General features: G+C 64.5%; 55 protein-coding genes and 1 pseudogene (2 of these 56 running past the window's edge). 28 read left to right on the forward strand and 28 right to left on the reverse strand.

Going from position 1 to position 56,113, the window contains the following annotated elements; translation table 11 throughout:
* The 6 genes from E0501_RS01785 to coxB form a co-directional block, all read right to left on the reverse strand.
* On the reverse strand, window positions 1–479 hold the 5' portion of the coding sequence (locus tag E0501_RS01785) for an SURF1 family protein (RefSeq protein WP_137699633.1). The gene continues 193 nt to the left of window position 1, outside the view; 479 of the gene's 672 nt are visible here — the first part of the coding sequence; the start codon lies at window positions 477–479; the stop codon falls past the left edge of the window.
* A gap of 124 nt (window positions 480–603) precedes the next feature.
* On the reverse strand, window positions 604–1,404 hold the full coding sequence (locus E0501_RS01790; protein WP_137699634.1) for a cytochrome c oxidase subunit 3: 801 nt from the start codon (window positions 1,402–1,404) through the stop codon (window positions 604–606).
* Window positions 1,405–1,427: 23 nt separating this feature from the next.
* Window positions 1,428–2,018, reverse strand: coding sequence for a cytochrome c oxidase assembly protein (locus E0501_RS01795; protein WP_137699635.1), 591 nt, complete (start codon window positions 2,016–2,018; stop codon window positions 1,428–1,430).
* Window positions 2,018–2,185, reverse strand: coding sequence for a hypothetical protein (locus tag E0501_RS21255; RefSeq protein WP_170222760.1), 168 nt, complete (start codon window positions 2,183–2,185; stop codon window positions 2,018–2,020). Before E0501_RS21255 ends, E0501_RS01795 begins: the two co-directional genes overlap by 1 nt.
* 2 nt (window positions 2,186–2,187) lie before the next feature.
* The gene (cyoE, locus tag E0501_RS01800; protein ID WP_137699636.1) at window positions 2,188–3,126 is read right to left on the reverse strand and encodes a heme o synthase; all 939 of its coding nucleotides are present in this window, start codon (window positions 3,124–3,126) and stop codon (window positions 2,188–2,190) included.
* Between the two features lie 51 nt (window positions 3,127–3,177).
* Window positions 3,178–4,083 carry a cytochrome c oxidase subunit II gene (gene coxB, locus E0501_RS01805; RefSeq protein ID WP_137699637.1) on the reverse strand — a complete coding sequence of 302 codons (906 nt, stop codon included), beginning with the start codon at window positions 4,081–4,083 and terminating at the stop codon, window positions 3,178–3,180.
* A 195-nt stretch (window positions 4,084–4,278) separates the two neighbouring features.
* On the opposite strand from coxB, the gene E0501_RS01810 reads away from it, so the two are divergent.
* A complete protein-coding gene (locus tag E0501_RS01810) occupies window positions 4,279–5,703 on the forward strand; it encodes a TldD/PmbA family protein (RefSeq protein ID WP_137699638.1) in 1,425 nt (474 codons plus the stop codon).
* 23 nt (window positions 5,704–5,726) lie between these two features.
* Here E0501_RS01810 and E0501_RS01815 read toward each other — a convergent pair whose 3' ends face one another.
* Window positions 5,727–6,575: a nitroreductase family protein gene (locus E0501_RS01815; protein WP_161594527.1), complete on the reverse strand. Its 849-nt coding sequence runs from the start codon at window positions 6,573–6,575 to the stop codon at window positions 5,727–5,729.
* Between the two features lie 24 nt (window positions 6,576–6,599).
* Here E0501_RS01815 and E0501_RS01820 point away from each other — a divergent pair, with 24 nt between their 5' ends.
* The 3 genes and pseudogenes from E0501_RS01820 (at window position 6,600) to E0501_RS01830 (ending at window position 8,034) form a co-directional block, all read left to right on the forward strand.
* Window positions 6,600–6,920 carry a 2TM domain-containing protein gene (locus tag E0501_RS01820; protein ID WP_137699640.1) on the forward strand — a complete coding sequence of 107 codons (321 nt, stop codon included), beginning with the start codon at window positions 6,600–6,602 and terminating at the stop codon, window positions 6,918–6,920.
* A 119-nt stretch (window positions 6,921–7,039) separates the two neighbouring features.
* A pseudogene (locus tag E0501_RS01825) lies at window positions 7,040–7,270 on the forward strand (metallopeptidase TldD-related protein); the annotation flags it as partial.
* Between the two features lie 95 nt (window positions 7,271–7,365).
* Window positions 7,366–8,034: a DUF6629 family protein gene (locus tag E0501_RS01830; RefSeq protein ID WP_137699641.1), complete on the forward strand. Its 669-nt coding sequence runs from the start codon at window positions 7,366–7,368 to the stop codon at window positions 8,032–8,034.
* A 141-nt stretch (window positions 8,035–8,175) separates the two neighbouring features.
* On the opposite strand, the gene E0501_RS01835 is transcribed toward E0501_RS01830, so the two are convergent.
* Together E0501_RS01835 and E0501_RS01840 are read right to left on the reverse strand one after the other, a co-directional pair.
* Window positions 8,176–8,706 (reverse strand): adenine phosphoribosyltransferase, encoded by a 531-nt coding sequence (locus E0501_RS01835; RefSeq protein WP_137699642.1) that lies wholly within the window; start codon window positions 8,704–8,706, stop codon window positions 8,176–8,178.
* Between the two features lie 8 nt (window positions 8,707–8,714).
* Window positions 8,715–9,347, reverse strand: a complete 633-nt coding sequence (locus E0501_RS01840; protein ID WP_137699643.1) for a LysE family translocator — start codon at window positions 9,345–9,347, stop codon at window positions 8,715–8,717.
* Between the two features lie 160 nt (window positions 9,348–9,507).
* Here E0501_RS01840 and E0501_RS01845 point away from each other — a divergent pair, with 160 nt between their 5' ends.
* Entirely contained in the window at window positions 9,508–10,164 is a 657-nt protein-coding gene (locus tag E0501_RS01845; protein ID WP_137699644.1) for a hypothetical protein, read from the forward strand.
* Window positions 10,165–10,393: 229 nt separating this feature from the next.
* Window positions 10,394–10,870 carry a rhodanese-like domain-containing protein gene (locus E0501_RS01850; protein WP_137699645.1) on the forward strand — a complete coding sequence of 159 codons (477 nt, stop codon included), beginning with the start codon at window positions 10,394–10,396 and terminating at the stop codon, window positions 10,868–10,870.
* 16 nt (window positions 10,871–10,886) lie between these two features.
* On the opposite strand, the gene E0501_RS01855 is transcribed toward E0501_RS01850, so the two are convergent.
* Both E0501_RS01855 and E0501_RS01860 read right to left on the reverse strand, forming a co-directional pair.
* A complete protein-coding gene (locus E0501_RS01855; RefSeq protein ID WP_137699646.1) occupies window positions 10,887–11,762 on the reverse strand; it encodes an S-methyl-5'-thioadenosine phosphorylase in 876 nt (291 codons plus the stop codon).
* Between the two features lie 121 nt (window positions 11,763–11,883).
* A complete protein-coding gene (locus E0501_RS01860; protein WP_137699647.1) occupies window positions 11,884–13,053 on the reverse strand; it encodes a WD40 repeat domain-containing protein in 1,170 nt (389 codons plus the stop codon).
* Between the two features lie 227 nt (window positions 13,054–13,280).
* Here E0501_RS01860 and E0501_RS01865 point away from each other — a divergent pair, with 227 nt between their 5' ends.
* On the forward strand, window positions 13,281–14,909 hold the full coding sequence (locus E0501_RS01865) for a SulP family inorganic anion transporter (RefSeq protein WP_137699648.1): 1,629 nt from the start codon (window positions 13,281–13,283) through the stop codon (window positions 14,907–14,909).
* Between the two features lie 151 nt (window positions 14,910–15,060).
* On the opposite strand, the gene E0501_RS01870 is transcribed toward E0501_RS01865, so the two are convergent.
* From E0501_RS01870 to E0501_RS01890, 5 genes are all read right to left on the reverse strand, one after another.
* Window positions 15,061–15,990 carry a sterol desaturase family protein gene (locus E0501_RS01870; protein ID WP_137699649.1) on the reverse strand — a complete coding sequence of 310 codons (930 nt, stop codon included), beginning with the start codon at window positions 15,988–15,990 and terminating at the stop codon, window positions 15,061–15,063.
* Window positions 15,987–16,379 (reverse strand): hypothetical protein, encoded by a 393-nt coding sequence (locus tag E0501_RS01875; protein WP_137699650.1) that lies wholly within the window; start codon window positions 16,377–16,379, stop codon window positions 15,987–15,989. Before E0501_RS01875 ends, E0501_RS01870 begins: the two co-directional genes overlap by 4 nt.
* Window positions 16,380–16,483: 104 nt before the next feature.
* The gene (locus E0501_RS01880) at window positions 16,484–17,875 is read right to left on the reverse strand and encodes a VWA domain-containing protein (RefSeq protein ID WP_161594529.1); all 1,392 of its coding nucleotides are present in this window, start codon (window positions 17,873–17,875) and stop codon (window positions 16,484–16,486) included.
* A gap of 112 nt (window positions 17,876–17,987) precedes the next feature.
* On the reverse strand, window positions 17,988–18,194 hold the full coding sequence (locus E0501_RS01885; RefSeq protein ID WP_137699652.1) for a hypothetical protein: 207 nt from the start codon (window positions 18,192–18,194) through the stop codon (window positions 17,988–17,990).
* A gap of 441 nt (window positions 18,195–18,635) precedes the next feature.
* Window positions 18,636–19,244: a TlpA disulfide reductase family protein gene (locus E0501_RS01890; RefSeq protein WP_137699653.1), complete on the reverse strand. Its 609-nt coding sequence runs from the start codon at window positions 19,242–19,244 to the stop codon at window positions 18,636–18,638.
* A gap of 27 nt (window positions 19,245–19,271) precedes the next feature.
* Between E0501_RS01890 and argH the strand changes: the two genes are divergently transcribed.
* The 4 genes from argH (at window position 19,272) to E0501_RS01910 (ending at window position 24,876) form a co-directional block, all read left to right on the forward strand.
* Window positions 19,272–20,678: an argininosuccinate lyase gene (gene argH, locus E0501_RS01895; RefSeq protein WP_137699654.1), complete on the forward strand. Its 1,407-nt coding sequence runs from the start codon at window positions 19,272–19,274 to the stop codon at window positions 20,676–20,678.
* Entirely contained in the window at window positions 20,675–20,842 is a 168-nt protein-coding gene (locus E0501_RS01900; RefSeq protein ID WP_137699655.1) for an argininosuccinate lyase, read from the forward strand. The genes argH and E0501_RS01900 overlap by 4 nt, the downstream gene beginning before the upstream one ends.
* Window positions 20,843–20,942: 100 nt before the next feature.
* Window positions 20,943–22,208 carry a diaminopimelate decarboxylase gene (gene lysA, locus E0501_RS01905; protein WP_137699656.1) on the forward strand — a complete coding sequence of 422 codons (1,266 nt, stop codon included), beginning with the start codon at window positions 20,943–20,945 and terminating at the stop codon, window positions 22,206–22,208.
* 31 nt (window positions 22,209–22,239) lie between these two features.
* Entirely contained in the window at window positions 22,240–24,876 is a 2,637-nt protein-coding gene (locus E0501_RS01910; RefSeq protein WP_137699657.1) for a TIGR02302 family protein, read from the forward strand.
* 47 nt (window positions 24,877–24,923) lie between these two features.
* Here the strand turns inward: E0501_RS01910 and E0501_RS01915 are convergent, their stop codons facing one another.
* Entirely contained in the window at window positions 24,924–26,006 is a 1,083-nt protein-coding gene (locus E0501_RS01915) for a zinc-ribbon domain-containing protein (protein WP_137699658.1), read from the reverse strand.
* A 183-nt stretch (window positions 26,007–26,189) separates the two neighbouring features.
* On the opposite strand from E0501_RS01915, the gene E0501_RS01920 reads away from it, so the two are divergent.
* From E0501_RS01920 to E0501_RS01935, 4 genes are read left to right on the forward strand one after another with little or no spacing between them, the layout of a single operon-like run.
* On the forward strand, window positions 26,190–26,867 hold the full coding sequence (locus E0501_RS01920) for a cell division ATP-binding protein FtsE (protein WP_137699659.1): 678 nt from the start codon (window positions 26,190–26,192) through the stop codon (window positions 26,865–26,867).
* Between the two features lie 17 nt (window positions 26,868–26,884).
* The gene (locus tag E0501_RS01925; protein ID WP_137700812.1) at window positions 26,885–27,769 is read left to right on the forward strand and encodes a cell division protein FtsX; all 885 of its coding nucleotides are present in this window, start codon (window positions 26,885–26,887) and stop codon (window positions 27,767–27,769) included.
* On the forward strand, window positions 27,769–28,521 hold the full coding sequence (locus tag E0501_RS01930; protein WP_137699660.1) for a lysophospholipid acyltransferase family protein: 753 nt from the start codon (window positions 27,769–27,771) through the stop codon (window positions 28,519–28,521). The genes E0501_RS01925 and E0501_RS01930 overlap by 1 nt, the downstream gene beginning before the upstream one ends.
* Window positions 28,487–29,101 carry a pyridoxamine 5'-phosphate oxidase family protein gene (locus tag E0501_RS01935; RefSeq protein WP_137699661.1) on the forward strand — a complete coding sequence of 205 codons (615 nt, stop codon included), beginning with the start codon at window positions 28,487–28,489 and terminating at the stop codon, window positions 29,099–29,101. Before E0501_RS01930 ends, E0501_RS01935 begins: the two co-directional genes overlap by 35 nt.
* Window positions 29,102–29,107: 6 nt before the next feature.
* Here E0501_RS01935 and E0501_RS01940 read toward each other — a convergent pair whose 3' ends face one another.
* The 7 genes from E0501_RS01940 to sucC form a co-directional block, all read right to left on the reverse strand.
* Window positions 29,108–29,752, reverse strand: coding sequence for a hypothetical protein (locus tag E0501_RS01940; protein ID WP_137699662.1), 645 nt, complete (start codon window positions 29,750–29,752; stop codon window positions 29,108–29,110).
* A gap of 138 nt (window positions 29,753–29,890) precedes the next feature.
* Window positions 29,891–31,279: a dihydrolipoyl dehydrogenase gene (gene lpdA / locus E0501_RS01945; protein ID WP_137699663.1), complete on the reverse strand. Its 1,389-nt coding sequence runs from the start codon at window positions 31,277–31,279 to the stop codon at window positions 29,891–29,893.
* A 143-nt stretch (window positions 31,280–31,422) separates the two neighbouring features.
* Window positions 31,423–32,931, reverse strand: a complete 1,509-nt coding sequence (gene odhB / locus E0501_RS01950; RefSeq protein WP_137699664.1) for a 2-oxoglutarate dehydrogenase complex dihydrolipoyllysine-residue succinyltransferase — start codon at window positions 32,929–32,931, stop codon at window positions 31,423–31,425.
* A 3-nt stretch (window positions 32,932–32,934) separates the two neighbouring features.
* Window positions 32,935–35,898 carry a 2-oxoglutarate dehydrogenase E1 component gene (locus E0501_RS01955; protein WP_137699665.1) on the reverse strand — a complete coding sequence of 988 codons (2,964 nt, stop codon included), beginning with the start codon at window positions 35,896–35,898 and terminating at the stop codon, window positions 32,935–32,937.
* Between the two features lie 122 nt (window positions 35,899–36,020).
* Entirely contained in the window at window positions 36,021–36,554 is a 534-nt protein-coding gene (locus tag E0501_RS01960) for a DUF805 domain-containing protein (protein WP_137699666.1), read from the reverse strand.
* Window positions 36,555–36,587: 33 nt separating this feature from the next.
* Window positions 36,588–37,469, reverse strand: a complete 882-nt coding sequence (sucD, locus tag E0501_RS01965) for a succinate--CoA ligase subunit alpha (protein ID WP_137699667.1) — start codon at window positions 37,467–37,469, stop codon at window positions 36,588–36,590.
* Between the two features lie 5 nt (window positions 37,470–37,474).
* Window positions 37,475–38,668 (reverse strand): ADP-forming succinate--CoA ligase subunit beta, encoded by a 1,194-nt coding sequence (gene sucC, locus E0501_RS01970; RefSeq protein ID WP_137699668.1) that lies wholly within the window; start codon window positions 38,666–38,668, stop codon window positions 37,475–37,477.
* 254 nt (window positions 38,669–38,922) lie between these two features.
* Between sucC and E0501_RS01975 the strand changes: the two genes are divergently transcribed.
* Both E0501_RS01975 and E0501_RS01980 read left to right on the forward strand, forming a co-directional pair.
* Window positions 38,923–39,531 (forward strand): sulfotransferase family 2 domain-containing protein, encoded by a 609-nt coding sequence (locus tag E0501_RS01975; protein WP_137699669.1) that lies wholly within the window; start codon window positions 38,923–38,925, stop codon window positions 39,529–39,531.
* Window positions 39,528–40,562 carry a glycosyltransferase family 2 protein gene (locus tag E0501_RS01980; RefSeq protein ID WP_137699670.1) on the forward strand — a complete coding sequence of 345 codons (1,035 nt, stop codon included), beginning with the start codon at window positions 39,528–39,530 and terminating at the stop codon, window positions 40,560–40,562. Before E0501_RS01975 ends, E0501_RS01980 begins: the two co-directional genes overlap by 4 nt.
* Here the strand turns inward: E0501_RS01980 and E0501_RS01985 are convergent.
* Together E0501_RS01985 and mdh are read right to left on the reverse strand one after the other, a co-directional pair.
* Complete coding sequence (locus E0501_RS01985; protein WP_137699671.1) at window positions 40,555–42,378, reverse strand: coiled-coil domain-containing protein; 1,824 nt, start codon at window positions 42,376–42,378, stop codon at window positions 40,555–40,557. The two genes, E0501_RS01980 and E0501_RS01985, sit on opposite strands and share 8 nt — an antisense overlap.
* 157 nt (window positions 42,379–42,535) lie before the next feature.
* Window positions 42,536–43,498: a malate dehydrogenase gene (gene mdh / locus E0501_RS01990; RefSeq protein WP_137699672.1), complete on the reverse strand. Its 963-nt coding sequence runs from the start codon at window positions 43,496–43,498 to the stop codon at window positions 42,536–42,538.
* A 162-nt stretch (window positions 43,499–43,660) separates the two neighbouring features.
* On the opposite strand from mdh, the gene E0501_RS01995 reads away from it, so the two are divergent.
* Window positions 43,661–44,416 carry a sulfite exporter TauE/SafE family protein gene (locus E0501_RS01995; protein WP_137699673.1) on the forward strand — a complete coding sequence of 252 codons (756 nt, stop codon included), beginning with the start codon at window positions 43,661–43,663 and terminating at the stop codon, window positions 44,414–44,416.
* A 177-nt stretch (window positions 44,417–44,593) separates the two neighbouring features.
* On the opposite strand, the gene E0501_RS02000 is transcribed toward E0501_RS01995, so the two are convergent.
* Window positions 44,594–44,905, reverse strand: a complete 312-nt coding sequence (locus E0501_RS02000) for a hypothetical protein (RefSeq protein ID WP_170222762.1) — start codon at window positions 44,903–44,905, stop codon at window positions 44,594–44,596.
* 219 nt (window positions 44,906–45,124) lie between these two features.
* Between E0501_RS02000 and E0501_RS02005 the strand changes: the two genes are divergently transcribed.
* The 9 genes from E0501_RS02005 (at window position 45,125) to E0501_RS02045 (ending at window position 52,044) form a co-directional block, all read left to right on the forward strand.
* Entirely contained in the window at window positions 45,125–45,967 is an 843-nt protein-coding gene (locus tag E0501_RS02005) for an HpcH/HpaI aldolase/citrate lyase family protein (RefSeq protein ID WP_137699674.1), read from the forward strand.
* A gap of 42 nt (window positions 45,968–46,009) precedes the next feature.
* A complete protein-coding gene (locus tag E0501_RS02010) occupies window positions 46,010–46,555 on the forward strand; it encodes an NnrU family protein (protein WP_137699675.1) in 546 nt (181 codons plus the stop codon).
* Window positions 46,556–46,580: 25 nt separating this feature from the next.
* The gene (locus E0501_RS02015; protein WP_137699676.1) at window positions 46,581–47,612 is read left to right on the forward strand and encodes a MaoC family dehydratase; all 1,032 of its coding nucleotides are present in this window, start codon (window positions 46,581–46,583) and stop codon (window positions 47,610–47,612) included.
* Between the two features lie 76 nt (window positions 47,613–47,688).
* Complete coding sequence (locus tag E0501_RS02020) at window positions 47,689–48,075, forward strand: hypothetical protein (RefSeq protein ID WP_137699677.1); 387 nt, start codon at window positions 47,689–47,691, stop codon at window positions 48,073–48,075.
* Between the two features lie 274 nt (window positions 48,076–48,349).
* Window positions 48,350–48,733, forward strand: coding sequence for a succinate dehydrogenase, cytochrome b556 subunit (gene sdhC / locus E0501_RS02025; RefSeq protein WP_137699678.1), 384 nt, complete (start codon window positions 48,350–48,352; stop codon window positions 48,731–48,733).
* 10 nt (window positions 48,734–48,743) lie between these two features.
* Window positions 48,744–49,115, forward strand: a complete 372-nt coding sequence (gene sdhD / locus E0501_RS02030) for a succinate dehydrogenase, hydrophobic membrane anchor protein (protein WP_137699679.1) — start codon at window positions 48,744–48,746, stop codon at window positions 49,113–49,115.
* Between the two features lie 10 nt (window positions 49,116–49,125).
* Window positions 49,126–50,931 (forward strand): succinate dehydrogenase flavoprotein subunit, encoded by a 1,806-nt coding sequence (sdhA, locus tag E0501_RS02035; protein WP_137699680.1) that lies wholly within the window; start codon window positions 49,126–49,128, stop codon window positions 50,929–50,931.
* On the forward strand, window positions 50,931–51,251 hold the full coding sequence (locus E0501_RS02040; protein ID WP_137699681.1) for a succinate dehydrogenase: 321 nt from the start codon (window positions 50,931–50,933) through the stop codon (window positions 51,249–51,251). The genes sdhA and E0501_RS02040 overlap by 1 nt, the downstream gene beginning before the upstream one ends.
* 10 nt (window positions 51,252–51,261) lie before the next feature.
* Window positions 51,262–52,044, forward strand: a complete 783-nt coding sequence (locus tag E0501_RS02045) for a succinate dehydrogenase iron-sulfur subunit (protein ID WP_137699682.1) — start codon at window positions 51,262–51,264, stop codon at window positions 52,042–52,044.
* Between the two features lie 79 nt (window positions 52,045–52,123).
* Here E0501_RS02045 and E0501_RS02050 read toward each other — a convergent pair whose 3' ends face one another.
* Window positions 52,124–54,244: a carboxypeptidase-like regulatory domain-containing protein gene (locus E0501_RS02050; protein WP_137699683.1), complete on the reverse strand. Its 2,121-nt coding sequence runs from the start codon at window positions 54,242–54,244 to the stop codon at window positions 52,124–52,126.
* A gap of 260 nt (window positions 54,245–54,504) precedes the next feature.
* On the opposite strand from E0501_RS02050, the gene E0501_RS02055 reads away from it, so the two are divergent.
* On the forward strand, window positions 54,505–56,113 hold the 5' portion of the coding sequence (locus E0501_RS02055; RefSeq protein ID WP_137699684.1) for an FAD-binding dehydrogenase. It continues 35 nt past the right edge of the window; the window shows 1,609 of its 1,644 coding nt (coding positions 1–1,609); its start codon is at window positions 54,505–54,507; the stop codon falls past the right edge of the window.

The raw sequence follows: 56,113 nt of genomic DNA on the forward strand, positions 1-56,113 counted from the left end.
AGATGCGCGGCGAGCGGCGGCACGTCGCGCGCGTACCAGATGTTCGCCGCGAGATCGGTTTCAGGAGTGTAACTGTCGGTCTCGTCCGGCCAGTAGAGATTGCCGGTGATCGTCACGTCGCGGTCGGGGCGTGGGGTATCCTTGTCGGTCAGGCGGATGAAGCCGAGGTCAGCCAACACGTGGCGACCGCCGGTTTCGAACGCCTGAATGATGCGGTAGCCCGCGCCGAAATCGCGGGTGGAGACGAGCACATGCACCTCGGGGCCGACGAGACGGCCCGCGGCAGAGACGGCAAGAAAGCGGTCAGTTCCGGCATCGGGCGCGGCAGGCAGAGCGACCGGCGCGGCGCCGAGGCGGGCCTCGATCTCGGCCAGATAGGCCTCTTTCTCGGCCAGGCGGCGGACCTGCCAGTTGCCCAGGCTGATGAACACGATCAGCACGATGGCGGAAAAGACCAGGAAGGGCAGGTTGCGGCGCAAGGCGGGCCTCGTTCGAACGGAAAAGCGCGCCCGGGGGCGCGCTTTGCTTTATGCGTTACATTTGCGGTTTTTCAACCGCAAATGGGGCGGCGCAGACAAGCTGCGCCGGGTCCCGGTGTCGGCCTCAGGCGCCCCAGATGTAGATCGAAGCGAAGAGGAAGAGCCACACGACATCGACGAAGTGCCAGTACCAGGCCGCTGCCTCGAAGCCGACATGGCTTTCCTGGGTGAAATGCCCGGCCTGCAGGCGCAGCAGGCAGACCAGCAGGAAGATGGTGCCGATGACCACGTGGAACCCGTGGAAGCCCGTGGCCATGAAGAAGGACGCGCCGTAGATGTTCCCGGCAAAGCCGAAAGAGGCGTGGCTGTATTCATAGGCCTGCAGGATGGTGAAGAACACACCCAGCACGACGGCGATGATCAGGCCCCATTTCATGTCTTCGCGGTTGTTCTCATGCGCGATGGCGTGGTGCGCCCAGGTGGCGGCCATGCCCGAGCACAGAAGGATCAGCGTGTTGATCAGCGGCAGGTGCCAGGGGTCGAAGGTTTCGATCCCCGCCGGCGGCCACTGGCCATCGACCAGCGGGCTTTCCGGGCCCATCGGGTAGAGCGCGTGCTTGAAGAAGGTCCAGAACCAGGCCGAGAAGAACATCACCTCGGAGATGATGAAGAGCACGACGCCGTAGCGCAGGCCGATCTTCACCACCGGCGTATGGTCGCCGATCTTCGATTCGGTCACCACGTCGGACCACCAGCCGTACATCACGTAGAAGGTGAACAGGAAGCCGGCGATCATGACCCAAGGGGTCACGTCGTGCATGTAAAGGACCGCCCCGAAGAGCAGGACGAACCCGGCCAGCGCGCCGAGGAACGGCCAGATGGAGGGGTTCAGAATGTGGTAGTCGTGGTTTTTTTCGTGCGCCATTTTATCCCTCGTTGGAGGCTTGGTTAGTTCAGGTTGGTCTCTCGGGGCTGATCGAGGGCGGCCTGGGCGTTCGCCTTGGCTTCCTCGGGCAGCTCGATTTCGTAAAACGTGTAGCTGAGCGTGATCGTATGGACGTATTTCGCGTCGCGGTCCGCTACGATCTCGGGGTCGACAAAGAAGGAGACCGGCATCTCGACACGTTCGCCGGGCTGCAGCACCTGCTCTTCAAAGCAAAAGCAGTCGATCTTGCTGAAGAAGCCGCCGGCCTCGTAGGGCGTGACGTTATAGCTGGCCTGGCCGGCGATCGGGCGATCGGTTGGATTGTAGGCCTCGTAGAAGGCCAGCCCGGTTTCGCCGATACGCAGTTCCATTTCCCGCTGCATCGGCTTGAATTCCCAGCCGAAACCGCGCGCCTTGGAGGCGTCGAAGCGCACCTTGATCGTCTGGTCGAGGATCACGTCGCTGCCGGCATCGGCCGTTTGCGTCACGCCGCCGAAGCCGGTGACGCGGCAGAACCAGTCGTAGAACGGGACCGAGGCCCAGGCCAGCGCGCCCATCAGCACGACGACGCCAACGGTCTGGACAACGGTTTTCTGTTTGCCTTCCAGTGCCATCATTCGCTCCCTTCCGCTTGCGGTGGGGTCGCGCTGAAATCGCCGCGTTCGACCTTGACCACGGTCAGCCCGAAGACCAGCGCGACAAAGCCCAGCAGAACCAGCCCGAGGCCCACATTGCGGCCCAGCCGGCGCTGGTGAAGTTCATGTTCGACCTTGAGAGCCATGCCTACCAGCCCCCCATGCCGAACTGGGCCAGCGTCGATTCCATCAGGATCGCGCCGAAATGGCCGAAGAGATAGACGAGCGAGAGGCCGAAGACCTTCTTCTCGGTGCGGTAGCTGTCGGCCTCGGCCGCGGTTTCATCGCGGCGCCAGATGTCCCAGGCGCCCTTGAGGAAGAGCGCGTTGAGGATGAGCGCGACCGCGAGGTAGATCGGCCCGCCGATCGAGGTGAAGGCGGCGCCGAGCGCGATGGGGGCCAGCAGCAGGGTGTAGACCAGGATATGCGTGCGGGTGGCCTTGCGCCCATGAGTGACCGTCAACATCGGTACCTTGGCCTCGTGATAGTCGGACTTCATAAACAGCGCGAGCGCCCAGAAATGCGGCGGCGTCCACATGAAGATCAGCGTGAACATCAGGACCGACTCGATGCTGATACCGCCGGTGGCGACGGCCCAGCCGATCATCGGGGGGAAGGCCCCGGCGGCGCCGCCGATCACGATGTTCTGCGGTGTCCAGCGTTTGAGCCACATGGTGTAGACCACCACGTAGAAGAAGATGGTGAAAGCCAGGATCGCCGCGGCCACGTAGTTGGCCGCAAGACCCAGCATCACGACCGAGAAGACCGACAGGAAGCTGCCGAAAGCCAGCGCCTCGCCCTCGGTGACCTTGCCGGCGGGGATGGGGCGGTTCCTGGTGCGCTTCATGATGCGATCGATATCGGCGTCCCACCACATGTTGAGCGCGCCCGACGCCCCGCCGCCCAGGGCGATGAACAGGATCGAGGCGAACCCGATCAGCGGGTGCACGTCGACCGGCGCGGCCAGAAGGCCGACGAAGGCGGTGAACACGACCAGGGACATCACCCGCGGCTTGAGCAGGGAAAAGAAATCGCCGAATCCGGCGTCGCCCGTGCTGGCCTGGCTGTTGATGCTGGTATCGGTCATTCTGCGTGTGCCCCGTGAGATGCGGCCCCGGTCGCCCGGGGCCGAACCGATTTATTGAACGGCTGCCAGCTGGACGTATTCGCCAGCCTCTTTCATGGCCGCCATCCAGGCGTCGTATTTCTCCTGGCTGACCACCTTGACGGTGATCGGCATATAGGCGTGGTCCTTGCCGCAAAGCTCGGAGCACTGGCCGAAATAGATGCCTTCCTTCTCAGCTGTGAACCACAGCTGGGCCAGGCGTCCGGGCACACCGTCCTGTTTCACGCCGAAGGCCGGGATGGTCCAGGAGTGGATCACGTCGTCGGCGGTGACGGTCATGACGATGGTCTTGCCCACGGGCAGGACGACGGCGGTGTCGGTGGCCAGCAGGAACTCGTCCTCGTTATAGCCGGCATCGACCAGCTTGGCGCGCATTTCGTCATCCAGCACATAGGGGGTGACATTGGCGTCGGCCGGGCGGCGGTCTTCATCCAGGCTAGCCGGCTGGCCGATCATGTAGCTGTCAAAGCCCACCTCGTCGTCGGTGTATTCGTAGGACCAGTACCACTGGTGGCCGGTGACCTTGATGTGGATGTCGCCCTCGGGGATTTCCTGCTGTTTGAACAGCACCGGCAGCGAGAACGCGCCGATGAAGACGAGGATCACGACCGGGCCCAGCGTCCACGCGATTTCAAGCGGCGTGTTGTGGGTGAAGCTGGAGGGGTTCGGGTTGGCGCGACGGTTGTAGCGCACGATAATGATCAGCGTCAGCGCGATCACCAGAAGACAGATCGCGATGATGATGTAGTTGATCATCCCGTCGAGCCATTGCAGGTCGCGGGCCAGTTCGGTCGCGGCCGGCTGAAAGCCGAGGGCTTTCTCGACAGGTTTGCCGATCGTTTCCAGCCCGTCCTGGGCCAGGGCCGGCATCGCGGCGAACGCGGTCAGGAGGGTCAGGAGGCTAGTGAAAATTCGCATGGGTCACCCTGGTCGGTTTTCAGTGTTCTTCGTTCATCGATGAAGGGCTTGCCGCATTTGCGGAAAAGCCCGTTGTTTTGCCGCCGTTAGAAACCATATTCTGGAGGTAGAAACAAGAATTCCGCTTGCGGCAAACGGACGCTTTTTTTGACATAGATCAAATTGGGCGTGCATGGAAGACAGGAAGAAACACAAATGTCCGACACATCTTTCCGGCCCTTCGATCAGGCACTTGACCTTGATAATTCCCTTGCTTTGTTGCGCGAGGCGACCGCGGGTGCTGACGATGGCGAACTTTTCCTGGAACGGCGGCGCGCCGAAGCGCTGCATTTCGATGACGGACGGGTGAAAACCGCGAGCTATGACGCGTCCGAGGGATTCGGGCTGCGCGCGGTGCGCGGCGAGGTGGCGGGATACGCGCATTCCACCGAAATCTCCGAGGCGGCGCTGAAACGCGCGGTGGAAACCGCCCGGCTGGCCGTGGGGCAGGGGGGCGGCACGCTTGCGGCGGGTCCGGCCCCCACGAACCGCCGGCTTTATGCTGATCTTGACCCGATCGCGGACGCGCCTTTCCCGGTCAAGATCGAGACCCTGCGCGAGATCGACGCCTTCCTGCGCGACCTGGACAGCCGGGTAGTGCAGGTGTCGGCCACCATCGCCGCGTCCTGCCAGGAGGTTGAGATCCTGCGCCCCGACGGCCAGCACCTGCGCGACGTGCGCCCGATGACGCGGGTGAACGTGAGCGTGATCGTCGAGGAAAACGGCCGCCGCGAATCAGGTATGGCCGGTGGCGGTGGGCGCGTGGCGCTGTCGGGCCTGCTCGACCCTGCCGACTGGCAGGAGAAGGCGCGCGAGGCGCTGCGCATCGCGCTGGTCAACCTGCAGGCCGAACCGGCCCCGGCGGGAGTGATGGACGTGGTGCTCGGTCCGGGCTGGCCTGGTATCCTGCTGCACGAGGCGATCGGCCACGGGCTGGAGGGCGATTTCAACCGCAAGGGCAGCTCGGCCTTTGCCGGTCTGATGGGCCAGCGCATCGCGGCGCCGGGCGTTACCGTGGTGGATGACGGCACGATCCCCGACCGGCGCGGCTCGATCAGTTTCGACGATGAAGGCACGCCCAGTTCGCGCACTACGCTGATCGAGGACGGGATCCTGGTGGGCTACATGCAGGACCGGCAGAACGCGCGGCTGATGGGCGTGGAACCCACGGGCAACGGCCGCCGCGAAAGCTTTGCGCATGCGCCGATGCCGCGGATGACCAATACCTACATGATGGGCGGCGACGCCGACCCGGCCGACCTGGTGGCGGGGTTGAAAGACGGTATCTGGGCCGTGGGCTTTGGCGGTGGGCAGGTCGACATCACCAACGGCAAGTTCGTCTTTTCCTGCACCGAAGCCTACCGCGTGAAGGATGGCAAGGTGGGTGCGCCGGTGAAAGGCGCCACGCTGATCGGCAATGGCGCGACCGCGTTGAACAATATCCGTGGGCTTGGCAACGACATGGCGCTTGATCCCGGGATGGGCAATTGCGGAAAGGCCGGGCAATGGGTGCCGGTGGGCGTGGGCCAGCCCACCACGTTGATCGGTGGCTTGACGGTCGGGGGCTCTGCCGCGGCCTGACAAGCGGTATGAACGCCGATACCTCAGACTTCCTTGATCAGGACCTCATATGGCAGCCGGGTCCTCGTGCTGTACAGCCCTTCCGGTTTGCCGTTGCCCGCGGCTATGACCATGGTAACCTCGGCCGATTTCGGCAATCCGAGAAGCCGGCCGATGCCGCGTTTGTCGATTCCGCCCATGGGGCAGGATTCATAGCCGTGGGCGGCGAGTGACAGCATCAGGGTCTGGGCGGCCAATGCGGCCTGGAGGGTTCCGTATACGCGATAGTCGGCCTTTCGCACCGGCCCGTTGACCGTGGGCTCCTTCAAACTCCGCAGCCAGAACATGATCCGGCGCTTGAAGTTGTTGAAGCCGAACCGATCGGTCTTCATCAGCATCGGAACCGTGCTTTCGTAATAGTCGCGAACTGGCCCTTTAAGCGGTTTGGCGCCGTTATGCGTCATGATCCGGGTCAGTTCCCGCAAGTGGCTTTCCCACAAGTCCACGCGGGACACGGCGACGACGATATCCCCTGCCGTGGTTGCCGCCGGCTGGCCGAGGCAAAGCTTGCCCAGTTCCGCTTTCTTTGCCGCATCCCTGACCCAATGCAGCTCATAGCATTCCAGGTTGGAGGAACTCGGCGCCAGGGTTGCGTGGCGCAGACAGTCGCGCATGATCTCTTCCGCTATCGGAGTGCCGTCGAACAACCTGATGGCGCGGCGCGCCTTCACGGTCTTGTCGAAACCGGGCAGGGCCGTCTGCATGAAGGACGCATTCGGCCTTTCGTATTTCGGAACAACATTCGGTTTGAGGTTTTCCATCTCCTTGAGGGGGTTTTGGGTCGTAGACATCGCATCACCTGTCATCTGACTGGAGCTTTTCGTGCAGCCCATCAGTGTCCCTATCACGCGCAATCCATGCGTGCATTGACGCCGATCATTGCTATGGCGACGCCCGATCGAGCAGGTATGGCAACGGCGCGCGACGTTGGCATGCGACATTCAGGAGTAGGTATTATGGACAGACAGGAAGCTTACGAACGGGCAAAACACCGTGTCGAGGCCAAGATCGGTTTTTACGTGCACCTGTCGGTGTTTCTTGGCGTGAACATCTTGCTGGCGCTCATTAACTATATGACCTCACCCGACTACTGGTGGGCCAAATGGCCGCTGATTGGCTGGGGGTTTGCCGTGATCGTGCACGCGTTTTTCGTCTTCGTGTTTTCCGGAATCAAGTGACGGAAGAGATGATCGAAGAGGAAATGCGCAAAGGCCAATGAGGCGCGGCCGATATCATTTGCACGTTTCATCGGGGAGCGCATGAAAGCCGACGGGCGTCTACGCTGCGCGATGGACTTGAGGCCTATCGCGTGAAGGATGGCAAGGTGGGTGCGCCGGTGAAGGGCGCCACGCTGATCGGCGATGGCGCGACCGCGTTGATGAACATCCGTGGGCTCGGCAACGACACGGCGCTTGATCCCGGGATGGGCATTTGCGGCAAGGCCGACCAATGGGTGCCGGTGGGCGTGGGCCAGTCCACCATGTTGATCGTTGGGCTGACGGTGGGCGGTTCGGCCACGGGCGCCTGACGCCGGGGGCGCGCTCTTGATCTGAAACAATGCGCCTGGCTTTGGTGTCGGACAGTCTGCAGGCAGCCTGTCCGACGATCCAGAAGGAGTGCGCCATGTGTTTTTCCGCGACCGCCAGTTTCACGCTTGCCGGCGCGCTCGTGCCCGTGGGCGCCTACGCGATGGCCCGGGCGAGGGGACACAACCGCGCCTGGCTGCCCTTTGCCGTCTTTCCTCTGGCCTTCGGCATCCAGCAAGCGTTCGAAGGGTTGGTCTGGCTGGGGGTCGAGGGTGACAACGCTTCGATGGTAAGCGTGGGATCGCACGGATTCCTGTTCTTTTCGCATTTCTTCTGGCTGGCTTGGGTGCCCTTTGCGGCCTGGCGGATCGAGAGCGACCCGCGGCGCAAGCGGATCATGGGCGTGCTGACGGTGATTGGCTTTCTTTACGGGTTGTCGATCTTCCTGCCGGCGTTCCTGTCGACGGAGGGCCTTAAGATCGAGGTGATCCAGCGCTCGCTCGAATACCGGACCATGCTGATCTACGAAGACGTCATCCCGCGTGCCATCCTGCGCGTTTTCTATGCGGTGATCGTGGTTGCGGCGCTTTTTCTGTCGACGGATCGGCGCATCCAGGTGTTCGGCGGGCTGATCCTGGTATCGCTTCTGCTGACCTATGCGTTTTTCGCCTATGCGTTCATTTCCGTCTGGTGCTTCTTCGCGGCGGTGCTGTCGGCCTACCTGGCGGTCGTCATCCACGCGGATGCCCGCCGGGTGGCTGCCTGACCGCGCGAAAACGCCCCGTCCTGAAAATTCAGAACGGGGCGCCAGTGGCCAGTCGGGCCGGTGACCTTTCGGTCGGTGCAAGCATGCCGCCGGATCCCAGCCGGCATCGCATGTTATCGTGGCGAAGGGTTACGAAACCCCTTACAGCCCCTCGAATTCGCAGAGCACCTCGACATCCATGCCCATCGCTTCGAGCTTTGCCCGCCCGCCCAGGTCGGGCAGGTCGATAATGAAGGAACAGCCAACGATCTCGCCGCCCAGCCGCTCGATCAGCTTGATGCCCGCCGCGGCGGTGCCGCCGGTGGCCAGCAGGTCATCGACCACGAGAATCCTTTCGCCTGCCGTGATCGCATCGTCATGGACTTCCACAACCGCCTCGCCGTATTCCAGCGTGTACTCCTCGGAGATGACCGGGCCGGGCAGCTTGCCCTTTTTGCGGATCGGCACGAAGCCGGTCGAGAGCTGGTGCGCGATCGCCCCGCCCAGGATGAAGCCGCGCGCCTCGAGGCCCACGACCTTGTCGATGCGGACGCCCGCGTAAGGGTGCAGCATCTGGTCGATTGCCATGCGAAAGCCGCGCGGATCGGCGAAAAGCGTGGTGACATCGCGGAACATGATCCCTTCGTGCGGGAAATCGACGATGGTGCGGATATAGTCTTTGACGGTTTTCATGCGTGTCCTCAGGAAGTTGCCCGGCGCAGCGTGGCGGTCATGACCCCCATGCCGATAAGGGCCGTCCCGCCCAGGCGCGTGAGCCATGCGATGATCGCGGGCCGCTGGATGGTGGCGCGCAGACGGTCGGCCAGAAGCGCATAGGCCAGCGCGTTCAGCGCGGCAAGGGTGACGAAGGTGGCGATCAGGATCGCGAATTGCGGGATCAGCGGCTGATCGGCGCGAATGAACTGCGGCACGAAGGCGATGAAGAAGGCGATGGATTTCGGGTTGAGCGCGGTCACCGCCGCCGCGTGCCAGAAGATCGCAACGGCGCGGATGCCCTCGGGCGCGTCGGGCAGGGCGATGCCGCCATGTGGCGCCGAGCGGATCAGGCGGACCCCCATCCACACGAGGTAGGCCGCGCCGATCCATTTCAGCACGGTGAAGGCCGTGGCCGAGGCCAGCACCAGCGCGCCGAGCCCGGCGAGCGAAGCCGACATGGCGATGAAATCCCCAAGCGCCACCCCGGTGGCCGAGGCCACCGCCACCCGGCGCCCCTGGCTGAGCGCATAGGACAGGACCAGAAGGATCGTCGGGCCGGGGATCATCAGCAGGACCGTCGAGGCGAAGCAGAAGGCGAGCCAGGTTTCGATTGTCATTATGTATCCGTCCTCTCGTCGTGCCGGGGCCGCGTCGGGCCGAAGAGTAGCAGCGCGACGCGGCTGCGCAACTCGCGAATGGGTCCGCGCTGGCAGTATTGCCTCGAAGCCGTCGATTGCGGGTCCAACAATACCCACATTTCCGGGGCAATCAGGCTGCATGACGAATGTTTCAAGTGACCCGGGTGATCAGAGCAGTCCGCATGCATCCCTTGGATGGGGCGCGCGCCTGATACTCATTTATTTCGGTGTGCTGATCGTGTTCTGCCTTCTGGGGCTTTCCAGCGGCGGCGGGATCGTCCTCAACCCGGACGGTCTTGGCCGGCATGAGGAATCGTTGACCATGCTCGGCGTCGTTCATGCGGGGTTCTTGGTATGGCTGTTCCTGCGCCTGCGCGCGGTTCAGGCCGAGCCGATCCCGATGAAAGCCGGGCACGTGATCATCAATCTTGGCCTTATGGTGTTCCTTGTATGGGCGATGGGCCAGGCCTTGCGGGGACCGGCCTGGGCCTGGACGCTGGACTACTGGGGCGAAGAGAGCCAGCGCGAGCTGACCCTGGTCGGGATCAGCCCGGATGGTCTCTGCCTGCGGACGGGGATCGGACGACACGCCGCCTGCGCGGTGCACGAGCGGCAGGGCAAGTATCATCTGCATTTCAAGGAGTGGGACGAAACTCTGCGCACCAATAAGACGTATGGCCTGCCAGTCTATGAAAAACGCGTGATGCGGGTCAATTACCGGGTGCCGATCCCGGTCGTGCTGCGCACGCGCGAAAACTGGGCCGTGCTGTTGCGTCGGGACTGGGCGTTGAAATAGCCCCGCAGACCCCGCCACGCCGCGCCCGGGCGTGACGCGAAGGCCAAACGCCCGGGCCCGCCCGGGCCATATGCGCGCCCCGATCAGGATAGCGGGATGTTCAGAGGCGCGTTGACCCATGCCTGCCAAAGGGCCATGGCGTCAAACCGCCATATTCCCAGTTCGCGCATCGGCCCTTATCTGCAGAAGCTAGGCGTTTGAAACGCTGAGTCCGAGCGAGAGATTTGCGATGACCCGGAAGACCTATGGCCAGCTGGCCGCCGAAGCCGCCGCGCGCGTGCAGGAAATAATGCCCTGGGACGTGCCGGATTTCCTGGCCGATCACCCCGACGCGCTCCTGCTCGATATCCGCGAGCGTGACGAGGTTGCCCGCGCCCGCATCGAAGGCGCGCTCAACGTGCCGCGCGGTATCCTCGAAAGCGCGGCGGAATGGGACTATGCCGAAACCGAGCCCGCGCTGGTCGAGGCGCGCGAGAAGCCGGTGCTCATCATCTGCCGGTCGGGCAACCGCTCGGCCTTTGCTGCCGAGACGCTGATTCAGATGGGCTTTGCCGACGTCCGGTCGGTCAAGCTGGGCATCAAGGGCTGGAACGACGCCGATCTTCCGTTGATCGACGCGGAAGGCGCGGCGCTCGACGGGGATGACGCAGTGGACCTGATCGAATTGCAGCCCCGCCCCGACCAGACCGATCCGGCGCGGCGATAGGGCTGTCAGGAACTCGTCAGGATAGCACCCGCCCCGCCACCGCGTCCAGCTTCTCGATCATTGCCGGGTCGCGCGCATCGGGCGCGGTGAGGATGGCGTATTCCAGCGCCCGGTCGCAGCCATGCGGGCAGGGGTGGCGTTCGGCGCCGAGGCGCGCGGGCAGGCCGCGCACCATGGCGCGGCCCTTGTCGGCGTTACCCATCAAGGTGGCAATGATTTCGGTGACATCCACCTCGCCATGCTCGGGGTGCCAGCTGTCGTAATCGGTGACCATGGCGATCGAAGCATAGCAGAGCTCGGCCTCGCGGGCGAGCTTGGCCTCGGGCATGTTGGTCATGCCGATCACGTTGGCGCCCCAGTTCTCGCGATACATCTTGGACTCGGCCAGGGTGGAAAACTGCGGGCCTTCCATCGCCAGGTATGTGCCGCCTTCATGCATGGTGATGCCCGCCGCGCGCCCGGCATCGAGACAGGCCGCCGAAAGCCGCGGACAGGTGGGATGCGCCACGCTCACATGGGCCACAAGCCCGGGGCCGAAGAACGATTTTTCACGGGCGAAGGTGCGGTCGATGAACTGGTCCACAACGACGAAATCGCCTGGCGCCATTTCCTCGCGGAAAGACCCGCAGGCCGAGACGGAAATCACGTCTGTCACCCCCAGACGCTTGAGCGCGTCGATATTGGCGCGGTAGGGCACCGAGGAGGGCGTATGCACATGCCCGCGCCCGTGCCGGGGCAGAAAGGCCATTTTCACGCCGTCCAGCCGGCCGGTCAGGATCTGGTCGCTTGGCGCGCCCCAGGGGGTTTCGACCGAAACCCATTCCGCGCCGTCCAGCCCGTCGATGTCATAGATGCCTGAGCCGCCGATCACGGCGATGATGGTGTCGGTCATGTGGGCCTCGCTTGGTTTTCGCAGCCAGATAAACCGGTGAAAACGCGCGGCACAACCCCAATGGGGTGTGCGCAACTCACATGGCGATCATTTGATCGTCACGCCGGAAAACGATCAGGGTTCAGCGGTAGAGAAACACCGCGCCGCCGTCGCCGGAATGCGCATCGGTCGTCAGCACCCCGGCCAGCCCCGCGGCGAGGCGCTCCCCGAACCTGCCACCGGATGAAATATCCGGCGCGACCAACCCCTGCAGCAGATCGCCCGTCTCGTCGTCGAAGACCCAGACCGCGCCCGCATCCCGCTTACCCTCGACGCGGGCGTCCGGCTGCCCGATCAGCAACCGACCGTTCCACAACGCCAGCGCGATCCCGAACTCGCTGTTCTTTGCGCGCAGGGGGGAGGTGATTTCCCGCACGATCTCGCCGCTGTCGATATCGAAAATCCAGACGGTGCCGCCTTCGCGCCCAACCTCCGAGTCATAGGTGGCACTTACGATCAGATGATCGCCCCTGAGCAGCGTATTATAGCCAAAGGCCCCGTCGTTATAGGGTATCCCGTTGGGCGGACGACGAAAACTGCGCAAATGGGTGCGCGTTTCGCGGTCGTAAAGATCGACGCGGCCGAAATACCCCGTCTTCATGTCAACGCCGGTCGTGCCCACCGCGATATGGCGTGAATCCATGTCGATAGACCGGCGGAACAGGATCACGCCATAGGTGTCGGGGGTGCGCAGCCTGTCGCGCAGGGCGCCGGTTTCGGTGTCATAAAGCAGGAACTCGGTCTTGCGCCGCCGGGTCTCGCGGTCCGTCCAGGAATAGCTGATGGCCGCCATGTCACCCCCGAGCGCGCAGCTGCGCGCAAAGCGGTCGCGCCAGCGTTCCTCGGGCACGGGGTTTTCAAACCGGGCCAGCTCTTTGCCCGTGCGGGTATTGATCAGCAGGCTGCGTTGCGGGGTGTCGTGGCTGTCGCGCGCAGCATCGCAAAGCAATGTGCGGCCGCCATCCGACGGGATGCCGTACAGCCGGTTGCGGTTCCATTCGGGGTGGCTTCGCACGGGGGCGCCAAGATCGCCGGTGGCGATGTCGGGGCGCCTGAGGCTGGTGTGCCTTCGGCTGTCGAGGGCATCGTAGTCCTGCATCGACAGCATCACATGCGGCCCGTCGACGCCGATCTTCCACCCGAAATACGCGGCATGTTCCGGCCCGGTGAAGACCTGCGCGAGCGTCAGCTGCCCGGCGGCGGCGGGGCCGGCGAGAAGCGTGAGAAACAAGACAAAGGCGCGGGTGATCATGAAAATGCGTTCCTGACGTGTCTCGCCGTGGATGGCAGGCCTGTTGGGCAGTAATTGGGCGCTTTTCGCGAAAAACAGTGGCGATAGCCCGGCAAAGGGTGAACCCGGCGGGCCCGGCGCGCCATGCCTGCGACGCAAGGCAGCATCCCGGACCTGAACGGTGGTCAAACGCCGCGCGGTGGATTATGCCGCCCTTTCCCGCGCGCGACCACGAACAGGACGACCCGATGAAACCCAGCCTCCTGGCCACCTTTGCCAAGCATTTCGAAATGCCCGATCTGCGAATTATGCCGGACGAGGCGTTCAGCCTTGCGCGGCTCAGGATCGAAATCCTGTCGGGGCTGACGGTGGCGCTGGCGCTGGTGCCCGAGGCGGTGGCCTTCGCCTTCGTCGCCGGCGTGCATCCGCTGGTGGGGCTTTACGCGGCCTTCCTTGTCGGTCTCATCACCGCGCTTCTGGGCGGGCGGCCCGGCATGATCTCGGGCGCGACGGGCGCGCTCGCCGTGGTCATGGTGGCGCTGGTGGCCGAACACGGGGTGGAATATCTTTTCGCCACCGTGGTGCTGATGGGGATATTGCAGCTGATCGCGGGGGCGATGCACTGGGGCAAGTTCATCCGGCTGGTCCCGCATCCTGTGATGCTGGGCTTCGTCAACGGGCTGGCCATCGTGATCTTCCTGGCGCAGCTCACGCAGTTCAAGGTGCCGGGCAGCATGGAAAACACCGGCCACGGCATGTCGGGGGGCGAATGGCTTTCGGGCGGGCCGCTGGCGATGATGCTGGGGCTGGTGGCGCTGACCATGGCGGTGATCTGGGTGATGCCGCGCATCACGCGCCTGATCCCGGCGCCGCTGGCGGGTATCGCGGTGGTCGCGGGTGTGGTGATCGCCACGGGGCTCGACGTGCCTCGGGTGGGCGACCTGGCCTCGATCAAGGGCGGGTTGCCTGCATTCCACGTTCCGGCGGTGCCGCTGAACTGGGAAACCTTCGAGATCATCCTGCCCTACGCGGTGATCCTGGCCGCGATCGGCCTCATCGAGAGCCTGCTGACACTGAACCTCGTCGGCGAGATGACCGGCCGGCGCGGTGGCGCCAGCCAGGAATGCCTGGCCCAGGGCACCGCCAACGTGGTCACCGGTTTTTTCGGTGGCATGGGTGGCTGCGCGATGATCGGCCAGTCGATGATTAACGTGAAATCCGGCGGACGCACGCGGATCGCGGGTGTGGCGGCGGCCCTTTTCCTCCTGCTGTTCATCCTGGTGGCCAGCCCGCTGATCGAGCAGATCCCGCTGGCGGCCTTGGTGGGCGTGATGTTCATGGTGGTGATCGGCACCTTCGCATGGCATTCGCTGAAAATCCTGGCGCGCGTACCGCTGAACGACGCCTTCGTCACGCTCCTGGTGACGGTGGTGACCGTCGCCTATGACCTGGCCATCGCGGTGGTGGTGGGCGTGATCGTCTCGGCGCTCAGCTATGCCTGGAACAACGCGCGGCGCATCCATGCCGACATCTACGAACAGGAGAACGGCACCAAGGTCTATCGCGTGCAGGGGCCGCTGTTCTTCGGATCGTCCGATGGCTTTGCAGAGCTGTTCGACGTGGAAAACGACCCCGAGGAAGTCGTCGTCGATTTCGCCGACAGCCGGGTCGTCGACCAGTCCGCGCTGCAGGCGATCGAGGCGGTAGCGGGCAAATACGAGGCCGCCGGCAAGCGCCTGCAGCTGCGCCATCTCAGCCGCGATTGCCACCGGCTCCTGGCCAAGGCGGGCCACCTGATCGTCGACAGCGACGACGACCCGGACTATGCGCTGGCCGTCGATTACCAGGTGCGCACCGGTATTCTCGGCGGGCACTGACGCACCCGCTGGCGCCTCCGACGGGAGTATTTTGCGCAAGATGAAGCCGGGAATCCGTTCTTCATCTGACCGGAAATACCTCGGGGGTTTGGGGGTGGAACCCCCAATGTACCGAAAAGAGTGTGCCGCAGGCACGCATTCTGCAAACGGTTCAGTCGAAGCCGGGCGTGCCCGCATCCTCGGGATGACGTGCGAGATGGGCGGCCTTGATCTCGGGTGTCATCTGGCGGCTGCCGTCATGGCTCCAGCCCGGGGGCGCCACGGCATAGGCGAGGCGCTGCCGCAAGGTGAGGCCCGGCTGGGCCATGTCGCGGAAGATGGCGAGCCATTCATGGAAGGCCACGCGCAGCGGGTTGAAGGTGCCCAGGTTGTGGACGAGGCCGTAATCGACCTTTTCGTCATCCTGTTCGGGTACGAAGGTGCCAAAGAGCCTGTCCCAGATGATGAACACGCCCGCATAGTTGGCATCGAGATAGCGCGCATTGCGGCCGTGATGCACGCGGTGGTGGCTGGGGGTGTTCATCAGCCATTCGAACCACCGCGGCATCCGCCCGATCGCCTCGGTATGGATCCAGAACTGGTAGATCAGGTTCAGCCCGCCGACGAAGAGCACCATCGCCGGGTGAAAACCCAGAAGGATCAGCGGCGCGCGCACCACCATCATGAAAGTGAAGGTGCCGGTCCATGTCTGGCGCAGCGCGGTCGTGAGGTTGTAATGCTGGCTGGAGTGGTGGTTGACATGGCTGGCCCAGACCCAGCGGATGCGGTGGCCGAAGCGGTGCACCCAGTAATAGCGCAGGTCGTCGAGCACGAAGCAGAGCACCACCACCCACCACGCCGTGCCCAGATCAAGCGGCGTGATCGCCCAGAGGGCCATGAAGAACCCCCAGGCGACGAATCCCAGTACGATGCCCGAGGCGACGTTGCCGGCCCCCATGATCAGGCTGGTCAGCGCATCGCGGGTTTCATAGCGCCCGCCGCGTTTCTTGGTCACGATCCAGGCCAGTTCGATCAGGATCGCGGCGATGAAAAGCGGCACGGCGAAATTCACCACGTCCGGATATGTGATCTGGTCGGTCATGCAGTCTGCTCCAGTTTGCTCAGCCATTGGCGGGCTTCGTCCGCATCCAGCCGCAGGCGGATGCGCGGGGCGGTGAAATCGGGCAGGTGGATGATGATGCCGCCCGCAGCCGGCGCGATCCGCGCACCGGCGAGGGGCCGCGCAGTACTGTCGGCACCCATTGGCCAGACCACGCCTGCGCCCTGCACGGTTTCGATCAGCGCGGCCGAGCGGTCGTGGCAGAGGATCACGCGGGCAGGTGGGTTGGCGGGAAATTCGCGCAGCCAGGCCGCGCGTGCCGCAGCCTCATCGTCAAAGCGGCGCGGGCGCGACAGGCCCAAGAGATGCAGCAGCACCGCGATGCCCGCGATGCCGATCACCACCATGGGTATGAGAATGGACAGCGGCATTGTTCCCCCCTGGCGTCGGATTAAACCGGGGGCGGGGGGCGCTTGTCAAAAGGGGACGTAGCGGAAAGCGGGCCAGGCCGGTGTCAGGTCAGGCCGATGTCAGGTCAGGCCCAGAGGAAGATGTCCGAGCCGTCGGTGCCGTCGATCACGGTTTCGGCCACCCAGCATTCGTCGAAGATGCCGTCGCCATCGACATCGAAGCCGGCCGTCGCCACCACGGTGTTGGTCGCGCCATGGCTGTTGTCGAGCCCGGTCAGATCGCCGGTATAGGCCAGATCGCCGCCGCCGGTGGGCACCAGGTCGGTGACATCGGCGATGGACGCGCCGCCATTCACGGTCAGCGAGAACTCGATCACGTCGGCGGGGAAGAGCGGTGATGTCCCGAGCGCTGTGCCCAGCTGCGACGCGTTAGCATACACCTCGGCACCGCCCGTATTGTCGGTCGCTTTCAGCCGGGCGACGTTGGCGCCGCCGAAACCAATCGCAATAATCGACGTTCCGGCGCCCTCTATGGCGAGGACTTCGTCGATGTATTTAGACTCGGAGCTGCTCCCAATCGTGACCGTATTGGTTTCCAACTGGTAAGCGCGATTGGGTTCACCGTCCGAGATGAACACCATGTAGTTTTCATCGCCGGTTTGCGGCACGACGAAATCCTCGGCCATCCGCAGGCCTGCTTCGTAGTTGGTCCCGCCGAGCCTTTGCGTTGTGAGCGGTGTGCCGGTTGTCACGTCATCGAGTGCTCCGTCGGAAAGAGAATACGTCGCCTGAATCGCGTCGGGAGCGGGGTTCCCGGTGCCAAGGCCCCAGAACTCTACCAGCTGTATTTCCACGTCAGTTCCGGTGCCGTCGAACTGGCTGCGCAGAAGGTCAATGGTGTCCTGCACCGCCTGGATTTGTTCAGACCATTCGCTCGGGGTGATCGAGCCTGAACCGTCGATCACGAACGAGACGTTGACGTCATGCTGTTCAAGCGCGCCGAAATTGATCGCCACGGCGACTTCGCTTTCGTCGTTATAGGTGCGGTCCTCGGTGGTCATCGACAGGGTGATGGTCTGTCCATTGGCGGCATCGGCGCTGTCGCTGTCGGTTTCGACCAGCGGGTCGATCACGTGGACATACGCCGTGGCAACGTTCGAGGTGGCGCCTTCGGTATCATCGACGGTGTAGCTGATCTGATCGACGCCGGAATCATCGGTGCTATCGTCGCCCACGTCATTGGCGGCATAGTCGATCTGCCCGGCATTCACGATGCCCGTGCCCAGCGAGCCGTTCGTCACGATGGTCAGGCTGGCGGGATCGAGCGCGCCATCGCGGTCTTCGTCATTGGCGAGCAAATCGATGCTGATGCTGTCGTCGCTTTCGACCACGATGCGATCATCAGCGGTGGTGCCGTCGTCATAGGCATCGGGCGGCAGGTTGATATAGGGCGCATCGCCGACGATTTTCAGGCTGTCGTCGCGATAGCCTTCCTCGCCCACTGATGTCAGGCGCACGCCGAAGCGCATTTCGCTGAGAATGTCGAGATTGAGATCCCCGGTGGACGACGACAGGGGGAAGCTGGTCGAGTCGATATCGTCGTCTTCACCGATGCGTGTCGTGCCGAATTCAACACCGGCGTCGAAACCATTGCCCCCCCTTGGTATACACGCCGTTCATGTTGGCGCCGTTGCCCAGGTCGTACACGCTGTTGGCGGAGAAATCCTGGCCAGTGACATCATCACCAGTGGCGGTGAGGTCTTTGGCAAGACTGTCATCGGCAAGATCGAAGAAGAGACCGCGTAGGTGGGCCTGGACGCCGCTGCTTTCATCCACGGAGACATCGAACCGCAGTTCGCTGAAACCTGTTTACGGATTGATGAACTCGGTGACGGTTACGATCGTGTCAACCGGGCCTTCGACGGTAAATGCGACGCTAGCCATGATGAACTCCTTTTCAAAATAGGATTGTCCGCCCAGTGCGCGGGACGGTTTTGACAGGTGGGTTCGTGTTGTCCGTTATCGGACACAGGGCCCAACACACCAGCGGAATCGAAATGAACGCGCGGTCGAAAAAAAGCCGGTCGGGCGAAAAACAGAATTATCCGGCTGAAGACAGCCCCCCAAACAATTGGCGAACAATGCCACAAAAAAAATGTGGAAATTCAAACGCACTCAGCGGGAGCTATGGTTGCGGGCGGTGCCTTTGGCCGGAATCTCAGCACATGGTGGCGACGGAGTGAGCCGTTTCTCGCCGACCGTGTCGCCGGCCCGGCGTCAGCCCTGTTCTTGGGCGTCCAGCACCGCGCGGATGATCGCCTTGGCACTGTCCGAATCCCATTCCGCATCGCCCAGCATGCGGGCGATTTCCGTGCCATCCGGCGCGAGGATCACCGTGACGGGCAGGCCCAGAACGCCCATTTCGCGCGCCAGTGCCGAAGAGGGGTCGCGGTGCAGTGGCAGGTTGGTCACGCCGATCTCGTCAAAGAATTTCTGCATTTGCGCGGGATTGTTGCGGCCCGTGGCGATGGTCAGTACTTCGAAGCGGTCACCGCCGAACTCGTCCTGCAGCGCGGCGAGCATCGGCATTTCCTTGCGGCAGGGCGCGCACCAGGTGGCCCAGAAATTCAAAAGAACATAGCGCCCCTGGTGATCGGCCAGCGTGGCCTTGCCGCCCTCGGCAGTGTCATAGGCCGCGGTGCCGGCGGGTTTCGGCGCGGGATGGAAGGCCAGTTTCTTCATGCTGCCTTCGCGCAGATCTTCCAGATCGGTGCGGTTTTCCAGCGCCGGCGGGATCGGCTGGGCCGGGTCGCGCAAGGCAAAGACGGCGACGGCGGCAATTGCGATTGCGGCGAGGGCAGTATAGATCAGCGCGGAACGCGACATTCTTATTCCTTCCATGGGCCAGATGACATGACCGATAAATCCTCGAACGCCCAATCTTCCAATGCCATGTGGGGCGGCCGCTTTGCCGCGGGGCCGGACGCGATCATGGAGGCGATCAACGCCTCGATCGGGTTCGACCAGCGGATGGCGGCACAGGACATTGCCGGCTCAAGGGCCCATGCGGCGATGCTGGCCGCCACGGGCATCGTGAGTGATAGTGATGCCGAGGCGATGAGGGAAGGGCTGCTCACCGTTTTGTCAGAGATCGAGGCGGGCAGTTTCGAATTTTCCACCGCGCTGGAGGACATTCACATGAATGTCGAGGCGCGGCTGAAGGAAATCATCGGTGAGCCAGCGGGCCGGCTGCACACCGCGCGGAGCCGCAACGACCAGGTGGCGACGGATTTCAAATTGTGGGTCCGCGACCAGATCGATGCGGCCATCGCCGGGATCGAGGCGCTGATTGCCGCGCTGCTGGAGCAGGCCGAAGCGGGCGCCGACTGGGTGATGCCCGGCTTTACCCATTTGCAAACCGCGCAGCCGGTGACCTGGGGCCACCACATGATGGCCTATGTCGAGATGCTGGGCCGCGACCGTTCGCGCTTCTCGGACGCGCGGGCACGCATGAACGAAAGCCCCCTGGGCGCCGCGGCGCTGGCCGGCACGTCCTTTCCGATCGACCGCGAGATGACGGCAAAGGCGTTGGGCTTTGACCGGCCGGCGGCCAATTCGCTCGATGCGGTCAGCGACCGGGATTTCGCGCTGGAATTCCTGGCGGCAAGCAGCATCTGTGCGATGCATCTGAGCCGCTTCGCCGAAGAGCTGGTGATCTGGTCCAGCGCCCAGTTCCGCTTTGTCACGCTGTCGGATCGGTTCTCGACCGGCTCGTCGATCATGCCGCAGAAGAAGAACCCCGATGCCGCCGAACTGATCCGGGCCAAGATCGGCCGCATCTTCGGGGCCAACGTGGCCCTGATGACGGTGATGAAGGGGCTGCCGCTGGCCTATTCCAAGGACATGCAGGAAGACAAGGAACAGGTGTTCGACGCCGCCGACAACCTGATGCTGGCGCTGGCGGCGATGGAGGGCATGGTGCGCGACATGTCGGCCAACCGTGAAAGCCTTGAAGCCGCGGCCGGCAGCGGGTTTTCAACCGCGACAGACCTGGCCGACTGGCTGGTGCGGACATTGAACATGCCCTTCCGCGACGCGCATCACGTGACCGGCAGCCTGGTCGCGATGGCGGAATCCCGCGGGTGCGATTTGCCTGACCTGAGCCTTGAGGATATGCAATCGGTGCATGGCGCGATCACCGGCGACGTGTTCGGTGTGCTGGGCGTGCAGAACTCGGTGGCGTCGCGCACTTCGTATGGCGGCACGGCGCCGCTGCGGGTGCGTGAACAGATCGCGCGCTGGAAAGAGGTGCTGAAATGAGAGCGATTGCAGGTCTTATGCTGATGGCGCTGGTTGCGGCATGCGGTGCGGATGGGGAACCCGAGGCCCCTGAGGAAGGTGGCGGCAAGACTTCGGTCAAGGTGTCGGGCAGCGCCACCTTCGGGGCCGTGCGCGGGCCGGCCGGTATGGGCGTAAAGCCCTGAGCCGCACGGCACGCAGGGAATTTTTCACAAGTTGAGGCAAGGGCGCTTTTCTTGGGCGCGCGGTTTGGCTATGTCGCGGGTCGGATGAAAGGGGCCGCGCATGGATCATTTCCTGTATCGCAACGGTGAGCTTTACGCCGAGGACGTCGCCATCGCCGAGATCGCGGCCGAGGTCGGCACGCCGTTCTATTGCTATTCGGCAGCGACGCTTGAGCGCCATTACCGCCTTTTCGACGAGGCGCTGGAAGGCACTGAACACCTGGTCTGCTACGCGATGAAGGCGGCAAGCAACCTGGCCATCGTCAAGCTGCTGGGCGGCCTGGGCGCAGGCATGGACGTGGTTTCGGGCGGGGAATACGCCCGCGCCCGCGCCGCCGGCGTGCCGGGCGAGCGGATCGTCTTTTCCGGCGTCGGCAAGACGCGCGCGGAAATGCGCACGGCACTGGAGGGCGGCATCCGCCAGTTCAACGTGGAAAGCGAACCCGAGATGGAAGCGCTGAACGCGGTGGCACTGGAGCTGGGGGTGAAGGCGCCGATCGCCGTGCGGGTGAATCCGGACGTGGACGCCAAAACCCATGCCAAGATCGCCACGGGCAAAAGCGAGAACAAGTTCGGTATCCCGATCGCCCGCGCGCGTGAGGTTTACCGCCAGGCCGCCGCGATGGAGGGGCTGGAGGTTGTCGGCATCGACGTGCATATCGGCAGCCAGCTGACCGACCTGGAGCCGTTCCGGCAGGCCTACCAGAAGGTGGCCGAGCTGACCGACGCGCTGCGCGCCGACGGGCACGACATCCGCCGGCTGGATCTGGGCGGGGGGCTGGGCATTCCCTATACCCGCTCGAACGAAGTGCCGCCGCTGCCCAGCGATTACGGCGCGCTGATCAGGGAAACCGTGGGGCACCTGGGCTGCGAGATCGAGATCGAGCCGGGCCGCCTGGTGGCCGGGAATGCCGGTATCCTGGTGGCCGGGGTGATCTATGTGAAATCGGGTGAAGGGCGCGATTTCCTGATCCTCGATGCCGCGATGAACGATCTCATCCGCCCGGCGATGTATGACGCGCATCACGATATCGTGCCGGTCAAGGAACCCCATGCGGGCGCCGAAGGTGCGCGATACGATATCGTCGGCCCGGTCTGCGAAACCGGCGATACCTTCGCGCGCGGCCGCGACATGGCGGCGGTCGAGGCGGGGGACATGGTGGCGTTTCGCAGCGCGGGCGCCTATGGCGCGGTGATGGCCAGCGAATACAATTCCCGCCCCCTGATCCCCGAGGTGCTGGTGCGGGGCGATCAATTCGCCGTCATCCGGGCCAGACCCACCTTGGAGGAAATGCTGAATCGCGATAGCATCCCGGCATGGCTGTAACCCTGCAGCCCGCCTGCCTAGGAGCCCCGCTATCGCGACGTCGCCCCGAAATGCCGATCTGAAAGGCCTGCGCTGGCCGCTGGGCCTGACCCATGCCGGCCTGCTGGCCGAGCGTGCGACGCGCGCGTTCTGGCCGTTCTGGTCGGTGGTGATGCTGGCGCTGGGCCTTCTGATGCTGGGTCTGCAGGATCTGGTCGCGGTTGAGACCGTCTGGGCGGTCGGCGCGGCGCTGGTCCTGGCGGCGTTGTTTTTCCTGATCCGCGGCGCGCTGCGCTTTCGCTGGCCCCACCGGGACGAGGCGCTGGCGCGGCTGGATGCCACCATGGAAGGGCGTCCGATCCAGACCATGCTGGATTCCCAGGCCATCGGCGCGGGCGACGAGGCCTCGCGCGCGGTTTGGGCCGCGCACCAGGCGCGGATGCGCGCACGTGCCGCCCAGGCGCGGGCACCGGCGCCCGATCTGCGGGTGTCGCGGCGCGATCCGTTTGGCCTGCGCTACATGGCGATGCTGGTTCTCTTGGTGGCGCTGCTTTTCGGCTCGCTCTGGCGGGTGGGCAGCGTAGGCGGCATGGCGCCGGGCGCGGGAGCCGCACAAGCTGCCGCAGGTCCGTCTTGGGAAGGCTGGGTGGAACCGCCCGCCTATACCGGCCTGCCGGTTCTCTATCTTAATGATTTCGACGAAGGCGAGTTGCGCGCCCCGCAAGGCAGCCGGGTGACATTGCGCCTTTACGGCGAGGCCGGGGCCTTGCGCGTGACCGAGGAGGTTTCAAACCGGCCAGTGGCGCCGGAAAATCCATCCGAACCGGTGCAGGATTTCACGCTGGCGCAATCGGGCCGCCTGGCCATCGAAGGCGAGGGAGGGCGTGCCTGGGAGGTCGCCCTGATCCCCGATGCCGCGCCCGAGATCGAGGCGACCGGGCCGGCGGAAACCAGCGCCATCGGGGCCTTCACCATGCCCTTTGCCGCACGCGACGATTACGAGGTGATCGCCGGGCGGGCACGGATCACTCTGGATATGGCCCGGCTGGACCGCCGCTATGGCCTGGCGGCCAAGCCCGAGCCGCGCGCGGCGATCGAGGTTGACCTGCCGATGCCGGTGGCGCGTGGGCGCGAGGATTTCGAGGAAGTGCTGATTGAGGATTTTAGTGAGCACGCTTGGGCCAACATGCCGGTGAAGATCGAACTGATCGCCGAGGACGCGGCGGGCAATACCGGCACCAGCCCGGTGATCGAAACCGAGCTGGCGGCGCGGCATTTCTTCGATCCGATGGCAGCGGCGGTGATCGAGATGCGCCGCGACCTGCTGTGGACGCGTGACAATGCGGGCCGCGTGGCGCAGGTGCTGCGCGCGGTGTCCTACCAGCCCGAAGAGGGGCTTTTCGACCACGAGACCGATTACCTGCGGCTGCGCTTCATCCTGCGGCGGATCGAGGCAACGGCGGCCTATGGCATGAGTGACGAGGCCCAGGCCGAGATCGCCGAGGCGCTGTGGGACCTGGCCCTGAAGCTGGAAGAGGGCACGCTGGCCGATGCGCTGGAGCGGATGCGACAGGCGCAGGAGCGGCTGAGCGAGGCGATGAAGAACGGCGCCTCGGATGCCGAGATTGCCCGGTTGATGGATGAGTTGCGCGACGCCACGCGCGATTACATGGAACAGCTGCAGCGCGAGTTTGCCCAGCAGAACCAGGGCGACGGCACCGACCGGCCCGACCAGGGCCAGCCTGACGAGAACACCATGATGATGACGCAGGACGACCTGCAGCGCATGATGGATCGCATCCAGGAGCTGATGGAGCAGGGCCGCATGGCCGAGGCCCAGCAGGCGCTAGAGGAATTCCAGCGGATGATGGAAAACATGCGCGTGACGCAGGGCCAGGGCGGGCAGGGCCAGTCGCCGGGACAGCAGGCGATGGAGGGGCTGGCCGATACGCTGCGCCAGCAGCAGGGGCTGAGCGATCAGGCCTTCCGCGACCTGCAGGAACAGTTCAACCCCGGCGCCAATGCCGGCGAAAGCCAGGGTAACGAAGGCCGCTCGGGCGGGCAGGGGCGCGGGCAGAGCCACGAAGGCCAGGGCCAGGGGCAGGGCGAAGGCCAGGCCGGTGAGCCTGGGCAGGGCCAGGGCCAGCAGAGCGGGCCGCGCCCGGGCCAGAGCGGCGAGCCACAGGATCTGGGCCAGTCGCTGGCCGAGCGCCAGAACCAGCTGCGCCGCCAGCTGGAACAGCAGCGCGGCGCGCTGCCCGGCGCGGGCACCCCGGGCGGTGATGCCGCGCGTGAGGCACTGGACCGCGCCGGGCGCGCCATGGATGGCGCCGAAGAGGCGCTGCGCCAAGATGATCTTGCCGAGGCGATCGACCGTCAGGCCGAGGCAATCGAGAACCTGCGCGAAGGCATGCGTGAACTGGGCGAACAGATGGCGCAGGAACAGCGCCAGAACCAGCAGGGCCAGCAGCAGGGCCAGAACCCCGACGCGCTGGCCGGGCGCAACCGGGCCGACCCGCTGGGGCGCAACCAGCGCGGCACGCCGGGCGTGGAAAACGAAATGTTGCAGGGCGAAGATGTCTACCGCCGTGCCCGTGACCTGCTGGACGAGATCCGCCGCCGCTCGGGCGATGCGGAACGGCCCGCGATCGAACTCGATTACCTGAAGCGGTTGCTGGACCGGTTCTGAAGCGGCTCACCCGGCAATTTTCGGATCGATCCGCGAGGCACCGGGGATCAGCTTCCGCTGGTGGCGCCTTCGGTGGGTTGTGCCGGGGCATCGCCCGCAGGCGCCTCGGAGGTCATGCCATCAAGCCATTGCAGCAGCCCGGCGATCTGGCCGTCCAGCCACAGGCGGGCGCGGTTGACCATGTCGATATAGGCATCAAGCGTCGGTTTCAGCTGCGGCACCATCTCCGCGATGCGCGGCGCGAAGACATAGACCGCCAGCAAGAGCGCGACGATCAGCAGGATAAAGGCAAACCCGCGCGAAAAGCCCGATTTCTGCGGTGCCGGAGCGGCGGGGCTTTCCTCGTCAGTCTCGGGGATTGGCTGGCGCTCGGATTCCTTGCGCAGGGTCGAGTTGATTTCCTCGATATCGGGCAGCAGGTCGCGGCGCGAGTTGTTCGCACCCAGCTGTGACAACCCGGCTGCGGCCAGGGCCTCCTTTTCCGACAGGCCACGCATCCGCGCCATGCGCAGGCGGGCCTCACGCTCTCGGCGGCTGGCCTCGTCCGAGGGTTCATCGAGCCCGAGATCGGGCTGGGTTTCCAGTCCGCCGGCACCTTCGGTGGCGCGGGCTTCGCGTTCGCGCTCGGCTTCCTCGCGCAGAACGTCGCGCAGCTCGGGGTCGAGAGGGCGCGGCTGCGGCTCGGGGTGCTGTTCCTCGGCGGTGGCTTCTTCTTCGTCCCACTCGGCGGTTTCGGCTTCGTCCCAGGTTTCGGTTTCGGGCAGCCAGTCCTCGGTATCCTCGGCCCAGGGTTCGTCTTCCACCTCGGCTATGTCTTCCGCTTCGGGCTCGGGTTCCGGTTCCGGTGCGGGTACTGGTTCGTACTCGGGTTCTGGTTCCGGTGCGGGTTCCTGTTCGTACTCGGGTGCCGGCCCCGGTTCCGCTTCCTCGCCGAAGCCGGTGTCGTCTTCCTCCCAATGCGCCTCGTCAAGCGGCTGGCCGAGATCCTCGGCCAGGTCCTGATCCTGGCTGGGGTGCTTCTGGAACCAGGTATCGCCGCAATTCGAGCATTGCACGTCGCGTCCCGTTTCCGGGATCACGTCGTCGGGCACCTCATACTGTGCCCCGCAATTCGGGCAGATCAACCGCATATCTCACCTGTCGCCGATTTTCGGCTTATGCCTCATCCATTACCACATCTTGTAAACTTTCGCGCGGAAAACGCAAAGAAAATGCGCCATCCGTGCCAATTTCGCACCGCGAGGCGGATTGAAAGTGCCGCGCGGCTGGGGCAAAAGGGGGCCGACAGGGCGCGTGGGATAGGGGCGGTAATCGTGATCGAGCTGGACAACGTGGCCTACAGCTATGGCGGCGGAGAACTGTTGAGCGGTATAACGTTCGACATGCAGCCCGGTTCGTTCCATTTCCTGACCGGGCCGTCGGGTTCGGGCAAGACGACTTTCCTGAAGCTTTGTTATGGTGCACTTGTTCCCACGGCGGGACATGTGCGGCTGTTCGATCGGGATGTGCGCGGCATGACCCGCGATGACATCGCTATGGCGCGGCGGCGCGTCGGGGTGGTGCACCAGGACGTGCAGTTTCTCGATCACCTGCCGGTGGCCGACAACGTCGCTCTGCCGCTGACCGTGTCGGGCCGCACGAAGATAGACGAGCTGGCCAACCTCAAAGAATTGCTGAGCTGGGTGGGGCTTAAGTCGCGCGCCGACGCGCTGCCGCCCGAGCTGTCGGGGGGCGAACGCCAGCGCGCGGCGCTGGCCCGCGCGGTGATCATGTCGCCCGACGTGATCCTGGCGGACGAACCCACCGGTAATGTCGATTGGGAGATGTCACAACGGCTGCTGCGTCTGCTGGTCGAGCTGAACAAGATGGGTAAGACAATCATGATCGCCACGCATGATCTCGCGCTGATCCGGGCGGCGAAAACCCAGGTGCAGGCGCGGGTTCTGCGGATCGCCAACCGGCAGCTGCAACTGGCGGGGGCGGACCTGTGAAGTTCACGCCGTCGGATATGCTGTCGATGCTGGTGGGCGACCCGCAGGCCGACCGGATGGTGCCGCCCACGGGCTTTACCGCGCGGTTGACGGTGATCACCGCCGCGATCATGGCGTTTCTGGCCGTTTTCGCGCTGGCGTTGTCGCTCGCGGCCGGCCGGCTGGCCGACCGCTGGGGCGAGGAGCTGGCGCGCTCGGCCACGTTGCGCATTTCGGCCCCGGCCGAGCAGATGGCAGACCAGACGGCCGCGGCGCTGCGCGTGCTGGAGACCACCGCCGGCGTGGCCAGTGCCCGCGCGCTGAGCGATGACGAGCAGCGCGCCCTGCTGGAGCCGTGGTTCGGGCCGGACGTGCCCGTGGACACGCTGCCGATCCCGCAGTTGATCGAGGTGATCGAGGGCGATCCGGGGTTCGATGCGCAGGGCCTGCGCCTGCGGCTTCAGGCCGAGGTGCCGGGCGCGGTGCTGGATGATCACACCCGCTGGCGGCGGCCACTGGTCGAGGCGGCCTCGCGGCTGCGGTTGCTCGGGTGGACGTCGATTGCGCTGATCTTCGCGGCAATGGCGGCGATGATCACACTGGCGGCCAACGCGGCGCTGGCGGCGAATGCGCAGGTGATCGCGGTGCTGCGGCTGGTGGGCGCGCGCGACAGCTATATCGCGCAGGCCTTCGTGCGCCGCTATACCCTGCGCGCGCTTTCGGGTGCGGGCATCGGAATGCTGGCGGGGCTCATCGCCGTGGCGCTGTTGCCCGCGGCTCAGGCCGAGGGCGGCTTCCTGACAGGACTGGGCTTTACCGGGCCGGGCTGGCTCTGGCCGCTGATCATCCCGCCGCTGGCGGCTGTGGTCGGCTTTGTCGCCACCCAGGCCGCGGCGCGGCGCACATTGAGGGAGCTGAGCTGATGGTTCTGGCATGGCGCTGGATCATGTCGATCCTCTTCGTGGTGGCGAACGCGGTGATGATGCTGCTCATGGGCATCGTGTTCCTGCCCTGGGCGGCGCTGTCGCCCAATGGCGCGCTGGCGGCTTGCAAGGCCTATACCTACTGGGTGCGCTTCACCGCCTGGGCGCTGGTCGGCATCACCTGGGAGGTGCGCGGCGAGGTGCCGGATGAAGAATGCCTGGTGGTGGCCAAGCACCAGTCGTTCCTCGATATCATCATCATCTTCCAGGCCGTCCCGCGCCCGCGTTTCATCATGAAGCGCGAATTGCTGTGGACGCCGATCATCGGGCTCTACGCCTGGCGGCTGGGCTGCGTGCCGGTGGCGCGCGGCAAGCGCGGCGCGGCGATCAAGCGGATGATGGCCGATGTGAAATCGGGCCGCGTGGCGCCGGGGCAGCTCGTGATCTATCCGCAGGGCACACGGGTGAAGCCGGGGGAATACAGGCCGTTCAAGGTGGGTTCCTACGTTCTTTACGACCAGCTGGCGCAGCCCTGCGTGCCGACGGCGACCAATGCGGGGCTTTTCTGGCCCAAGGGCACGATGCTGCGCAAACCGGGCCGGGCGGTGGTGGACTTCCTGCCGCGGATCGAACCGGGCCAGGGCCAGAACGATTTCATGGGCTACCTGGAATACGAGATCGAAACCGGCTCGAACGCGCTGATGAGGGAGGCCGGATATGACGGGGAACTACCGAAAGTTGAGCAGTCTTGAAGAGCTGCACGCCCTTTACGGAGAGCCCGGTGCGCCGGCCCTGCGGAAGGTGGCGCGCCGCCTGACCCCGCTTTACCGCCAGTGGATCATGGCCTCGCGGTTCTGCATCGTCTCGACCGTGGGTCCCGAAGGCGCCGATGGCAGTCCGCGCGGCGATGACGGGCCCGTGGTGCAGGAACTCGATGACACGACGCTTCTGATGCCCGACTGGCGCGGCAACAACCGTCTGGACAGCCTGCGCAATATCGTGCGCGATGGGCGTATTGCGCTGATGTTCATGGTGCCCGGGGAAAACACCGTGGTGCGTGTGAACGGCCGGGCCTGGCTGAGTGATGACAAAGCGCTGCGCGCGCGGTTCGAGCAGAAAGGCCGCCAGCCCGCCACGGTGATCGGGATCGAGATCGCCGAGATCTATTCGCAATGTCCCAAATCGCTGATCCGCGCGGGTCTGTGGGGGCGCGACGACAGCGCCGATCTTCCGACGCTGGGCCAGATCCTCGCCGAGATGACCGAGGGTGACATCGCCGCACAGGAGTGGGATGCGACCTATCCGGACCGGGCGAAACAGACGCTGTGGTGACGGCGCTCAGCGCCGTCCGAGGATGGCGCTGTGCACGATCAGCCAGACCATGAGCGAGACAAAAGCCGCCCACTCCCAGATCACCGGGGTAGAGCGGGTGACGCCCGCCTTCCCCACCATCGACAGCAGCACGGCGAAGACGAGGTAGATGACCACCACCGACAGGCTCGTGATGGCCAGAGGCCAGGGCAGGCGCAGACGGATTTCCTGAACCCCGATCAGGGTTTGCAGGACAACCGTGCCAAAGAAGTAAAGCATCGCCGAGCCTTCGTGCAACGCGAGGTCGGACGAGGCGGGAAAGGCCGACATACCGGCGCTGCCCAAGACCACGGGCACGCCGATAACGAGCAGCGCGGTGCTCATCACCCTGCCGCCGCCCATGGCCGCAAAGCTCAGGACCAGGAGAACCAGAAAGGCGTAGCGCACCGGCGCGGCCATCAGCATCATCGTGTTGAACAGCACCATCGGCCATTTCGGCGTGTTGCCGATGTCGCTGAGATAGGTATTGAAGATCGAAAAGTCGTGGCCCGCGGCGTAAACCAGCGTCGCCAGGGCCACACCGGACAACCCCAGGGTCGCCCCGATCAGCCCCACGATCCGCAGCAGGGCGGGCAGGGCGATCTGTGGAAAGCGTGTGTCATGCATGCTCATGCATTTTGACTAGCGGCTGAATCGCACCCTGTCTTTGATCGGGATCACCTGCCCTTGGGTCGCGTGGCCCGCGTGCCTGCACACCTTGCGCGTCGGACGTGCCGCGCAAGGTGTTGTGCCCGTCCGGCAAAGGCCCGATCAGCTGTGAATCGGACCGTCCCCGCAGGCAAGTGCCGCCTCGCGCACCGCCTCGGAATAAGTCGGGTGGGCGTGGCAGGTCAGCGCCAGGTCCTGCGCCGAGGCACCGAACTCCATCGCCACGCAGATTTCGTGGATCATGTCGCCCGCCGCAGGCCCGATGATCGCCGCACCCAGGATGCGGTCGGTCTCGGGATGGGCGATGATCTTGACGAAGCCGTCGCTCTGGAAAACCGCCTTGGCCCGCGCGTTGCCCTTGAACATGAACTTGCCGATCTTGGGCTTCAGGCCCGCTTCTTTCAGCTCGGCCTCGGTCTGGCCGACGGTGGCCACCTCGGGGGCGGTGTAGACGACGCCGGGGATGACGCCGTAATTGACGTGGCCATGACGGCCGGCCAGCACCTCGGCCACGGCCATGCCCTCGTCCTCGGCCTTGTGCGCCAGCATCGGGCCGGGGGTGACATCACCGATCGCATAGATGCCGTCAACGCTGGTTTTCCAGTTGTCATCGACGGCGACCTGGCCGCGCTCGGTTATCTTCACGCCCAGCGCATCCAGGCCCAGGCCGTCGGAATAGGGTTTGCGGCCGGTGGCCACCAGCACGATATCGGCGTCGATGGTCACGTCGTCGCCGCCCTTTTTCGGCGCGTAGGTCACCTTGGCCTTGGTCTTGAGCGCCTCGGTGCCCTTGACCGCGGCGCCGGTGATGATTTCCAGCCCCTGCTTGTCGAGGATGCGCTTGAACGTGCGCTGCACGTCAGCATCCATGCCGGGACAGATCGCGTCCATGTATTCCAGCACGGTCACGTCCGATCCCAGCCGGGCATAGACGCTGCCCAGTTCCAGCCCGATCACGCCGGCGCCGATCACCACCAGTTTCTTCGGCACCTTCGGCAGTTCCAGCGCGCCGGTCGAGCTGACCACGGTGTTTTCGTCGATTTCGACGCCGGGAATGCTGGCGGGTTCCGAGCCGGAGGCGATGACGATGTTTTTGGCCTCATGGGTGTCGTCGCCCACCTGCACCTTGCCCGGCGCGGGGATCGTGGCCCAGCCCCTGATCCAGTCGATCTTGTTCTTCTTGAACAGGAATTCCACGCCGCCGGTGTTCTGCTCGATGGTTTCGTCCTTGTAGGCGAGCATCTGTTTCCAGTCGACCGAAGGCGATTTGCCCTTGAGCCCCATGGCCGCGAAATTGTGCTCGGCTTCGTGCAGCATGTGGGAGGCGTGCAAGAGCGCCTTCGAGGGGATGCAGCCCACGTTGAGGCAGGTGCCGCCCAGCGCCTCGCGGCCCTCGACCACGGCGGTCTTGAGCCCCAGCTGGGCGCAGCGGATGGCGCAGACATAGCCGCCGGGGCCGGCGCCGATGATGATCACGTCATATTGGGCCATGGGTTCGGTCCTTTGCTTGCTGGTGTGCTCGCGCACTCAGGTTTGTTCGCGTTCGGGCCACGCAGGCCCTGGGGGACGCTGTCCCCCAGACCCCCTGAGGTATTTTCGGTCAGATGAAGCCTCGGGGGATCGTAAGGAAGGGATCAGAGATCCATCAGCAACCGGCGCGGGTCTTCCAGCGCGTCCTTGACGCGGACGAGGAAGGTAACCGCGCCCTTGCCGTCGACGATGCGGTGATCGTAGCTGAGCGCGAGATACATCATCGGGCGGATCACGATTTCACCGTTCACCACCACCGGGCGCTCCTGGATCTTGTGCATGCCGAGGATGCCCGATTGCGGCGGGTTGAGGATGGGCGAGGACATGAGCGAGCCGTAGACGCCGCCATTCGACAGCGTGAAGGTGCCGCCCTGCATTTCCGCCATCGACAGCTTGCCGTCGCGGGCGCGCCGACCCTTTTCGCCGATTTCCTTCTCGATCTGGGCAAAGCTTTTTTCGTGCACGTCGCGGATCACCGGCACGACGAGACCCTGCGGCGTGCCCGCCGCCACGCCCATGTGGACGTAATTCTTGTAGACGATGTCGGTGCCGTCGATCTCGGCGTTGACCTCGGGCACCTCGCGCAGCGCGTGCACGCAGGCCTTGGTGAAGAAGGACATGAAGCCCAGCCGCACGCCGTGTTTCTTCTCGAACTCGGCCTTGTAGGTGTTGCGCAGCTCCATCACCGCGCTCATGTCGACCTCGTTATAGGTGGTCAGGATCGCGGCGGTGTTCTGCGCGTCCTTGAGGCGGCGGGCGATGGTCTGGCGCAGGCGGGTCATTTTCACCCGTTCCTCGCGCGCGGCATCGTCGGCGGGCACGGGCGCGCGCGGCGCGGCCGCGGGCTGCGGCGCCGGGGCGGCTGGGGCCGGGGCAGGTGCGGGCGCGGTGGCCGCTTTCTGCACGTCTTCCTTCATGATGCGGCCATCGCGGCCGGTGCCCTGTACGCTGGCCGGGTCGATGCCCTTGTCGGCCATCAGTTTCTCGGCGGAGGGTGCGTTCTTCACGCCTTCCGGCGCGGCGGCCGGCGCCGGTGCGGCGGCAGCGGCGCTCGCGGTCGCGGCGCCTTCGCCGGCACTGATCACCGCCAGTTTGCCATTGGCCTGCACGGTGCTGCCTTCGGCGGCGACGATCTCGGACAGTGTGCCCGAGGCAGGCGCGGGCACTTCGACCGATACCTTGTCGGTTTCCAGCTCGCAGAGCATTTCATCCTGGGTGACGCTGTCGCCGACGGATTTGAACCAGGTCGAAACGGTCGCCTCGGTCACGCTTTCGCCCAGGGTGGGCACCATCACGTCGACGGCGCTGCCGCCCGACTGTGCAGGCGCTTCGGTGGGTTTTGCCGCGGCCTTGGGTTTTTCGGGCGTGGCTGCGCCGCCTTCGGCGATCGTGGCCAGGAGAGCGTTGACGCCGACTGTGTCGCCCTCGGCGGCGACGATCTCGCCCAGGGTGCCGGCGGCGGGCGAAGGCACCTCGACCGTCACCTTGTCGGTTTCCAGCTCGCAGAGCATTTCATCGACGGCAACCGCGTCGCCCGGCTTCTTGAACCAGGTTGCGACGGTGGCCTCGGTGACGCTTTCGCCCAGGGTGGGCACGCGGACTTCGGTGGACATGTATCAGTTCCCTTCCAGATTGAGCGCGTCGTTGACCAGCGCTTCCTGTTGTGCCTTGTGCTGCTTGGCCAGGCCCGTGGCGGGCGAGGCTGCGGCGGGGCGCCCGGCATAGACGGGGCGCGTATGCTTGGCCTTGATGCGTTCGAGCACCCACTCGATGTTGGGCTCGATGAAGCTCCAGGCGCCCTGGTTCTTGGGCTCTTCCTGGCACCAGACCATCTCGGCCCCCTTGAAGCGTTCCAGCTCCTTCACCAGGCTCATCGCCGGGAAGGGATAGAACTGTTCGATCCGCAGGAGGTAGACATCGTCAATCCCGGCAGCATCGCGCGCTTCCAGCAGGTCGAAATAGACCTTGCCCGAGCACATGACGACGCGGCGGATATCCTTGTCCTTCTTCAGCTTGGTGTCGGAATGGCCTTTCTCGGCATCATCCCACAGCACGCGGTGGAAGCTGGATCCGGTGGTGAAATCATCGGCATCCGAGATGCAGAGCTTGTGCCGCAGGAGCGATTTCGGGGTCATCAGGATCAGCGGTTTGCGGAACGAACGATGCAACTGGCGGCGCAGGATGTGGAAATAGTTGGCCGGCGTGGTGCAGTTGGCGACGATCCAGTTGTCTCCGCCGCACATCTGCAGGAAGCGTTCCAGCCGGGCCGAGCTGTGCTCGGGGCCCTGGCCCTCATAGCCATGCGGCAGCAGCACGGTCAGGCCCGACATGCGCAGCCATTTAGATTCGCCCGAGCTGATGAACTGGTCGAACATGATCTGCGCGCCGTTGGCGAAATCACCGAACTGCGCCTCCCACATGGTCAGCGCGTTGGGCTCGGCCAGCGAGTAGCCATACTCAAACCCGAGCACCGCATATTCCGAGAGCATCGAGTCGATGACCTCGTACTGGGCCTGCCCCTCGCGGATGTGGTTCAGCGGGTAATAGCGTTCCTCGGTTTCCTGGTTGATCAGGCCCGAATGGCGCTGGCTGAAGGTGCCGCGGGTGCTGTCCTGGCCGGCCAGCCGCACGGGATAGCCCTCGGTCATCAGCGAACCGAAGGCCAGCGCTTCGCCGGTGGCCCAGTCAAAGCCCTGGCCGCTTTCGAACATCTCTTTCTTGGCGTCCAGCAACCGCGCCACGGTCTTGTGCAGCGGAAAGCCCTCTGGCGCGGTCGAGAGCGCACGGCCGATTTCCGCGAGCGTCTCGGGTTTGATCGCGGTTTCGCCGCGCTGGTATTCCTCGTTGCGGCGGTCCAGGTGGCTCCAGCGGCCATCCAGCCAGTCGGCCTTGTTGGGCTTGAAGTCCTTGCCGGCCTCGAACTCGTCGTTCAGATGCGCCTGGAAGGCGGCTTTCATGTCCTCGATCTCGCCCTCGGGGATCAGGCCATCCTGCACCAGGCGATCGGTATAGAGCGACAGCGTGGTCTTGTGGCTCTTGATCTTCTTGTACATCACCGGGTTGGTGAACATCGGCTCATCGCCTTCGTTATGGCCGAAGCGGCGATAGCAGAACATGTCGATCACCACGTCCTTGCCGAATTTCTGGCGGAACTCGGTGGCCACCTTGGCGGCGTGCACCACGGCTTCGGGATCGTCACCGTTGACGTGGAAGATCGGCGCCTCGACCATCAGCGCGATGTCGGTCGGATAGGGCGAACTGCGCGAGAAATGCGGCGCGGTGGTAAAGCCGATCTGGTTGTTGACGATGATATGGATCGTGCCGCCGGTGCGGTGTCCCTTGAGCCCCGAAAGCCCGAAACATTCGGCCACGACACCCTGTCCGGCAAAGGCCGCGTCGCCGTGCAGCAGCACCGGGATCACCGCGGTGCGGTCGGGGTCGTTCAACTGGTCCTGCTTGGCGCGCACCTTGCCCAGCACCACCGGGTTCACCGCCTCGAGGTGCGAGGGGTTCGCCGTGAGGCTGAGGTGCACGGTATTGCCGTCGAACTCGCGGTCCGAGGAGGCGCCGAGATGGTATTTCACGTCGCCCGAGCCGTCCACGTCCTCGGGTTTGAAGCTGCCGCCCTGGAACTCGTTGAAGATGGCGCGGTAGGGCTTGCCCATCACGTTGGCCAGCACGCTCAGCCTGCCGCGGTGGGGCATGCCGATCACGATTTCCTTGGCGCCAAGGCTGCCGCCGCGCTTGATGATCTGTTCCATCGCGGGAATGAGCGCCTCGCCGCCATCGAGGCCGAAGCGCTTGGTCCCCATGTATTTCACATGGAGGAACTTCTCGAAGCCCTCGGCCTCGACCAGCTTGTTCAGGATCGCCTTCCGGCCCTCGCGGGTAAAGGCGATTTCCTTGCCGTAACCCTCGATCCGTTCTTTCAGCCAGCCGGCCTGCTCGGGATCCGAGATGTGCATGTATTGCAGCGCAAACGTGCCGCAATAGGTGCGCTTCACGATGTCGATGATCTGCCGCATCGTGGCAAAGTCGAGCCCAAGCACCTTGTCGATGAAGATCGGCCGGTCCATGTCGGCCTCGGTAAAGCCATAGGCCTTCGGGTCGAGCTCGGGGTGCGGCGTCTGGCTGCGCATGCCCAGCGGGTCGAGATCGGCCACGAGATGGCCGCGGATCCGGTAGGCGCGGATGATCATCAGCGCGCGGATACTGTCGAGCACCGCCTGGCGGATCGCGTCATCGCTGACCTCGACCTTGGCTTCCCTGGCCTTGCCCTTGATCTTTTCGGCGGCGGATTTGGCCTCTTCGGGCAGCGGCGCCCAGTCCCCCGTCAGCGCGCCAGTCAGGTCGTCCTGCGGCACGGGCGGCCAGTCGGGGCGCGCCCAGCTGGGGCCCTGCGCTTCGGCCTTCACGTCAGTCTCGGCATCGCCCATCTGGGCAAAGAACGCGGCCCAGGCCTCGTCCACCGCGCCCGGATCGTTGGCGTAACGGGCGTAAAGCTGCTCCAGATACTCGGCATTGTGCCCTTGCATGAAGGACGATGCTTTGAATTGGTCGTTGGGGGAATGTTCGGTCATTGGACTACCTCATCCGGGTTGGGACCGTGTTCATTGTGATGGATAAGCGATGCCAGAACCCGGCTGGGGATGCGATTTCGCGCATCCGCCCGAGGGTTTATCGCAGGCCCTGCACGCATATGTCAGACCGCCCGTTGGTCTGCCGGGGGCGGGCCATAGGCGTTGTCGCCATGGTCCGACGGACGGGTCAGCCACCAGATCATCAGAATGGTGAGAACGATCATCAGAAGCATGGCGATGAGGGCGCCGATGCCGCCCGCAAGGGCCACTCCTGCGGCCATATCGGGATCGATGCCCTGACCCTGTTCCATCAGCGCGACACCGAAAATACCGCCAAGAAGCGTGAGATTCAGAAATATCGAAATCACAAGCGGGATCAGGATGTACCAGCCCGGGCGTCCGCTGTCGTGCAGTCGGCGGAAGCCCGCAGCCGTAATCGGTATGATCAGCGCGAGCGAGTAGAGCATCGAAAGCGGTTGAGTGCCCCGCTGCCCGGGTGCTGGGGCGCCGAAGATCGCGGTTTCGATCAGGCTGACGACAACAGCGCCGATAATCATGGCCAGCGCAAACCACCAGTATTCGGATCGCGACGCGCGCCCCGAAAAGGTGGCATATTTCTCAGTCAGGCAGGTTTTGACTGCCGTTTTGAAATCCATGTCGTCTCTCCCGTCAATTGAAAACCGATTTAACTACCCGATGGCCTCCAGCATCGCTTCGCCCAGGCCGGCGGGGCTTTCAGCCACCACGATGCCCGCGCTGCGCATGGCTTCGATCTTGTCCTCGGCGCCGCCCTTGCCACCGGCGACGATGGCGCCGGCGTGGCCCATGCGGCGGCCCGGGGGGGCGGTGCGGCCGGCGATGAAGCCCGCGACAGGCTTCTTGCGGCCCTTCTTGGCCTCGTCTTTCAGGAACTGGGCCGCTTCTTCTTCGGCGCTGCCGCCGATTTCACCGATCATGATGATGCTTTGCGTCTCGTCATCCGCCAGGAACCATTCCAGCACGTCGATATGCTCGGTTCCTTTGATCGGGTCGCCGCCGATACCCACGCAGGTCGACTGGCCCAGGCCCACATCCGTCGTCTGTTTCACGGCCTCATAGGTCAGCGTGCCCGAGCGCGAGACAACACCCACGCTGCCGCGCTTGTGAATATGGCCGGGCATGATGCCGATCTTGCAGGCGTCCGGTGTAATCACGCCCGGGCAATTCGGGCCAATCAGCACCGATTTGCTGTCTTCCAGCGCGCGTTTCACCTTCATCATGTCCAGAACCGGGATGCCCTCGGTGATCGCCACGATCACTTCCATCTCGGCGTCGATCGCCTCGAGGATACTGTCTGCCGCAAAGGGCGGGGGAACGTAGATCACCGTGGCGTTCGCCCCGGTCACATGCCTGGCCTCGTGGACCGAGTTGAAAACCGGCAGATCAAGATGCGTCTGCCCGCCCTTGCCGGGGGTCACGCCGCCGACCATCTGGGTGCCATAGGCAATGGCCTGTTCGCTGTGGAAGGTGCCCTGCGAGCCGGTAAAGCCCTGGCAGATCACCTTGGTATTTTCGTCGATGAGAACTGCCATTTTCCTTAGCCCTTCACTGCCTTCACGATTTTCTGCGCGCCATCTTTCAGGTCATCCGCGGCAATCACGTCCACGTCGCTCTCGTTGATGATCCGCTTGCCTTCTTCCACGTTGGTGCCTTCCAGGCGCACCACCAGCGGCACCTTCAGGCCCACTTCCTTCACCGCGGCCACAACGCCCTCGGCGATCACGTCGCAGCGCATGATGCCGCCGAAGATGTTGACAAGGATGCCTTTGACGTTCGGATCGCTCGTGATGATCTTGAACGCCTCGGTCACTTTCTCCTTGGTCGCGCCACCGCCGACATCGAGGAAGTTGGCCGGCTCGGCCCCGTAAAGCTTGATGATGTCCATCGTCGCCATGGCCAGCCCCGCGCCATTCACCATGCAGCCGATTTCGCCATCCAGCGCGATGTAGTTCAGATCGTATTTCGAGGCTTCCAGCTCTTTCGGGTCTTCCTCGGTCACGTCGCGCAACTCGGCGATGTCGGCATGGCGGTAGATCGCATTGCCGTCAAAGCCCATCTTCGCGTCCAGGCACTTCAGGTCGCCCTTGTCGGTGATGATCAGCGGGTTGATCTCAAGCATCTCCATGTCTTTTTCCACGAAGAGCTTGTAGAGCGTGCCCATCAGCGCCACGCATTGCTTCACTTGCGGACCGGTCAGGCCCAGCATGAAGGCGATGCGACGGCCGTGAAACGGCTGGTACCCGGTGGCCGGATCGACCGAAAAGCTGAGGATTTTCTCGGGCGTGCTTTCGGCCACTTCCTCGATGTCCATGCCACCCTCGGTCGAGGCGACATAGGAAATACGGCTGGTTTGACGGTCGACCAGCAGGGCGAGGTAGAATTCCTTCTCGATGCCCGAGCCGTCCTCGATATAGATGCGGTTCACCTGCTTGCCGGCGGGGCCGGTCTGCTTGGTGACCAGCGTTCGGCCCAGCATGCGCTTGGCCTCCAGCTCGGCCTCTTCCACCGACTTGGCCAGCCGCACGCCTCCCTTTTCGCCGGCGTCGGCCTCCTTGAAGCTGCCCTTGCCGCGACCGCCCGCATGGATCTGCGCCTTGACCACCCAGAGCGGGCCATCCAGTTCACCGGCTGCGGTTTTGGCCTCTTCGGCCCGTGTCACGACGCGGCCATCACTGACCGGTGCGCCATACTGGCGAAGAAGCGCCTTCGCCTGGTATTCGTGAATATTCATCGGCTCACCTGTTTCATTTACGTTGCCCTGCGTAGTGGCATAAGGTTGCGGCAAACCTAAGCTTTATTCGTAAGTCGGGCTGATTTTCGGCAAATTTCCGCAATTTGTGATCACAGCCGGAAAACGTGTGATCACAAATCCAAACATGCCTGAATCCGCATGTTTCAAAAACAGAATCACCCGGGCGATGGTGGACTTGCCTGCAATGCTGTGAAACGGTTTGCCGCATCGGTGCCAGTGACAGGACGAAAATCATGCCGCTTGCCAGGATTGGCCAGACGCTTCTCTACTTTGCCCATATCCCGAAAACCGGCGGCACCAGCATCGAGGCCTATCTGCGCGAAAAGGGCGAGGTGGCGATGCATCACACCCGGCCCGGCGACTGGTCGGCCTGCTCGCCCCAGCATATCCACGCGGCGGTTCATACCACGCTGTTTCGCCCGGGCTTCTGCGATCATGCCTTCGCCGTGCTGCGCGATCCGCTGGCACGGCTGCAAAGCGAATACCGCTATCGCGCCGCGCAGGTGAAAAAGCGCAAGGGGCTCGACATTCAGCCTTTCGACGACTGGATCACCAAGACCTTTCGCCGCTACGGCAAGAACCCCTATGTCTTCGACAACCACATCCGCCCGCAGGTCGAGTTCCTGAGCGAGGGGATGGAGCTTTTCGCGCTTGAGGACGGGCTGGACCGCGTTTTCGACTGGATCGACCACGTCACCGGAGACAGCCGCGCGGTGCCGCGCCGGTGGGAAAAGAAACTTGCCCCGATCCCGATCACGATGAGCGAGGAGACCCGCGCGCGGATCGAGGAGTTCTATGCTGCTGATTACACCTTCCTGGCCGGGCAGGGGGGCAGGGCATGAGCACACCCAGCTGGGGCATCGTGATGACCGCGCGCGAACCGGGCGACCTGGTGCTGGCCAACGTGGCCTATCACCTCGGCCTCGGCGCGTCCGAGGCGCATGTCTATCTCGATGATCCGGTCGATCCGGCGGCGGCGCGGCTGCGCGGCTTGTCCGGGGTCACGCTGACGCTGTGCGATGCCGCGCATTGGGCCAGCCTCGCGCGCGGCCGGCCCGAGGGGCAGAACCGCCGGCAGGGGCTGAACGCGACGCAGGCTTATCGCCGGGCCGGGGTCGATTGGCTCATCCATCTCGATGCCGATGAATTCCTGCGCCCGCGCGGCGATTTCCTGGCCGAACTGGCGGCCTTTCCGCGCGGGTTCGGCTATCTTTCGGTGCCCCCGGCCGAGCGGGTGCAAGACCCCGGCGCGATGCAGGCAACTATCTTCGACGGCGGCTTTCGCCGCCCGGCCCGGGTGCCGCCGCGCCTTCACCGCGCGCTCTATGGCCCGGCGGCGGCCTATCTGGAGGGCGGGATGAGCAGCCACACCACCGGCAAGGCCTTCACCCCTACCGGTTATGATTACAACATTCGCATCCACCGCCCGCGCGCGGCAGGCCAGGACAAGCTGCCTGCGCATTCGGCGCTGCGCGCGCATACGGTCGAGCTGTTGCATTTCGACGGGCTGACGCCGCTGCACTGGCTGGTGAAGCTCCTGCGCTATGGCGAACAGGACGAGGCTACGCTGGCGCAGATGAACGCGGCCCACCGCCTGCGCCAGATCGCCGAGTGCCTGGAAACGACCGACCCTGCGGCGGCGCGCGCCCTGCATGACCGGGTGCAGGGGTTCGACGGCGAAACGCTGGCCCGGCTGCGCGCGCTAGGGCTTTATGACGATACGCCCTTCGATCCGGCCCCGGTGATCGCGCGCGTCCTGCCCGATGTGCCGCCCGACCTGACGGCACAGGGCTTTGACGCGGCACTTCGGCGCGCTTACGCGGGCAATCGGGCTGGCCCGATTGCCACGCTTCTGGCCAGTTGGCCTAGTTGAAGAAAAGCGCGAACGTCCCCGCGCGCCCATGCGTAAACCGCGAAAACTGGCTCCAGCTTTGTGCCGTGATCTGCGAACCGCGCGCGGCATAGGGATAGGCGCCGATGCCGTGGATCCACTCGATCAGATCAATGGGGCCGGGATCGGCGAAATAGGCGGCCAGCGAAATCCCCGTGCCATCGGGCATCAGCGGATGCGGCAGGAGCAGCCGGCCTTCCAGCACCGCCTCGGCATCCGACAGGATTTTCTGCCAGGCCTCGGCCATGCGCGCGGGCACCTCGATCCCCAGGGCCGATTGCTGGTCGGGGTTCGGGATCCATTCGCGGTCATTGTCGGTTTCGCGGGCCAGTTCGCGCCAGAAGATGCGGTTATGCGCGATCATGTTCAGCCAGTTCGACTGCGCCGCCTGAAGCCGCGCGCGGTCGGGTTTCTGCGCCAGCGACTCGAGCACGAGATAGGCGATGTCGATCGCCGGGCGCACCTGGTCGCGCACCATGCTGCGCCGGTCGAAGCCACGCCGCGCGTCCAGTTGCGCGCGGGTCATGTCGCGGCGCATGTCTCGGCTTTTCTTCATATTTTCGCCAATCGCATCCATGTTCTGCGACAGCGCTGCGGTCAGCTTCTCCAGTTCGGCATCCAGCGCTTTGCGCTGTGCGTCGGTCGTGGCAGCCTGGCGCTGGTCAGCAGTCTCCTGTTTGCGGGCACTCAGGCTATCGCGCTCGGCTTGAAGGCTGCGGCGCTCGTCCAGCAGCTGTTTGGACATCCGGCGCAGGTCATCCAGGCTCGGGCCAGTCGTTTCCTCTTCGGTCTGGGCCAGCTTCGATTCGGCGGCACGCAACTCATTGCGGGCCAGGCGTGACTGGCGGCCAAGGTCGCTGCGCTCGTCGGTCAGCGGGCGCATCGCCTCGCGGATATCCTTGATCTGCGCGTTCAGCGCGTCACGTTTCTCGCGCGGCTTGTTCTCGGGTTTGCGCATCTCGTCGCGCAGGGCCCGGATCCGGTCATCGAAGGGCTTTTGCATCTCGCGCAGCTCCTGCGAGCGGGCTTTGATGCGCTCTTGCTCAGCCTTCAACGTTTCGATCTCGGCTTTCACCGCGTCCTGGTCCCAGTAATTGGGGATGCGTGGCGCGTCCTTCACCGCGGCCAGCTGCGCATCGAGATTGGCAATCACCGGGGTGGGATCAAAGGCCAGGATGGCATTGCCCACGCCGGCCAGAAGATGGGTATAGGCCGCCAGCCAGGATTGGTCGGCCACGTCGAAGCGGATCGTCAGCGGCTGCTCCAGCGCCCCGCTCTTTTCCATCTCGCGCCGAACCCGCCGGTCCAGGATCACCGGGGCCAGCAGTTTCATCGCGGACTCGGCTTCGCTGCGGGTGCCGTCACCGTCCATGTCAAACCAGATGTCCTGCAGCGTCAGCTCGAAGGGCTGCACGCCGTCGCGCTCGGCCCGGGCCAGCACTTTCTGCGCTTCGGCCATGTCCTCGACGAAGGTTGCGATCATGCTGGCGACCAGATCGGGCGTTTTCTCGCGCGGGTTGGGGTTGCGCATCGGCCCCATGTTCAGCCGCAGCAGCGGCAGGTTTACCATCCGGTCACCCAGCCCGTAGTCGTATCGCGTCTGCAGCGATTTCTCGACCGCGCGCAGCACCATCATCGCGCCCAGTTCGAAACCGTTCGCGGCCGGGTCCGCCGACAGTGTTTCGATCCGCTGGGTCAGGCCTGCCGAGGCAAGTTCGCCTTGCTGGGCTCCGGCCGGGCCGGCAAGCGTTGCGGCCAGGGCCAGGGTGGCAAGGGTGCGGGAAAGGGGCTTTTTCATCGAAATCATGACCTTTTTTGCAATGGTACGGCGCGTTTCACGCTCCAGGTTCTCACGCGCAACCATACGCTGCAATATGGCATGGGTTTGGCGGACAGGCGAAAAAAGAAAGGGCGCCCCGCAAGGCGCCCTTCAGATCATCATGTTCCGGCGTGTATCAGGCCAGCGAGCCGTCGATGTCCTGGCAGGCCTTGACCAGGCCTTTGACCGCATCGACCGACTTGTTGAACATGGCCTGTTCGTCCTTGTTCAGCTTGATGTCGATCACGCGCTCGACACCGCCGGCGCCGATCACCGTGGGCACGCCCACATAGAAGCCATCCAGCCCATAGGGCCCATCGACATGCGCCGCGCAGGGCAGCACGCGCTTCTGGTCTTTCAGATAGGCGATGGCCATCTCGATGGCGCTGGTGGCCGGCGCGTAATAAGCGCTGCCGGTTTTCAGCAGGCCGACGATCTCGGCGCCGCCGTCACGGGTGCGCTGCACGATCGCGTCCAGTTTCTCCTGGCTGGTCCAGCCCATCTCCACGAGATCGGGCAGGGGGATGCCGCCCACCGTCGAATAGCGGGTCAGCGGCACCATGGTGTCGCCGTGGCCACCCAGCACAAACGCGGTGACATCGCGCATCGACACGCCGAATTCCTCGGCCAGGAAGTGGCGGAAGCGGGCGCTGTCCAGAACGCCGGCCATGCCGCAGACCATGTTGTGCGGCAGGCCCGAAAACTCGCGCAGGGCCCAGACCATCGCATCGAGCGGGTTGGTGATGCAGATGACAAAGGCGTTCGGGGCATGTTCCTTGATGCCTTCGCCCACGGATTTCATGACCTTGAGGTTGATGCCCAGCAGGTCATCGCGGCTCATCCCCGGCTTGCGCGGGACGCCCGCGGTGACGATGCAGACATCGGCGCCGGCGATGTCGGCGTAATCCTGGGTGCCTTTCAGCGCGGCATCAAAGCCTTCCGAGGGGCCGGATTCGGCGATGTCGAGCGCCTTGCCTTCGGGAATGCCCTCGGCGATGTCAAAGAGGACGATATCGCCCAGTTCCTTCATTGCCGCCATATGGGCAAGCGTACCGCCGATCATACCTGCGCCGATAAGCGCGATTTTGGGTCTGGCCATTGGAAGTTTCTCCGCGTGGTTACCGTATCGCGCGCCTGCCTACGCCCAACACGGCGCCGGTGCAAGGGTGCTGCAGTGCAGCGCATCCGAACAGGAAGCTATCGCGCCCTGGTGTTTACCGTTAAACCGGTTGCGAAACCGTAACTTAGAAAGGCTCGCCGCGTGTCGCCCCTCGATTTCAGCTTTTTCGCCATCGCCGGGCCGGCGGTGATGTTCGCAGGTATCTCCAAGGGCGGCTTCGGCTCGGGCGCGGCCTTTGCCTCGGCCGCGATTCTGGCGCTGGTGATGGAGCCGGGCGCAGCGATCGGGATCATGCTGCCGATGCTGATGCTGATCGACCTGGCCACGCTGCGCCCCTACTGGAAACGCTGGAGCGCCCATGATGCCAAGGTTTTGATCGCCGGGTCCGTGCCCGGCGTGGTGCTGGGCGCGGCCTTCTACACGGTGGCAGATGCCGATACGCTGCGGCTCCTGATCGGGGCGATCGCGGTGCTGTTCGTGGTCTGGCAGATCGCGGGCCGCGCCGGGCTGATCCCGGTGGCGCGGCGGCCATTTCCGCTCTGGGGCGGGTTGCTCGCCGGGGTCGGGGCCGGGTTCACCAGTTTCGTCGCCCACGCCGGTGGGCCGGCGGCGGCCGTCTACCTGCTGTCGAAGCGCCCCGGCAAGACCGAGTACCAGGCCACCACCGTGATCGTCTTCTGGGTCAACAACCTGTTGAAGGCGATTCCTTATGGCATCCTGGGCATCTTCACCGCCGAAACGCTCTGGGCCGATCTGTGGCTCGCGCCCTTTGCGCTGTTCGGCACCTGGCTGGGGGTGCGGGCGCATTTTGCCATTCCCGAACGTGCGTTCTTTGCGCTGACTTACGTGCTGCTGACGGTGACCGGCAGCAAACTGATCTGGGACGGGCTGACATGACCCATCTCAACCGGCCTCTCGCCGCCGCTCTCCTGGGCTTGCCGCGCTGCGCGCGCCGAGGCGCCCTGCACTTTCCCGGATCCGTCTTCATCTGACCCCAAATACCTCGGGGGTGTGGGGGCAGCGCCCCCACGACGGCCTCAAGAAGGCCAGGGCGACGCGACACGGCCTGCCCGCTCAGATGTCTTCGCCCCCGGCAGGCAGGGCTTCGGCCAGGGTTTCGAAGGCCTGTCCGCTTGCGACAAGACAGGTGATGCCGTTCGCCGTCGTCACTGTGATCGTCCAGGTACCGTTGTCGGGGCTGGCGAACACCTCGATCACCGCGTTGTTCGCGCCCAGCCCGATCGCCTGGCGGCTTTCGCCATAGCCGTCGGCCAGCCGTTGCACCACCCGGTCGCGCGGGGCGCAATTGGGCGCCTGGGCCGTCGCGGCCACCGGGATCATCATCGCGGCCGTGCAGAGGGCCGCCGTCATGCTCGAAGGTTTCATTGTTTTACCCTTGTCTAGGCGGCGATGCCGCCGGGTCTGCCGGGTTTTCCGGCTGCGGCATCGACCTGTCCCTGAACCTGCGCCGCGCCCCTGAAAGAGTGGTTAATTCACCGGTCGATCGCTCAAATTTCACGCGGATTCTGCATTGCGGCGAAAATTCCCTTGAACAATTCGGGCGAAAAATGCTCTATCCGCGCAACAATATTACCGGAGAGACTCATGACCGTTCGCCCCTACCGTTCCGTCCTCTACATCCCCGGCTCGAAAGAGCGCGCACTGGACAAGGCGCGCGGCCTGCCTGTCGATGCGATCATCTTCGATCTCGAGGATGCCGTGACCCCCGACGCCAAGGTCGAGGCCCGCGCCACGCTGGCCGCCGCTCTGGCGGAAGGCGGCTATGGCGACCGCGCGAAGATCGTGCGCATCAACGCGCTCGATACCGAATGGGGCCGCGATGATGCGCTGGCGGTAAAGAACATGCAGGCCGATGCGGTGCTGCTGCCCAAGGTCGACAATGCACTCGACGTGCAGGCGCTCGCCGACCTGGTGGGCGATATGCCCATCTGGGCAATGATGGAGAGCTGTCACGGCATCTGGAACGCGATGGAAGTGGCCGCGCACCCGCAGATCGCGGGCTTTGTCGCCGGCACCAACGATCTCGCCAAGGAACTGAACTGCCGTTCGCGGCCCGACCGCCTGCCGATGATGACGGCGCTGCAGATGATGCTGCTGGCCGCCCGCGCACATGGCGTGATCGCCGTGGATGGTGTCTACAACCAGTTCAAGGACGAAGAGGGCCTGCGCGCCGAATGCGAACAGGGCCGCGACCTGGGTTTCGACGGCAAGACACTGATTCACCCCGCGCAGGTGGATGTGACGAACGACTTGTTTTCGCCCTCCGAGGCCGAGATCGACCTGGCCCGCCGACAGATCGAAGCCTTCGAGGAGGTCGAGCGCTCGGGCCAGGGCGTGGCCGTTGTCGATGGCAAGATCGTCGAGAACCTGCACGTGGAAACCGCGCGCAAGATCCTCGCCATGGCCAGCGCCATCGCCTCGCTGTAGGGTGGGGCCCACCCCACCAAGCATTGCGAAGGAAACGATCCCATGACGCTTCTCATCCTCGGTGTTCTTCTCTGGTCCGCGGCGCATCTTTTCAAACGCCTCGCGCCCCAGGCGCGCGGCGCCATGGGCGAGCGGGCCAAGGGCCCGATCGCGCTGTTGCTGCTGGTCAGCATCGTGCTGATGATCATCGGCTACCGCGCGGCCGACGGGGCGGTGTTCTGGGGTCGCAGCCCGATGATGACCGGCATCAACAACCTCCTGATGCTGCTCTCGGTCTACCTGTTCGCCGCTTCGGGCATGCGGCTGCGCATCACCCGCGTCATCCGCCATCCACAGCTCATCGGCTTCAAGACATGGGCGGTGGCGCACCTGCTGGTCAACGGCGATACGCCGTCTTTCGTGCTCTTTGGCGGGCTGCTGGCCTGGGCGGTGCTTTCGGTCATCCTGATCAACCGGGCCGAACCGCGCCCGGCCGCCCCCGACCCCGCCCCGATGGGCAAGGAAATCGGCGGCATTGTCGGCACCATCGCCGTCTACGGGGCCATTGTCCTCATTCACAACTGGCTGGGCTATTACCCGTTCGGCTGATCCCAAGAACAACTGGAGACACGACATGGCCAAGACCAATCCGGGCCGGTTTTTCGAAGACTACCGCCTTGGCGACGTGATCGAACACGCGGTGCCCCGCACCGTGTCGGGCGGTGAACGCGCGCTTTACCACGCGCTCTACCCGGCGCGCCACGCGCTCTATTCCTCGGACGAATTCGCCCGGGCGTCCGGCCTGCCGGCCAGCCCGCTCGACGATCTCGCCGCCTTTCACGTGGTGTTCGGCAAGACGGTGCCGGACATCTCGCTCAACGCGGTGGCCAATCTCGGCTATGCCGAGGGCCGCTGGCTGAAACCGGTCTATGCCGGCGACACCCTGCGCTCGACCAGCGAAGTGATCGGCCTCAAACAGAATTCCAACGGAAAATCCGGCGTCGTCTATGTCCGCACAAAGGGCCTGAACCAGCGGGGCGAGGTGGTGATGGACTATGTCCGCTGGGTCATGGTCCGCAAGAACGATCTCGATGCGCCTGCGCCCGAAACGGTGATCCCCGAGTTGAAGCAAACCCTCGCAGCCAGCGATCTGGCGATCCCCGAAGGGCTCGATTTTTCGAAATACGATTTCACCCTGGCCGGCGAGACGCACCGCTGGGGCGACTACGACATCGGTGAAATCATCGACCATGTCGATGGCGTGACCGTTGAAGAGGCCGAGCACATGATCGCCACGCGGCTCTGGCAGAACACCGCCAAGGTGCATTTCGATGCCACCTTCCGCCCCGATGGCCAGCGCCTGATCTATGGCGGCCACGTCATCTCGATGGCCCGCGCACTTTCGTTCAACGGGCTGGCCAACGCGCAGATGATCGTGGGCCTCAACGGCGGCGCGCATGCCAACCCGTGCTTCTCGGGGCTCACCGTCAAGGCGTGGTCCGAAGTGCTCGACAAGGCTGAGACATCGGCGCCCGGTGTTGGTGCCATCCGTCTTCGCCTCGTGGCCACTTCCGATGGCTCGGTCGGCGCGCTCAAGGGCGACGACGGCAAATACCTGCCCGGCGTTTTGCTCGATCTCGATTACTGGGCATTGATGCCGACGTGACTGCGTTAGGTTTCCCCAGCGTTTCATGCTAGCGTCCCCACAGGGGGATTATGAGGTGATCATTTCAAGCATTCTGATGGGGATCGCGGCGCTCGGGGCGGCGCTTATGGGCGCAAAATATGGTTTCGGGCCGGTGCCTGCCGATTATCACGCCCAGATCGTCGAAAAGGACGGGGCGCCCCCGGGGACGCATTTGCTGCTCGTTTTGACCGCCCTTTACCGGACACTTGCAGGAGCGCTGTTTGCGGTTGCGATTCTCGTCGCCGCGCTTGCCCTTGGCCCGATCCGCGCAGGGGAGGTTTGGGCGGTGCTCCTGGCCGCAGTTGCGGGGCTTTGCGTCGCTGTTCCTGCCGCGCTCGTGCCGCTGCGGGTCGAGCGGGCAACCGGCGTCGGCACACCGTGGAAAATCGGGGTATTGTCCGGCGTTTTGATCTTGGCGGGTCTTATCGCCGCGTTTTTGTGATCACGTTTCGTGATTGCCGGACCTGTGTTCTGCCGGTGCCGCAGGGTTCGTGGCGACGGCTCTTTCGCGACTGTTCGCCGTTTGAGTGGATTTGTGTGATCACGCAACGCTGTAGCGTGATCACAAAATCCGAGCTTCTGGAAAAAATCCGCGCCAATCCGCCGCGTTACGGGTCATTCCCCCGTGACTCTGCCCTGCAATCCGTTTTAATCATTCTCTAGGCATCGCACGTATACCAACGTGTGCAATCCGATTTCTTAGGGGGACACCGCCCATGGCCGAGACAAAGCAGGTCGACCGCCCGCTCAGCCCGCATATCCAGATCTACCGCCCGCAGCTTACCTCGATCACCTCGATCCTGACGCGGATCACCGGCAACGCGCTCATTGTCGCCGCCGTGCTGATTGTCTGGTGGCTGCTGGCCGCCTCGACGTCCGAGGCATATTTCGCCACCGCCAACGCGGTGCTGACCTCCTGGTTCGGCGATCTGGTGCTGTCGCTCTCGGTCCTGGGTGTCTGGTATCACTACCTGGCCGGGCTCAGGCATCTCTATTTCGATGCCGGTCACGGCCTCGATATCCCCACGGCGGAAAAACTCGGCTGGGCCTGTCTCGTCGGCTCGGTCGTGCTCACCGTCATCACCCTTCTGATCGTGTAAGGAGAAGACCATGCGCTACCTTACAGCCCGCAAACGCGCCGAAGGTAAAGGCGCCTCGCATACAGGGACCGAGCATCACTGGTACATGACCGTGTCGGCCGTGGGCCTCGCGTTCCTGATCCCCACCTTCATCTTCATCGTCGGCGGTGCCCTTGGCGGTACCCGCGAAGAGGTGCTGGCCGCCTTCGCGCGCCCCTTTCCGGCAATCCTGACGGGCCTCACGCTCTATGTCGGCATGATGCACTTCAAGAAGGGCGCCCAGATGATGATCGAGGATTACTGGCAGGGCACCACCCGCAAGGCGCTGATCATGCTGGTGATCGGGCTTTCCTACACCATCACCGCCACCGGGCTTTTCGCGCTCGCCAAAATCGCACTCTGAGGAACGACCAATGGCCGCTTACGAATACGAAACACATGATTACGACGTGGTCGTCGTGGGTGCCGGCGGCGCCGGTCTGCGCGCGACCCTCGGCATGGCCGAACAGGGCCTGCGCACCGCCTGCGTGACCAAGGTGTTCCCGACCCGATCGCACACCGTGGCCGCGCAGGGGGGCATCGCCGCGTCGCTCAGCAACATGGGCCCCGACCACTGGCAATGGCACATGTACGACACCGTCAAGGGCTCGGACTGGCTGGGCGATACCGACGCGATGGAATACCTCGCCCGCGAGGCGCCCAAGGCTGTCTATGAGCTCGAACATTACGGCGTGCCGTTCAGCCGCACGGAAGAGGGCAAGATCTACCAGCGCCCCTTTGGCGGCCACACCACCGAGTTTGGCGAAGGCCCGCCGGTGCAGCGCACCTGCGCGGCGGCCGACCGTACCGGCCACGCCATCCTGCACACGCTCTATGGCCAGAGCCTGAAGAACAACGCCGAGTTCTACATCGAGTATTTCGCGATCGACCTGATCATGAGCGAGGATGGCCAGTGCCAGGGCGTCGTCTGCTGGAAGCTCGATGACGGCACCATGCATGTCTTCAACGCCAAGATGGTCGTGCTGGCCACCGGCGGTTATGGCCGCGCCTATTTCTCCTGCACCTCGGCGCATACCTGCACCGGCGACGGTGGCGGTATGGTGGCCCGCGCGGGCCTCGCGCTGCAGGACATGGAATTCGTGCAGTTCCACCCCACCGGCATCTATGGCTCGGGCTGCCTGATCACCGAAGGCGCGCGCGGCGAAGGCGGCTATCTCACCAATTCCGAGGGCGAGCGCTTCATGGAGCGCTACGCGCCGCAGTATAAAGACCTCGCACCGCGCGACTATGTCAGCCGCTCGATGACCATGGAAATCCGCGAAGGCCGCGGCGTGGGCGCCGAGGGTGACCATATCCACCTCAACCTCAGCCACTTGCCGGCCGAGGCGCTGGCCGAACGCCTGCCGGGCATCTCGGAAAGTGCCAAGATCTTCGCCGGCGTCGATGTCACCAAGGAACCGATCCCGGTTCTGCCGACGGTGCATTACAACATGGGCGGCATCCCCACCAACTACTGGGGCGAGGTGCTGAACCCCACGAAGAAAGACCCCAACGCCGTCGTGCCCGGCCTGATGGCCGTGGGCGAGGCGGGCTGCGCCTCGGTGCATGGCGCCAACCGGCTCGGCTCGAACTCGCTCATCGACCTCGTGGTCTTTGGCCGCGCCGCCGCGATCCGCGCCGGCAAAGTGGTCGACCCGGATGCGCCGAACCCGGAACTCAACCAGGCCAGCGTCGATGCCGCCTTCGCGCGTTTCGATGCGCTGCGTCACGCCAAGGGTGCCATCCCCACGGCCGACCTGCGGCTTGAAATGCAGAAAACCATGCAGGCTGATGCCGCCGTGTTCCGCACCTCGAAAACCCTCGCCGAGGGCGTCGAGAAGATGACCGCGATCGCCGCCAAGATGGATGATCTCAAGGTCACCGATACGTCGCTGGTCTGGAACTCGGACCTGATGGAGACGCTGGAACTGACCAACCTGATGCCCAACGCGATGGCCACCATCGTCGGCGCCGAGGCGCGCAAGGAATCCCGCGGCGCCCACGCGCACGAGGATTTCACCGAGCGCGACGACAAGAACTGGCGGGTGCACACCATCGCCCATGTCGACGGGCCCAAGGTCACGCTTTCCTATCGCGATGTCATCAAGGACCCGCTGACCACCGAAAAGGAAGGCGGCATCAGCATCAAGAAAATCGCCCCCAAGGCGCGGACCTTCTGATGCGGATGGCGCTGGCTCTCCTCGCGCCCCTGGCGCTTGCGGCCTGCGACGTGGCCCAGCAGGCCGCCGACGATGTCGCGCGCGGTCAGGCCAAGCGCGCCGTCAATTCCGTGGTGGCCGAACGCTTCCCGGGCGTCGATGCGGCGCCCGTCACCGATTGCATCATCGACGCGGCCAGCGCCCAGGAAATCCTGCAGATCGCAGGCAGTTCCGCCACCGGCGCGCGGGCCGAAATCACCCAGATGGTGCTCCAGATCGCGCAGCGCCCCGAGGCCGTCACCTGCATCGCAGGCGCCGGCGTCACGCTTCTGAAACTATGAGGATAGACCCATGGTTCAACTGACCCTCCCCAAGAACTCGCGCATGATCACGGGCAAGACATGGCCCAAGCCCGAGGGCGCGATCAACCTGCGCAAGTTCCAGATCTACCGCTGGAACCCCGATGACGGGCAGAACCCGCGGCTCGACACCTATTTCGTCGATCTCGACGATTGCGGGCCGATGGTTCTCGACGGGCTCATCTACATCAAGAACAAGATCGACCCGACGCTCACCTTCCGCCGGTCCTGCCGTGAAGGCATCTGCGGCTCCTGCGCGATGAATATCGACGGGATCAACACGCTGGCCTGCATCTACGGCATGGACGAGGTCAAGGGCGACACGGTCAAGATCTACCCGCTGCCGCACATGCCGGTGGTCAAGGACCTGATCCCGGACCTCACCCATTTCTATGCCCAGCATGCCAGCATCATGCCGTGGCTGGAGACCAAGACGAACCGCCCGCAGAAAGAGTGGAAACAGTCGATCGAGGATCGCAAGAAGCTCGACGGGCTCTATGAATGCGTGATGTGCGCCTCGTGCTCCACGTCCTGCCCCAGCTACTGGTGGAACGGCGACAAGTATCTCGGCCCGGCGGCGCTCCTACATGCCTATCGCTGGATTATCGACAGCCGCGACGAGGCCACGGGCGAACGTCTGGACGATCTGGAAGATCCGTTCAAACTCTACCGCTGCCACACCATCATGAACTGCGCCAAGACCTGCCCCAAGGGGCTGAACCCGGCAAAGGCGATCGCGGAAATCAAGCGCATGATGGTCAACCGGGTAGTGTGATCCCCTCGGGACCGGCGCAGGAGATCGACTCCGGATTTGAAAACAACGGGCGGCCCTAGGGCCGCCCGTCGCCGTTTTGTCAGGTCACTGCAAGCGTCATCGTCGAATGGTTGCGATAATTGTAGTCCTCATCGCAATTCACGATCGTGCGCTTCCAGGCCCAGAGGTCGAGCAGGTAACAACACGGCTCGGGGAACGCCTTTTCCCCGTCCGTGATGGTCAGGCGCATGGTGCCGCCCTCCCATTTGGGTGCCGCCGCGCCTTGGCCGATGGCCGCGCCGTAGGTCGGGCCGGGCTGCCCCGGGCCAACCATGCTCAGCGTCCCGGCATTCAGCAGGTTGACGGCGTTGTTCTCGCCCCACAGCGCCCGCAGCGAATAACGCGCCAGATGCGCCGAACTGTCCGAGGCCATGAACTCGATCACCAGCGGCGTGGCCGGTGAAATCGCGTCGCGATCAATATTCCCGCAGGGGCCGATGGTTCCGCCGCCCAGCGTGATCGACACGAAATCGGTGTCCGGCTCGGTGGTTTCCAGATGCACGCCACCCGGCGGCACCGGATGGCTGGGCGAGGTCGGATGCCCCGATCCCGGACCGACAATCCGGTTGTCGATCGCCACCGCGACGTCATTGTCGCCCAGATGGGTGCAGCGATCGGGAATACCCAGATCAATCAGTGCGCCACCGGCTTCGCGATAGGCCCTCAGCCGCAGGTGATAGACCCCGTCCGAGAACAGGTTCGCCGTCTGCCAGCGCAGGAGAACCGTGCGATCGCCGACCCAGGTGCGTGGCCCATTGACCGATTCCCAGTGGCCCAGCGTCTCGCAGACCCATTTGCCGTCGACCATGGCAAAGTTGAACGGCACCGACTGGAACCAGGGCGGCCCCCCGAAATCGAAATAGGTGCGCGACATGTGCAACGTCGCGGCCGGGGGCAGCGGGGCCCAGGTCGTGCCGCCATCGCCGGAATACTCGAACGCATAGTAATCGAACCAGTCGGTACAGACGCCACGGATCGGAACGATCCCGCCATAGGGCCGGTCATGCCAATAGCTCCCCGCGGGCGGCGCCGGCGGGCTCGGGTTGCGATAGCCTTCGGGCGTGGCCTGCGCGCCCAGATTGCCGCCGATCGTCGCCACGAGATCGTCGCAGACATGGGTCAGGACAATGCATTCCTCGTCCTCGCATTCCGTGGGCGGCAGCTGTACGCAGCAGGCCTCGTTCGTGGCAACCAGCGTCACGTCCAGCAGCGTCGGAATGTTCCAGCGCGCGTCGCCACAGCTTTCATCCAGGATCACCACTTCGCCCTGGCCGCAATCCTGCGTCGAGTGGAAGATGATGTCGGGCGTGCAATCGGTCCAGGGATGCCACGGCACCCAGGGCCAGATCCGCAGCGCCTCGAGATGCGGCGCCGCCGGCAGCCGGCGCACCAGGTCGGGCCGTATCCGGCTCAGCCGCTCGGGCGCCGCAATCGGCTCCGGCGGGCGCTTGATGGTGCCGCCATCGGCCAGCAGCCTGTCCAGAACTTCGGTACTGGGCACCGGGTCGGGCTTGGGCAGCGGCACGATCTCGGGGATGTCGCGCACCAGGTCGTCGATCAGGCGGAACACCTTGGGATCCACCTGCCACACCCTGCGGCGCCACCACCACCACGGCCACCAGCCACAGCACCAGCGGAACTTGATGGTGAAATTACCGTTCGCGTCCGTTGTGGCGCAGCCAACCTGCTGCTTGCTGCACCACCACCAGAACCGATCGACATCAAAGGCGCAGACCTCGGCGCCCGGGACCGGGTTGCCGTCTGGGCAGACCAGTTTGCCACGGATCACGAACGTCCGGCACCAGCGCAACCACCAGTGCCAGTACCACGGGTGGACGATTACTGGATCCAGCAGCAGCTCCGCCTTCTCGGCCCAAAGCCGCGGGCTGATATCCACGTGAAGTGTCTGCAATCCTGGCAATTCATCGTCATCCGCATCGGGCGGGCCCAGGATCACCTGGCCGCCATGCGGCCGGTCCATCCGGAACTCGGCCACGCCTTGCCCGTCGCGATCCAGCTTCACGCCGGTGCTGGCCAGAACGCCGCCTTTGCCAACAAAAACGGCCTTCAATGCTTTGAGTTCGGATCGATCCTCTACCCCGCTGGCATCTATCGGCACACGCAGGACGTACTTCTCGGAACCTGTTTTCTTGGGACTCATGAATACACCTCCTTTTTCAAATAAATCGGGAAAGAAAGTGAACGAAGTCTACCATGCCGGGTGTGAGTCTGAGGGCGATCTACCGGCTCGCATGCGTGCCTCGGCTAAACTTGGCCGGTTTTTCAGTTCGCCTTAAGCGGGATTTTGCCTCGGGCTGGAAAATTCTGACGCGCATTGCCCCTTGGGAAGGGTTGGACAAGGCAGAACTCGGCTCATAGGCTCGGCAGGAAATCGCCGGAAACGCAACAAGGGGCGAGGGAATGCAGCAGGATGTCATCATTGTCGGTGGTGGGTTGGCCGGACTGGCCGCGGCCCACGAGCTGACCAAGCGCGGCCGCAAGGTTCTGATCGTCGATCAGGAGGGCGAACAATCGCTGGGCGGTCAGGCGTTCTGGTCGCTTGGCGGCCTCTTCATGGTCGACACGCCCGAACAGCGCCGCATGGGCATTCGCGACAGCCGCGACCTGGCCGCGATCGACTGGTTCGGCAGCGCAGGCTTCGACCGGCCCGAGGATGAAAACCCCCGCAAATGGGCCGAGGCCTATCTCGACTATGCCGCCGGCGCGATGCGCGCCGACCTGTCCGCCATCGGCATGCGCTGGTTTCCCGTGGTCGGCTGGGCCGAGCGAGGCGGCGCGCTGGCCGATGGACACGGTAACTCCGTGCCGCGCTTCCATATCACCTGGGGCGCGGGCGAAGGCATTGTTGCGCCCTATGTGCGCCTCGCCGAAGAGGCCGAGGCCGCGGGCCTCCTGCGCTTTGCCTTCCGCCACCGCGTCACCGGTCTCGAGGTGGAAAACGGCCGCGTGACCGGCGTTTCAGGCGACCAGCTCGCCATCGACCACGCCCGCCGCGGCGCCTCGACCAACCGCGAGGTGGTGGGCGATTTCACCTTCCACGCCGAAAACGTGATCCTGACCACCGGCGGCATCGGCGGCAATTTCGATCGTGTCCGCGCCGTCTGGCCCTCCGACAGGCTCGGCCCGGCGCCGAAACACATGGTCGCCGGCGTGCCCGATTACGTCGACGGCCAGATGGCCGACATCGCCAAAAGGGCCGGGGCAGGGGCGATCAACGAAGACCGCATGTGGCACTATACCGAAGGCCTTAAGAACTGGGATCCGATCTGGCCCCGCCACGGCATCCGCGTGCTGCCCGGCCCGTCCTCGGTGTGGTTCGACGCGCTGGGCCAGCGGATGGAGGCGCCCTGCCTGCCGGGGTTCGACACGCTCGCCACCCTCAAACGCATCCTGCAAACGGGGCATGAGCACAGCTGGTTCATCCTGACCCAGAAGATCATCGAAAAGGAATTCGCGCTCTCGGGCAGCGAACAGAACCCCGATTTCGTCTCGGGCAGCATGTGGGAGGTGCTGAAGGAACGCACGCTGTCGAAGGGCGCCACCCGCGCCGTCGAAGCCTTCAAGCGCGAAGGCGAGGATTTCGTCGTGGCGCGCGATCTCGACACGCTGGTCGCCGGCATGAACGCGCTCACCCCCGACGCGCCGCTCGACCCCGCGAAGATCCGCGCCCAGGTTGAGGCGCGCGATGCCCAGATCGCCAACCCGTTCTCGAAGGATGCGCAGATCACCGCCATTCGCCAGGCCCGCGCCTATCGCGGTGACCGGCTGGTGCGCACCGCCAAACCCCACCGCATCCTCGATCCGGCCGAGGGCCCGCTCATCGCCGTGCGGCTCAACATCCTGACCCGCAAGAGCCTCGGCGGCCTGCACACCAACCTGGCCAGTCAGGTCCTGCGCCCCGACGGCACGGTGTTCGACGGGCTCTATGCGGCGGGCGAGGCCGCGGGCTTCGGCGGGGGCGGCTATCACGGCTACAACGCGCTCGAAGGCACGTTTCTGGGCGGCTGCA

Source organism: Marimonas lutisalis (genome assembly GCF_005434965.1).
Lineage (GTDB): Bacteria > Pseudomonadota > Alphaproteobacteria > Rhodobacterales > Rhodobacteraceae > Marimonas_A > Marimonas_A lutisalis.

Coding starts and splice junctions, on each gene's coding strand:
- E0501_RS01790 (WP_137699634.1), bottom strand. CDS start 1,404: ATGGCGCACGAAAAAAACCACGACTACCACATTCTGAACCCCTCCATC.
- E0501_RS01795 (WP_137699635.1), bottom strand. CDS start 2,018: ATGGCACTGGAAGGCAAACAGAAAACCGTTGTCCAGACCGTTGGCGTC.
- E0501_RS21255 (WP_170222760.1), bottom strand. CDS start 2,185: ATGGCTCTCAAGGTCGAACATGAACTTCACCAGCGCCGGCTGGGCCGC.
- cyoE (WP_137699636.1), bottom strand. CDS start 3,126: ATGACCGATACCAGCATCAACAGCCAGGCCAGCACGGGCGACGCCGGA.
- coxB (WP_137699637.1), bottom strand. CDS start 4,083: ATGCGAATTTTCACTAGCCTCCTGACCCTCCTGACCGCGTTCGCCGCG.
- E0501_RS01810 (WP_137699638.1), top strand. CDS start 4,279: ATGTCCGACACATCTTTCCGGCCCTTCGATCAGGCACTTGACCTTGAT.
- E0501_RS01815 (WP_161594527.1), bottom strand. CDS start 6,575: ATGGGCTGCACGAAAAGCTCCAGTCAGATGACAGGTGATGCGATGTCT.
- E0501_RS01820 (WP_137699640.1), top strand. CDS start 6,600: ATGCGTGCATTGACGCCGATCATTGCTATGGCGACGCCCGATCGAGCA.
- E0501_RS01830 (WP_137699641.1), top strand. CDS start 7,366: ATGTGTTTTTCCGCGACCGCCAGTTTCACGCTTGCCGGCGCGCTCGTG.
- E0501_RS01835 (WP_137699642.1), bottom strand. CDS start 8,706: ATGAAAACCGTCAAAGACTATATCCGCACCATCGTCGATTTCCCGCAC.
- E0501_RS01840 (WP_137699643.1), bottom strand. CDS start 9,347: ATGACAATCGAAACCTGGCTCGCCTTCTGCTTCGCCTCGACGGTCCTG.
- E0501_RS01845 (WP_137699644.1), top strand. CDS start 9,508: ATGACGAATGTTTCAAGTGACCCGGGTGATCAGAGCAGTCCGCATGCA.
- E0501_RS01850 (WP_137699645.1), top strand. CDS start 10,394: ATGACCCGGAAGACCTATGGCCAGCTGGCCGCCGAAGCCGCCGCGCGC.
- E0501_RS01855 (WP_137699646.1), bottom strand. CDS start 11,762: ATGACCGACACCATCATCGCCGTGATCGGCGGCTCAGGCATCTATGAC.
- E0501_RS01860 (WP_137699647.1), bottom strand. CDS start 13,053: ATGATCACCCGCGCCTTTGTCTTGTTTCTCACGCTTCTCGCCGGCCCC.
- E0501_RS01865 (WP_137699648.1), top strand. CDS start 13,281: ATGAAACCCAGCCTCCTGGCCACCTTTGCCAAGCATTTCGAAATGCCC.
- E0501_RS01870 (WP_137699649.1), bottom strand. CDS start 15,990: ATGACCGACCAGATCACATATCCGGACGTGGTGAATTTCGCCGTGCCG.
- E0501_RS01875 (WP_137699650.1), bottom strand. CDS start 16,379: ATGCCGCTGTCCATTCTCATACCCATGGTGGTGATCGGCATCGCGGGC.
- E0501_RS01890 (WP_137699653.1), bottom strand. CDS start 19,244: ATGTCGCGTTCCGCGCTGATCTATACTGCCCTCGCCGCAATCGCAATT.
- argH (WP_137699654.1), top strand. CDS start 19,272: ATGACCGATAAATCCTCGAACGCCCAATCTTCCAATGCCATGTGGGGC.
- E0501_RS01900 (WP_137699655.1), top strand. CDS start 20,675: ATGAGAGCGATTGCAGGTCTTATGCTGATGGCGCTGGTTGCGGCATGC.
- lysA (WP_137699656.1), top strand. CDS start 20,943: ATGGATCATTTCCTGTATCGCAACGGTGAGCTTTACGCCGAGGACGTC.
- E0501_RS01915 (WP_137699658.1), bottom strand. CDS start 26,006: ATGCGGTTGATCTGCCCGAATTGCGGGGCACAGTATGAGGTGCCCGAC.
- E0501_RS01925 (WP_137700812.1), top strand. CDS start 26,885: ATGCTGTCGATGCTGGTGGGCGACCCGCAGGCCGACCGGATGGTGCCG.
- E0501_RS01930 (WP_137699660.1), top strand. CDS start 27,769: ATGGTTCTGGCATGGCGCTGGATCATGTCGATCCTCTTCGTGGTGGCG.
- E0501_RS01935 (WP_137699661.1), top strand. CDS start 28,487: ATGACGGGGAACTACCGAAAGTTGAGCAGTCTTGAAGAGCTGCACGCC.
- E0501_RS01940 (WP_137699662.1), bottom strand. CDS start 29,752: ATGAGCATGCATGACACACGCTTTCCACAGATCGCCCTGCCCGCCCTG.
- lpdA (WP_137699663.1), bottom strand. CDS start 31,279: ATGGCCCAATATGACGTGATCATCATCGGCGCCGGCCCCGGCGGCTAT.
- odhB (WP_137699664.1), bottom strand. CDS start 32,931: ATGTCCACCGAAGTCCGCGTGCCCACCCTGGGCGAAAGCGTCACCGAG.
- E0501_RS01955 (WP_137699665.1), bottom strand. CDS start 35,898: ATGACCGAACATTCCCCCAACGACCAATTCAAAGCATCGTCCTTCATG.
- E0501_RS01960 (WP_137699666.1), bottom strand. CDS start 36,554: ATGGATTTCAAAACGGCAGTCAAAACCTGCCTGACTGAGAAATATGCC.
- sucD (WP_137699667.1), bottom strand. CDS start 37,469: ATGGCAGTTCTCATCGACGAAAATACCAAGGTGATCTGCCAGGGCTTT.
- sucC (WP_137699668.1), bottom strand. CDS start 38,668: ATGAATATTCACGAATACCAGGCGAAGGCGCTTCTTCGCCAGTATGGC.
- E0501_RS01975 (WP_137699669.1), top strand. CDS start 38,923: ATGCCGCTTGCCAGGATTGGCCAGACGCTTCTCTACTTTGCCCATATC.
- E0501_RS01980 (WP_137699670.1), top strand. CDS start 39,528: ATGAGCACACCCAGCTGGGGCATCGTGATGACCGCGCGCGAACCGGGC.
- E0501_RS01985 (WP_137699671.1), bottom strand. CDS start 42,378: ATGAAAAAGCCCCTTTCCCGCACCCTTGCCACCCTGGCCCTGGCCGCA.
- mdh (WP_137699672.1), bottom strand. CDS start 43,498: ATGGCCAGACCCAAAATCGCGCTTATCGGCGCAGGTATGATCGGCGGT.
- E0501_RS02000 (WP_170222762.1), bottom strand. CDS start 44,905: ATGAAACCTTCGAGCATGACGGCGGCCCTCTGCACGGCCGCGATGATG.
- E0501_RS02005 (WP_137699674.1), top strand. CDS start 45,125: ATGACCGTTCGCCCCTACCGTTCCGTCCTCTACATCCCCGGCTCGAAA.
- E0501_RS02010 (WP_137699675.1), top strand. CDS start 46,010: ATGACGCTTCTCATCCTCGGTGTTCTTCTCTGGTCCGCGGCGCATCTT.
- E0501_RS02015 (WP_137699676.1), top strand. CDS start 46,581: ATGGCCAAGACCAATCCGGGCCGGTTTTTCGAAGACTACCGCCTTGGC.
- E0501_RS02020 (WP_137699677.1), top strand. CDS start 47,689: ATGGGGATCGCGGCGCTCGGGGCGGCGCTTATGGGCGCAAAATATGGT.
- sdhC (WP_137699678.1), top strand. CDS start 48,350: ATGGCCGAGACAAAGCAGGTCGACCGCCCGCTCAGCCCGCATATCCAG.
- sdhD (WP_137699679.1), top strand. CDS start 48,744: ATGCGCTACCTTACAGCCCGCAAACGCGCCGAAGGTAAAGGCGCCTCG.
- sdhA (WP_137699680.1), top strand. CDS start 49,126: ATGGCCGCTTACGAATACGAAACACATGATTACGACGTGGTCGTCGTG.
- E0501_RS02040 (WP_137699681.1), top strand. CDS start 50,931: ATGCGGATGGCGCTGGCTCTCCTCGCGCCCCTGGCGCTTGCGGCCTGC.
- E0501_RS02045 (WP_137699682.1), top strand. CDS start 51,262: ATGGTTCAACTGACCCTCCCCAAGAACTCGCGCATGATCACGGGCAAG.
- E0501_RS02050 (WP_137699683.1), bottom strand. CDS start 54,244: ATGAGTCCCAAGAAAACAGGTTCCGAGAAGTACGTCCTGCGTGTGCCG.